This window comes from Gammaproteobacteria bacterium, from assembly GCA_019748175.1.
Taxonomy (GTDB): domain Bacteria; phylum Pseudomonadota; class Gammaproteobacteria; order JAIEPX01; family JAIEPX01; genus JAIEPX01.
This window is the reverse complement of record JAIEPX010000017.1, coordinates 1-57,671: the sequence shown is the minus strand read 5'-3', so window position 1 is coordinate 57,671 and position 57,671 is coordinate 1. Positions and strand designations below refer to the sequence as shown.

The 57,671-nt window shown below is 40.1% G+C and carries 36 protein-coding genes and 1 other RNA gene (1 of these 37 running past the window's edge); 18 read left to right on the top strand and 19 right to left on the bottom strand.

What is annotated here, in order from left to right; all coding sequences use genetic code 11:
• Positions 1-9, top strand: partial view of a hypothetical protein gene (locus K2X50_08440; protein ID MBX9587270.1) — the end only. Its footprint begins 204 nt before the window's first position; the window shows 9 of its 213 coding nt (coding positions 205-213); its start codon lies off the left edge, out of view; its stop codon occupies positions 7-9.
• Between the two features lie 98 nt (positions 10-107).
• Here K2X50_08440 and K2X50_08435 read toward each other — a convergent pair whose 3' ends face one another.
• From K2X50_08435 to radA, 6 genes are all read right to left on the bottom strand, one after another.
• Complete coding sequence (locus K2X50_08435; protein ID MBX9587269.1) at positions 108-4,667, bottom strand: ankyrin repeat domain-containing protein; 4,560 nt, start codon at positions 4,665-4,667, stop codon at positions 108-110.
• Positions 4,668-5,469: 802 nt separating this feature from the next.
• Entirely contained in the window at positions 5,470-5,973 is a 504-nt protein-coding gene (locus tag K2X50_08430) for a phosphatidylglycerophosphatase A (protein MBX9587268.1), read from the bottom strand.
• A gap of 48 nt (positions 5,974-6,021) precedes the next feature.
• The gene (nusB, locus tag K2X50_08425) at positions 6,022-6,465 is read right to left on the bottom strand and encodes a transcription antitermination factor NusB (protein ID MBX9587267.1); all 444 of its coding nucleotides are present in this window, start codon (positions 6,463-6,465) and stop codon (positions 6,022-6,024) included.
• Positions 6,446-6,925 carry a transcriptional regulator NrdR gene (gene nrdR, locus K2X50_08420; GenBank protein ID MBX9587266.1) on the bottom strand — a complete coding sequence of 160 codons (480 nt, stop codon included), beginning with the start codon at positions 6,923-6,925 and terminating at the stop codon, positions 6,446-6,448. Before nrdR ends, nusB begins: the two co-directional genes overlap by 20 nt.
• Before the next feature lie 12 nt (positions 6,926-6,937).
• Positions 6,938-8,191, bottom strand: a complete 1,254-nt coding sequence (locus K2X50_08415) for a serine hydroxymethyltransferase (GenBank protein MBX9587265.1) — start codon at positions 8,189-8,191, stop codon at positions 6,938-6,940.
• 278 nt (positions 8,192-8,469) lie between these two features.
• Positions 8,470-9,834, bottom strand: a complete 1,365-nt coding sequence (gene radA / locus K2X50_08410) for a DNA repair protein RadA (protein ID MBX9587264.1) — start codon at positions 9,832-9,834, stop codon at positions 8,470-8,472.
• Positions 9,835-10,052: 218 nt separating this feature from the next.
• Between radA and K2X50_08405 the strand changes: the two genes are divergently transcribed.
• Positions 10,053-12,185: a hypothetical protein gene (locus K2X50_08405; GenBank protein MBX9587263.1), complete on the top strand. Its 2,133-nt coding sequence runs from the start codon at positions 10,053-10,055 to the stop codon at positions 12,183-12,185.
• Positions 12,186-12,303: 118 nt separating this feature from the next.
• Entirely contained in the window at positions 12,304-13,311 is a 1,008-nt protein-coding gene (gene hemB, locus K2X50_08400) for a porphobilinogen synthase (protein MBX9587262.1), read from the top strand.
• Positions 13,312-13,484: 173 nt separating this feature from the next.
• Here the strand turns inward: hemB and putA are convergent, their stop codons facing one another.
• Together putA and ppa are read right to left on the bottom strand one after the other, a co-directional pair.
• A complete protein-coding gene (gene putA, locus K2X50_08395) occupies positions 13,485-16,622 on the bottom strand; it encodes a bifunctional proline dehydrogenase/L-glutamate gamma-semialdehyde dehydrogenase PutA (protein MBX9587261.1) in 3,138 nt (1,045 codons plus the stop codon).
• A 63-nt stretch (positions 16,623-16,685) separates the two neighbouring features.
• Positions 16,686-17,219 (bottom strand): inorganic diphosphatase, encoded by a 534-nt coding sequence (ppa, locus tag K2X50_08390; GenBank protein MBX9587260.1) that lies wholly within the window; start codon positions 17,217-17,219, stop codon positions 16,686-16,688.
• Between the two features lie 171 nt (positions 17,220-17,390).
• On the opposite strand from ppa, the gene K2X50_08385 reads away from it, so the two are divergent.
• Positions 17,391-18,965 (top strand): peptide chain release factor 3, encoded by a 1,575-nt coding sequence (locus tag K2X50_08385; GenBank protein MBX9587259.1) that lies wholly within the window; start codon positions 17,391-17,393, stop codon positions 18,963-18,965.
• A gap of 4 nt (positions 18,966-18,969) precedes the next feature.
• On the opposite strand, the gene K2X50_08380 is transcribed toward K2X50_08385, so the two are convergent.
• The 4 genes from K2X50_08380 to K2X50_08365 all read right to left on the bottom strand — a co-directional run bounded on the left by K2X50_08380 (position 18,970) and on the right by K2X50_08365 (position 22,417).
• Positions 18,970-19,743 (bottom strand): phosphodiester glycosidase family protein, encoded by a 774-nt coding sequence (locus tag K2X50_08380; GenBank protein ID MBX9587258.1) that lies wholly within the window; start codon positions 19,741-19,743, stop codon positions 18,970-18,972.
• 73 nt (positions 19,744-19,816) lie between these two features.
• Positions 19,817-20,386, bottom strand: coding sequence for an aminodeoxychorismate/anthranilate synthase component II (locus K2X50_08375; protein MBX9587257.1), 570 nt, complete (start codon positions 20,384-20,386; stop codon positions 19,817-19,819).
• A gap of 1 nt (position 20,387) precedes the next feature.
• The gene (pabB, locus tag K2X50_08370; protein ID MBX9587256.1) at positions 20,388-21,812 is read right to left on the bottom strand and encodes an aminodeoxychorismate synthase component I; all 1,425 of its coding nucleotides are present in this window, start codon (positions 21,810-21,812) and stop codon (positions 20,388-20,390) included.
• Positions 21,813-21,868: 56 nt separating this feature from the next.
• Positions 21,869-22,417, bottom strand: a complete 549-nt coding sequence (locus K2X50_08365) for a hypothetical protein (protein ID MBX9587255.1) — start codon at positions 22,415-22,417, stop codon at positions 21,869-21,871.
• A gap of 177 nt (positions 22,418-22,594) precedes the next feature.
• Here K2X50_08365 and typA point away from each other — a divergent pair, with 177 nt between their 5' ends.
• From typA to K2X50_08345, 4 genes are all read left to right on the top strand, one after another.
• Positions 22,595-24,406 (top strand): translational GTPase TypA, encoded by a 1,812-nt coding sequence (typA, locus tag K2X50_08360; protein ID MBX9587254.1) that lies wholly within the window; start codon positions 22,595-22,597, stop codon positions 24,404-24,406.
• 144 nt (positions 24,407-24,550) lie between these two features.
• Positions 24,551-32,056 (top strand): hypothetical protein, encoded by a 7,506-nt coding sequence (locus tag K2X50_08355; protein ID MBX9587253.1) that lies wholly within the window; start codon positions 24,551-24,553, stop codon positions 32,054-32,056.
• Between the two features lie 192 nt (positions 32,057-32,248).
• On the top strand, positions 32,249-33,325 hold the full coding sequence (locus tag K2X50_08350) for a sel1 repeat family protein (GenBank protein ID MBX9587252.1): 1,077 nt from the start codon (positions 32,249-32,251) through the stop codon (positions 33,323-33,325).
• Positions 33,326-33,651: 326 nt separating this feature from the next.
• Positions 33,652-41,193 (top strand): hypothetical protein, encoded by a 7,542-nt coding sequence (locus tag K2X50_08345; GenBank protein MBX9587251.1) that lies wholly within the window; start codon positions 33,652-33,654, stop codon positions 41,191-41,193.
• A gap of 12 nt (positions 41,194-41,205) precedes the next feature.
• On the opposite strand, the gene K2X50_08340 is transcribed toward K2X50_08345, so the two are convergent.
• The gene (locus tag K2X50_08340) at positions 41,206-44,370 is read right to left on the bottom strand and encodes a hypothetical protein (protein ID MBX9587250.1); all 3,165 of its coding nucleotides are present in this window, start codon (positions 44,368-44,370) and stop codon (positions 41,206-41,208) included.
• A gap of 339 nt (positions 44,371-44,709) precedes the next feature.
• On the opposite strand from K2X50_08340, the gene K2X50_08335 reads away from it, so the two are divergent.
• The 6 genes from K2X50_08335 to K2X50_08310 all read left to right on the top strand — a co-directional run bounded on the left by K2X50_08335 (position 44,710) and on the right by K2X50_08310 (position 49,377).
• Complete coding sequence (locus K2X50_08335) at positions 44,710-44,868, top strand: hypothetical protein (GenBank protein ID MBX9587249.1); 159 nt, start codon at positions 44,710-44,712, stop codon at positions 44,866-44,868.
• A 27-nt stretch (positions 44,869-44,895) separates the two neighbouring features.
• Positions 44,896-45,054 (top strand): DUF1328 domain-containing protein, encoded by a 159-nt coding sequence (locus K2X50_08330; GenBank protein ID MBX9587248.1) that lies wholly within the window; start codon positions 44,896-44,898, stop codon positions 45,052-45,054.
• Positions 45,055-45,271: 217 nt separating this feature from the next.
• Positions 45,272-45,730: a hypothetical protein gene (locus K2X50_08325; GenBank protein MBX9587247.1), complete on the top strand. Its 459-nt coding sequence runs from the start codon at positions 45,272-45,274 to the stop codon at positions 45,728-45,730.
• A gap of 125 nt (positions 45,731-45,855) precedes the next feature.
• A complete protein-coding gene (locus K2X50_08320; GenBank protein MBX9587246.1) occupies positions 45,856-48,123 on the top strand; it encodes an RNA-binding transcriptional accessory protein in 2,268 nt (755 codons plus the stop codon).
• Positions 48,124-48,232: 109 nt separating this feature from the next.
• Positions 48,233-49,054 (top strand): hypothetical protein, encoded by an 822-nt coding sequence (locus K2X50_08315; GenBank protein ID MBX9587245.1) that lies wholly within the window; start codon positions 48,233-48,235, stop codon positions 49,052-49,054.
• A gap of 50 nt (positions 49,055-49,104) precedes the next feature.
• On the top strand, positions 49,105-49,377 hold the full coding sequence (locus K2X50_08310; protein MBX9587244.1) for a DUF167 domain-containing protein: 273 nt from the start codon (positions 49,105-49,107) through the stop codon (positions 49,375-49,377).
• On the opposite strand, the gene K2X50_08305 is transcribed toward K2X50_08310, so the two are convergent.
• The 3 genes from K2X50_08305 to K2X50_08295 form a co-directional block, all read right to left on the bottom strand.
• Positions 49,358-49,654 carry a YciI family protein gene (locus K2X50_08305; protein ID MBX9587243.1) on the bottom strand — a complete coding sequence of 99 codons (297 nt, stop codon included), beginning with the start codon at positions 49,652-49,654 and terminating at the stop codon, positions 49,358-49,360. The genes K2X50_08310 and K2X50_08305 overlap by 20 nt on opposite strands.
• Before the next feature lie 74 nt (positions 49,655-49,728).
• Positions 49,729-51,111: an FAD/NAD(P)-binding protein gene (locus K2X50_08300; protein ID MBX9587242.1), complete on the bottom strand. Its 1,383-nt coding sequence runs from the start codon at positions 51,109-51,111 to the stop codon at positions 49,729-49,731.
• Positions 51,092-51,343 (bottom strand): capsule biosynthesis protein, encoded by a 252-nt coding sequence (locus K2X50_08295; GenBank protein ID MBX9587241.1) that lies wholly within the window; start codon positions 51,341-51,343, stop codon positions 51,092-51,094. The genes K2X50_08300 and K2X50_08295 overlap by 20 nt, the downstream gene beginning before the upstream one ends.
• A 172-nt stretch (positions 51,344-51,515) precedes the next feature.
• Here K2X50_08295 and hemC point away from each other — a divergent pair, with 172 nt between their 5' ends.
• Entirely contained in the window at positions 51,516-52,472 is a 957-nt protein-coding gene (hemC, locus tag K2X50_08290) for a hydroxymethylbilane synthase (protein MBX9587240.1), read from the top strand.
• On the opposite strand, the gene K2X50_08285 is transcribed toward hemC, so the two are convergent.
• The gene (locus K2X50_08285; GenBank protein MBX9587239.1) at positions 52,432-52,800 is read right to left on the bottom strand and encodes a hypothetical protein; all 369 of its coding nucleotides are present in this window, start codon (positions 52,798-52,800) and stop codon (positions 52,432-52,434) included. The two genes, hemC and K2X50_08285, sit on opposite strands and share 41 nt — an antisense overlap.
• Before the next feature lie 303 nt (positions 52,801-53,103).
• On the opposite strand from K2X50_08285, the gene ssrA reads away from it, so the two are divergent.
• Together ssrA and gloB are read left to right on the top strand one after the other, a co-directional pair.
• Positions 53,104-53,474: a transfer-messenger RNA gene (gene ssrA, locus K2X50_08280) on the top strand.
• A gap of 1 nt (position 53,475) precedes the next feature.
• On the top strand, positions 53,476-54,261 hold the full coding sequence (gene gloB / locus K2X50_08275; protein ID MBX9587238.1) for a hydroxyacylglutathione hydrolase: 786 nt from the start codon (positions 53,476-53,478) through the stop codon (positions 54,259-54,261).
• A gap of 10 nt (positions 54,262-54,271) precedes the next feature.
• Here the strand turns inward: gloB and K2X50_08270 are convergent, their stop codons facing one another.
• Positions 54,272-54,529: a succinate dehydrogenase assembly factor 2 gene (locus tag K2X50_08270; GenBank protein MBX9587237.1), complete on the bottom strand. Its 258-nt coding sequence runs from the start codon at positions 54,527-54,529 to the stop codon at positions 54,272-54,274.
• Between the two features lie 11 nt (positions 54,530-54,540).
• Complete coding sequence (locus K2X50_08265) at positions 54,541-55,821, bottom strand: MFS transporter (protein ID MBX9587236.1); 1,281 nt, start codon at positions 55,819-55,821, stop codon at positions 54,541-54,543.
• A 337-nt stretch (positions 55,822-56,158) separates the two neighbouring features.
• On the opposite strand from K2X50_08265, the gene K2X50_08260 reads away from it, so the two are divergent.
• On the top strand, positions 56,159-57,671 hold a 1,513-nt coding region (locus K2X50_08260; GenBank protein MBX9587235.1), incomplete at its 3' end, for a hypothetical protein.

Genomic DNA, 57,671 nt, shown 5'->3' with positions numbered 1-57,671 from the left:
ACCTCTTAAGACCTTCAGCGTTTGTCATCTAAAAACGGTAATCTTATCATCTGCTCAGGAATTGCCACCTCAGGGAATTGCACGCCCGTTTAGAGCAAAGAAGGACGTCAGGGAACAAGAGCTTGGCCAATCAAACTCTGCCCATCATCAAGAGTTTCTTCTGAATGACAACCTGTCTCATTCTCCGACTTAACTTTTGATAAGTAGTCTTCATATGAATTAACCTCATCATTTACCAACCGAGATACTATTCGAGCAACATATTCTTTATCAGGCAACTCACGCGCAAAAAATGTAATTCCAAATTGTCTCATAACCTCCTTGTTATCTTCTAAAGCTCTTTCCAAGACAGCACGAAAAGTCTTGTATATTACTTTCTTGGTTGTAGATGGATAATTTTTGATAGCCCAATAACAAGAAGATCCAATCACTTCAAACACTTTCAATACATTATTTTCATCTTCAGAAATTAATTTATAATGCTTAGCATATTTCAATACGCGCTGCGTTGCGAACTGCACATCTTCTTGAACGGCAGTTTCTAAAAATAGTTGCGTAGTATGAACTCGTTCAAGATAGTCATTATTAGAATCTCGTTCAAGAGGGGGCGTATAATAAAGCTGAGAAAAGGCTTCAAAAAACGATTTAACCAGAGTATTACTTTTAGCCTCAGCATAATCTCGCGCAAATACAATGTTGTTATAGCCAGGGTGATCCAAAGCACATCGCCAGGGCATGAGGTACACACCAGCACCGGAACAAACCCATTTCGGACTGTTACAACCCCATTTCTCACTTTCTATTAATCGAGGAATCCAATCAATCAATTCATATTTAACCGCATAAAACAACGAGGATTCAAAATTCGCTAAATGCACAGGAAGCGCGCCCCGAGATAATAACTTTAACGCCAAATCAACTCGCTTATGCCTAAAAGCTATTACCGCAGCATAACCATATTGCGCATCATCTTTTTCATCAGAATCATAATCACAAAATAAATTGATTAGATCCCATTTCAAGGCATTTGCTAAATTAAATAACATTGGCACACTATCAATCAAAACCGTAGTATCCGCACCCTTGCCTAACAACAATTTAGCGAGCAGTATTTCATTTTGGTTACATGCCTCAAATAGCAATTTTCCTAAAACTTGCCGATTAAATAAAGCACTGTTATTCCCGATGACATCCAAAGCTTTCCCCCACTCCCTTTTCTGTGCCATCCTATACACGATGTCGCCAATACCATAATAAATCCAATGCGACAAATTTCCATTCTCAAGTAAATAATCTAATAAAGATTTATTGCCATATCGCAAAGATTTCTTATCCGTACGTGTTGCCTCTAAAAGCTGATCAGCCAACTCAAAAGCACTAGCGCAGATGCATTCTGAAATAAAAGATGTATCATGCGAAAGAAAACTTCTCACTTTACATGATTGAATCACTGCCTTAGCCATAACCTCATCATTTGCCAAAAGCTTAATTAACTCAGAAAAACAACCAATTTTAATCATTACTACAGCTAATGGACCCAACCCTAAGGTGTCAGACTTTCCCTCATGTAATATTATTTCAGAATTAACACGAGGCCACAATACTAACATCTCAACAAGAGACTGATATAAATACTGAAAGTAAAGCGCATTGAATTCTTTAGGTGATAAGCTAGTGCCTATATCGATGAGCTGATAAAGTTTATCAGAAGGCAGAGGATAAAAATGACCCGCACATTCCCATATTAGAATTATTCCTCGATCTAGTAACATTCTCGCAATGTCAGTTTTTTGGCTAGATATCACTAGTGACAAAACGTTACTATACTCTACTGTTGCATTCTCAACGATTCCATCTTGAGCCAACTCGCGCACTATATCCCACAGTCCCATTTGAGCCGCATATAAAATAGGAAATTCAGATCGCTTAATGACAGACCATTCAGCACCCTTTAACAATAAATAATGCGCAAATAATAATTGCTTTTTATCAAGGGCAAAAACGAGTACTTTTCTTAATAATATAGGATTAAAATCTTGTCCATATTTCTCAACTAATTCACGCAGAGAAACCCAATCGGAATTCTTCCAACTACTAAGCTGTTCACGCAAAGCCTGCACAATTTTATTTAATATACTCTCATCAAGTCCTTGCGTTACTTTAACGGCGCCCAGCCAGTGAATCAATCTGTCCCAATTCCTGTTTTTAGCCATATAAATTAACATTCTTTCAACACCACAATATTCAAACTGGCTGTATTTCCCAGCTGCAATAACATGATCCACTAGCAAATCTTCTCCGTATTTCAAAATAAATATATCTTTTTTACTCGCTATATGCAGTTTATTTGCAATGTTAAATTCCTCATCAATAATTAAGCCTGAAATCACATTAGAATTATTCATCATGATATATTGAGGATCTAGGCCTATCGCAAAAACATACTCTATACAGTGATAATATTTTTTTTCACAACACTCTATAAACCAGGTCTCAAATTCATGCCAATAAATTCTACAACCTTTAAAAAAGGGCAAGAGGCGATCTTTTAGATCATGTCGAGAAACAAGCTCGATTATCTCTATTATAGAAGCAGCATCTTTCCACAGATAAACTGGGGGGTTGGCGGGAGGTTTTGCACCGGCTGATAATAATCTAGAGACGATCTGCATTTGCTTGTCAGCAAGCGCATAAATTAGAGCTTCTCCATATTGCGCATTATCTTCAGAGTCAGTATTTTTTTGAGAAAATAAAGATACCATACGCCAACTTTTAAATCTCGCCGAAGTAACAATCAACGATACACCACGTTCATCGCATACCGACACATCAGCGCCTAATTTTATCAAAAATCGAGCTTGAGAATAATATTGATCGTGAATGTAAAATAATAACAATAAATTTCCTAAGATTTTTTTTGTCTCTTCAGATGGATATTCTTTAATATATAATATTAGAGCATTCCAATAGCCACGAATGACTGTATCACGAATAAGAGTACTTTGTGGAATATAATATCGTTGTACTTCATGCAGTTGTCGAGGTGTTCCATAAGCTAACAAGTAAGTGTAGTACGTATTCCCTCGGAAACATAAATACCTAAATTGTGAATTCGTCTCTTGCATTAACTTTCTGGCAATATCAAATTCATCCACCTCAAATAAGTGAACAATAATAGAATCATTTAGGCCAATAAATTTTCTCTTTAATAATTGATCGAATAAATCATTGGCAAGTCTATTTGGCCGTAACAATCGCATCAACATTCTGATATAACCGCTATCTATCATCTCAACTGCTAAGCAAGAATCTTTGTTACTACCTGGCTTCAACAATAGTTCGACGCTAATATCACCTACACCAAGCATAAATTCGTAATCTAAACTTAGAAATCTCAGTCTTCGCAAGTTTTCATCTTGATTTATTTTCTTCGCATGATAAATGTCTTTCAAACGCATTGACTCCGTATAGAAAAAGACTCGATGCTGCTTAGTTTTATTATTCGGCATATAAAATAGTATTGGAATTTTGAAATTTGGATTTACGCGAATTTTATTGGCTTTTGCATAACGAATAAACTCTTGTAGTAATTCTTGGGAAAAATCATAAGCTAACCATCGTGCTTCCGGGGTATCTGCACAAATACAAACTACTGTTCGATACGGATTGTAGCGTAATCGCGCTAAAACTTCATTTGTGCCCCCAATCTTTTCTCGAAGATCTAGATTTTGTTTTTTAAATTCTTCTAAATTTTTTGGCGAGTAAACACCCACATCGTTTCGCCATGCCTCTGAAAAAACCGCTATATCTTGATTGTTAAGATCCACATCAAAAGGTCTACTTACAGTGCCCCTATCTCGAGTGAGTAACCGATTCAATAGAGCATCGTCACAATGAGTCATTACCCCATATAATTTATCAGTTCGTTTTTTAAACACACCAAAAACTGAACTTCTCAATCTTTTATCAATTAGTGTCGCAGACTGTATTTGTGAATACCCTTGTTTTTCTTTGGCAGAATACATCGGAGTTTTACTAAACCTTTCTACGACTTTCTTCTCATGCGTTACTGTATGAGAACGTCGATTACATGGCCGCAAATTTTGACGACGTGAGCCGTTTTCACCAGGTATAATTCCCTTAATGAATCTAAGGCTATAATCAAATTCATCCGATCTCAAGGATTTTAACAAATAGTGATCTGCAATCATTGATGATAAGCCATCCTTACAAAGGCTATTATAATAAATATTGCAAAAATGAAATTGCTCTGACGTCAATGTAATAATGTTAACTTCCTGACGAGGATAAACGTCTTCTTGTATAGGAAGAAAATACGCTAAAAAACTCAAAAAGGCATTCGCCATATTTTCCGTAACAAAATTGCAATGAACGCTTTTCATGTTAGGTTCGAGCATTATTTTAGCTTGTAAAAAAAATGCCTCTAATATCAAGCCATAGTGGTTATCAACCAACTCCGGAGAATTGGCGTAGCTACTTTTGAGTTTTTCTTCAGCTTCGACCCAAGAGGCTCCGGATACTACCGATTGAATTGCCGCTTCAATGATTTTGCTCGGATGTTTTCTATCCGTTGTGCCCAAAGCAGGGATAGCTTCGCTTATAAAATTAGGCAATAGGGCGGAGATGTTGTTTCGAAATTTCTGCACGGTTGTAATCTCAGTCGTCTAATTATAGGAACTTTATACCATATTTAGTATGTTTTCTCCATGGTTTTATTCTATAATAGCACGGTCAAACCTAAGTGGCAAAATCCCCTAACGGCTGCGGAAATATCAAAGCACCGCAGTGCTGGGTGTGGATATGAAAACTGACCAAGCTAAAAACTCTTAGAACCTTCCTTGGTCCCCTCCCCATTGCGATGTAGCCTAGAAGAATGACTACAGTGAAATCCTAACATTTTTACTCCAAAATGTCAAGGCGGTGTCTTGATTTGATATTTTTTATTAATATTATCAGGTTTGGCGGGCTAATGCTGCAAATCTTCATCAGCAAATATCCCAATTTCTTGTAATCTTAGGGTGCAGGTCTACAAGTGAAGGTGTCAGACCTAAGAATAATGCCATCTAAATTTCTTATCCATTTAGATTTACTACCACTGGTTGTGAACAGTCACCTATTCTTAGATCTGACACCTTCAAGAACCCTCTTTTAATCAAAAAATCAGTGAGTTATACACAATGATTCGCAATTCTGAATAACCTAGCAATGACACCTCAATCACTAGACACAACAAATATCGTAAGTAATTGAAAATAAAAGAATTTGGCCATTGTGATGAATCTCTAACCAATCTAATAAACTTCCTCTAAGATCAAGCAGATACACCTATTATTGAAGCCTTATCCACAAAGTTATCCACAGGTTATGTGAATAACAAGGGGCGAGAAAAACTGATATTGGTGATATTTACTTTAAAATCAACGTATTATGCAAAAATACTTAAGTGTTTTATAAAATCTTTGGGAGGACGATAGCCCCTATCCAGCCCGTGATATGCAAAGCAATCATAGCGGCTAGGCCCGCGATCACATCATCTATTATCATGCCAAACCCACCGCCAACGTTCTTATCGAACCATCGAATGGGCCATGGCTTCCAAATATCAAACAAACGAAAATACGCGAATCCTAAAACAACAGCCCAGCCTGTCACCGGCATCCCTATCATCGTAACAAGATAGCCAATGAATTCATCAATGTTCATACCCGGGTCATCATGAACCCCAATTTCTTTAGATAATTGATCGCACGCGCTGATAGCATAAAGCCCCAGTAACATGATACAGAGCATGTAAGGAATCACTGGAAGTTTAGCTAACACACAATAAACGGGAACAGCCATTGCCGTACCCCAAGTACCAGGCATTTTAGGAAGCAGACCGCTTCCCAAGCCATAGCAAATAAAATAGCGCGGATCAGTCCAGACTTTGCGGTAGATTTCTGTTCTTGTCACAGCATCTCCCGGCTTATGATTTTGTCTATTTTGGTCACTCAATGCCCTCTATTCCTTATTCGGCAATTCCTTACCTAAAAAAACATGCTGTGCAATTGCGTCTAAAACCCCATTAACATATTTAAAACCTTCGATCGCACCGAATTTTTTCGCCATTTCAAGCGCTTCATTAATCACCACTTTATAGGGCACATCTTTTTCAAATAAAAATTCATAAACAGCAACGCGCAACAGGGCTAATTCCACAGGATTTAAATCTTTTAATGTGCGGTTGGCCGATGATAATATTAAATGATCAATGTTTTCTGTGTTTTGGGTCACCCCCCGTAAAATTGCAGCAAAATATTCGACATCCACTTTACTCATATTATTATTTTGATGAAATTGAACTTCAATTTCTAATGGGGATTCTTCTGTCATTTGCCATTGATAAATAGCTTGCATAGCAAGTTCACGTGCTCGACGACGTTCTTTAGGCCGGAATTTCTTCATCAGTTTCTTCACTCGATTCTAAACGTAAAATTTCTTCGCGAAATGCGTTAACATCTTCAAAACTACGATAAACAGAAGCATATCTCACATAGGCCACTTGATCCAAGTTTCGTAATTCTTCCATCACTAATTCGCCGATCATAGACGAATGCACTTCTCTTTCGCCTGTCTCTCGTAAACGACGTAAAATTGCATTCACCGCTGCATCAAAGGCTTCAACACTCACAGGCCGTTTTTCTAATGACCGCAACATACCTTGACGCATTTTATCGACATCAAAAGGATTTCGCGAGCCATCTCGTTTAATCACGTAAGGCATCAGTAATTCTGGCATTTCAAACGTTGTAAATCGTTCACGACATTCATTGCATTCGCGTCTACGGCGCACTTGATTTCCGCCACCTACAAGACGTGAATCAATCACTTTTGTATCATCAACACGACAAAATGGACAATGCATAAATGGGTCTTCCTAATCATACACAGGAAATTGCGTACATAAATCGCACACTCTTTCCTGAATATTCAATCGTAATTGCGTATTTTCAAAATCCGCTAAAATTTCACCAATCCAATGAGCCACTGTTTTAACTTCCGCTTCTTTAAATCCACGGGTCGTAATCGCGGGAGTTCCAATTCGTAATCCACTGGTAATAAATGGAGAGCGTTGTTCACCAGGCACAGTATTTTTATTCAAGGTAATTTGGGCTTCTCCTAAGGCAATTTCCGCATCTTTACCGGTAATATTTTTATCGGTGAGGTCTAATAAAAACATATGATTATCAGTACCGCCCGAAACCACCTTAAATCCAATATCAGAAAAAACTTGGGCCATCGCGCGCGCATTCGTAATCACTTGTTGTTGATAATTTTTAAATTCTGGATCCATCGCTTCTTTAAAGGCAACCGCTTTTGCAGCAATAACATGCATTAATGGCCCACCTTGCGAACCGGGAAAAATCCCAGAATTTAAGCGTTTTTCTAAATCAGGATTACTTTTCGCTAAAATTAATCCGCCGCGAGGACCGCGTAATGTTTTGTGTGTTGTGGTTGTAGTAACATCAGCAATTTGAACAGGGGAAGGATAAAGTCCCGTTGCAATTAATCCTGCAACATGTGCAATATCAGCGACCATATAAGCACCGACTTTGTCGGCAATCTCTCGAAATCGTTGCCAATCTGCCACTCGAGAATACGCTGAAAATCCTGTCATTAGCATTTTAGGTTTGTGTTCGAGCGCTAATCGTTCAACTTCATCGTAATCAATTAATCCAGTCTCTTTATTAACATTGTATGTTACGGAATTGTAAATTAATCCAGAAAAATTCACTTTGGATCCGTGTGTTAAATGTCCGCCATCATTTAATCCCATCCCCAACACAGTATCACCCGGATTTAATAACGCCATATAAACAGCAAAATTTGCTTGAGATCCTGAATGAGGCTGAACATTCACATAATCAGCACCAAATAATTTTTTCGCACGATCAATAGCGAGTTGTTCAGCAATATCGACAAATTCACAACCCCCGTAATAACGTTTTCCAGGATAGCCTTCTGCATATTTATTGGTTAACAAAGAACCTTGTGCTTCCAACACTCGCGGACTGACATAATTTTCCGACGCAATTAATTCAATATGCATTTCTTGACGATGCGCTTCCGCTTCAATCGCGCCCCATAATTCGCTATCGAATCCTTCAATTTTTAAATCATCCGCAAACATAATATCCACCTCACTTCGTGCCTTAATCAGAATCAGGGTCAAAGATAGCAGATTTTTTTTACGGGGTCATGTGAATCTGATGTAAAGCAATTGTCATCGCGAAGGAGCGATGACATTAAACTGCTTGGAAGTATGAAGTGGTAAATCCACCCGCTCAGCTTTGACGTTAACCTCTGGAGTGAATAGGGGATGGGCCAGGGATGGCCCATTGAGCGGAAGAGGTTAAGGTCAAACCTGAGCGGGTGTACTATCCTATGTCGATATCGTTGTTTTCTTAGTTAGATAGCCTCAAGCGCCTCAGACAATTTTTTCACGGCAATCACTTTCATGCCAGGAATTTCTTTTTTGGGCGCATTCGCCAGTGGAACAATCGCACTTTTAAATCCATGCTTGTGTGCTTCTCGTAAACGTTCCTGGCCGCTTTGTACCGGTCGAATTTCACCCGATAATCCGACTTCGCCGAAAACAATCATATCCATGGGCAGTGGTCGATTTCGCAAGCTGGACAACACAGCTAAAAGGCAGGCTAAATCCACGCCTGTCTCGCTCACGCGCACACCACCGACCACATTAATAAATACATCTTGGTCAAAGGTGACAACGCCTCCGTGTCGATGCAATACCGCAAGCAACATCGCCAAACGGTTCTGATCTAATCCCACGCAAACGCGCCGAGGATTTCCCAGATGAGTTTCCGCAACGAGGGCCTGAACTTCGACTAATAATGGCCTAGAACCTTCCCAGGTCACCATGACACTACTACCCGAAATGGGTTCATCGTAGCGAGATAAAAAAATCGCCGAAGGATTGTTCACTTGACGCAAGCCTTTATCCGTCATCGCAAAAACACCCAACTCATTCACCGCGCCAAAACGATTTTTCACAGCGCGGATCATTCGATAACGACTATCTTGGTCACCTTCAAAATACAGCACGGTATCAACCATATGCTCTAAAACTCGAGGCCCCGCTAAGGCACCTTCTTTAGTGACATGTCCTACTAAAAATAAAGCCGTCCCTGTTTGTTTTGCAAAACGCACGAGTTGGGCCGCACATTCTCGCACTTGACCCACACCTCCTGGCGCGGATGAAAGTAATTCCGTATAGACAGTCTGTATAGAATCCACCACCATAATTTGCGGTTTTTCGCTGCGTGCGATGGCAATCATGCGCTCGACATTCGTTTCAGTGAGTAATTTTAGGCTTTTATCGGGTAATTCTAAGCGCCTTGCGCGCATAGACACTTGCTGCAACGATTCTTCACCAGTGACATATAAAGCGGGGTATTGTTCCGCTAAATTACATAAAGTTTGCAATAATACCGTGGACTTTCCGATGCCCGGATCCCCGCCAATTAAGATGACAGACCCCGGCACCAATCCACCGCCCAATACCAAATCAAATTCGGCCAGCCCTGTGGATACGCGCACTAATTCGTCAAAATCCACTTCGGAAATTGAGGTGACGCGCGAACCTGCCGCATCAGCATAACCTGCAAAGCGGCCTTCCTGTACGGGTGCTTTTTGCACAATTTCTTCTGTGAGGGTATTCCAAGCCCCACAATCCGCGCACTGCCCAGCCCATTTAGGCGCTGTGGCTCCGCATTCGCGGCAACAGTAGAGAGTTTTTGATTTGGTCTTCATGAAACAATATTACCATTAAAGGGTATCAAGTCTCAATTTAAGGTTTAAGAGGGTACCCGCTCAAACCTTAAATTGAGACTTGATACCCTTAACTCGAAAAATCAACGACTTGTGCTATAGCATGACAAAATGACGCTACATATTGAATTAAGGGTTTACTTTTAATGAAATTCGGGGTAAACTGACCCCTTTTATTTTCAACCACACTGGAGACGATAATGAGTGACCCTATAGTAACCCCCTTAGTCGATAGACTAAGTTTAACTTCATGGCTTAAGCCATTTTTTATTCACCCTTCTGTTACAGCCGGCGCAGCTGAGAACATGCGGAATGTTCGTGATGCACAAGAACGATTGGCAAACGACCGCAAAGAAAAAGCTGACAGAGCAAAAATCAATACAGCTCTTACAGCGATTGACGCGGTAGTTAATCCTAAAGATGCCGTAGATTTCGGCGATGATGCTAAAGTAATTGGATCAATACGCTCTACTCTGCGGGATATCAAACCTGAACCTGTAGTGACACAACCACCTCGTAGTTCTGGCGTGGAAGAAGAAGAAGAAGCCCAAGCTGTTGCTCCATTTGCAATAGAGCGTAGCCTATTCTCTTTGAATCAAGGCTTACAAGATATTTTTCTTAGCGCGTTAAGAATTAATAATGAAGCTGCAAAGAAAGCGCTACTTGATGCTATCGCAAAAGCAAATCCAAAATGCAAGGCTTACCTTGACATTACTGCAATTGTAGAAAAGCAAGAAAATGATGATAGCCTATATGATGTTAAAGCGGTTCTACGAAACGATCGTAATCGCAGTTTTGACGAGACTCTAACCGCTCTTTATGACGCAATTAAACGTTTACCTAAAGATGCACCGATCAAAGCTCCCCTCCTAGCGGCCGCTAATGCGCTTAAACCTGAAGAAGCAAAAGTTCATTCAGATGTACGCGAAGTTCTTCCTGCTGTTAACTTGAAAAGCAAGTGGACCATCGCTCTAGGTTCTTTCTGGAGAGCAATCGGTTTTCATGGTTATGATAAATCATCAACCGTTCTAACCACTGCTCGTGGCAAGAAATTCTTTTTTGAAGAATCTAACCGTTGGCACACATTAGCAGCCTTCATGGGCTTGCCATCTCGTGTAGACAGCGAAGGTAAAACAGCTATATTCAGCCTACGCACATTCGCAAGAGTGCTCTTCGGTGGCTGGGTAAGTCTTTACAATCCTGATTCAGCTTTTGAAGGCCGCCGGTTAGCAAATAGCAATTTTTGGATGCTCAACCCTCGCAACTATACTCTAGAAGGTCAAAGATTCTGGAATCTCGTTCTTTTACTAACGGGTGTAAAACTTGTAATCGCTGCCTATTACCTCGTTACATTCCCAGTCAAATTGGCACTCAATATTGTCAGACAAGTGACTGAAACTTTACCTGAAGCCTTGACGAATTATTCAGGTAAATGGTACGGTTTCTCATCTTCTGCCATCCTTGAACTCTATTATGATCGCCACATGCCACGTAATCAAAAACTTGTTCGTGGATTTATTGCTCTTCTCATGCTGGCTGTAAGCTTTCCTGTCCATCAAGTTGCTAGACTCTTGGCAATAGTGGGTACAGCTGCAACCTCTCCTCAAGAGAGCGCAAGAGAAGGTTGGAAAACTGGTCTTGCTTTAGATTCAAGATTCCGTCTTGTATTTGCGACCGTTTTAGCATTATCAAGCCTTGCTTTAACAGCGGTTATATGGGCTCTTACTTTCCCAGTACTGTTTGCTAAAGCGCTTGTTGTGTTCCCAGCATTAGCTCCAGTCGTAACCAGCATTTCTCAATTGCCTATCGTTGCTAGCACCATTACTTACGTAAACGGTACTGCTACACTCGTTGCAGGTTCATTGCCAGCTGCGTTCAGCACTGCTGCAACAGCAATCTCAACTGCGTTTGGTGTTACTGTTTCTGCATCTACATTAGCAGTTGCTACCATTTGGGCGGTTATCGCAGCACCTGTTGCGTCTATTGCAACCGCAAGTGCTAACTACGCGAGCAATGCATGGACTAAATGGCAAGCTAGCTGGACTCTGCTTGAAGCAGGTTCACGCGCTGCTGCCGATGTAGCCATCTCAGCACATACAGCGATTCTACAATTACTTCCTTCTGAACATGTTACTGCTCTCAGTAATCAGTTCGAGAAAACGTATTGGAACTCTGTTGAATCTGAGAACCTACTTGCTGCTAAACAGTCAGAAGCTAGCACAGGTCGATTTGATGCTCGTAAACATAAAGCTGCTGATAGGCTCGATAAATACGAGACTCTCAACTTTCCTGCAGTTGAAAGCTCAAGAAGCCGCAATTTTGACAGTATCTAATATTTGAGTTTCTTAGAGTGGCGCCGACGGATAAAACCTCGGCGCCATTTTTTTTGCCTTGACATTCCTACACCAAATCCCTATCGTTTCTAACATTCTGAAAGAATACGAGGTAAAAATGTCAGCGCTACATCCCCCCTTCCCCTTATCACGAATGCAACGCCTTCGAAATCATGCCGGTATGCGCGCGTTGGTCCGCGAAACGCAACTGACATGTAACGATTTGGTTTATCCGCTTTTTATTCATCATGGTAATGATTTTAAAAATCACCTCGTCTCTATGCCTGGATGTTGTCAACAATCCGTTGACCAATTAGATTCTGAAATCAAAGAAATTGTCGACCTAAAAATTCCTGCAGTTTTATTATTCGGCGTTCCTGAATATAAAGATGAACACGGCAATAGTTCGTGGCAAGAAGATGGCGTTGTTCAAGAAGCGATTCGAAAAATAAAATCTCTTGCACCTGATTTATTAGTGATGGTTGATCTGTGCTTTTGTGAATATATGGAACACGGCCACTGCGGTGTTATGAATGAAATTAGGGGGGAGCGTGATCTTGATGCGGATGCCACTCTACCCTTGTTAGCCAAACAAGCGTTAAGCTTAGCAAAAGCCGGCGCTGATGTGATCGCACCGAGTGGCATGGTTGATGGTATGGTGACTGCTGTACGAACGGCTCTGGACAAGGAAGGCTTCTCTCACATCCCCGTCATGAGCTATGCCGTTAAATACGCCTCTGCACTCTACGGCCCGTTTAGAGAAGCCACTTTAGGCACACCCAAATTTGGCAACCGACAAACTTATCAAATGGATCCGGGCAATACCAACGAAGCCATCCGTGAATGTTCCATTGATGTGAGCGAAGGTGCCGACATTCTTATGGTCAAACCTGCTCACGCTTATTTAGACGTGATCTGGCGCCTCAAGCAACGGTTCCCTGAACTTCCTATGGCTGCGTACCAAGTCAGCGGTGAATACGCCATGATAAAAGCCGCCGGCGAAAAAGGCTGGCTTGACGAAAAACGCGTCATGATGGAAATCCTCACCGCCATCAAACGCGCCGGCGCTGATATCATCATCACCTACTTCGCCAAAGATGCTGCAAAGCTCTTAAACGGCGTCTAAAAAAAAAGCGTCGTGTCCTGAGTTGTTATTTTAATTGTCGACTAATTAAATGTTTTCGATCGAAGACTGTAAACATTTCATTCACTACAGTTGCCAGAATCAGTAAAACGTTCAGATTTTAGACCAGGTCGCGTGAAAAAAATATGGACGTTTGTCTCTATTTCTAAATCACATCAATCACCCAGAGAAAGCAAAGTCGCATTCCCCCCGGTCGCCGCCGTATTAATTGACAGCGTTCTTTCGACACAAAGACGCGGTAAATAATGTGGCCCGCCTGCTTTAGGACCGGTTCCTGATAAACCTTCACCACCAAACGGTTGTACACCTACCACAGCGCCAATCATATTTCGATTAATATAGGTGTTGCCAGCGCATGTGCGTTCATGAATAAATTCTGCGGTGCTATCGATGCGAGTGTGTACTCCTAAAGTTAATCCGTATCCGGTTTTATTAATTGCATTAATGATCGACTCTAACTCGTTGGCGCGAAAACGAATAACATGCAAAATCGGTCCGAACACTTCGCGCTCTAATTGATCAATGCGATCGATTTCGTACGCACAAGGCGCAAAAAATGTACCCTGCTCACACCCTTCACTCAACTCAACGCGATGAATTAATTTTCCAATTTGATCTAAAAATTTCGTGTGCTCAATTAATGTGTTTCTAGAGCTTTCATCGATGACGGGACCAATATCATTATGCAAAAATCCTGGATCACCCAATCTGAGTTGGGCCATGGCGCCTTTTAATATTGTAATGACTTTATCGGCGATATCCTGTTGCACAAATAAAACGCGCAAACAAGAACACCGCTGCCCTGCACTATAAAAAGCAGAGTTGATCACATCGATGACTAATTGTTCGGGTAACGCGGAAGAATCGGCAATCATCGCGTTTTGTCCGCCGGTTTCTGCAATAAAGGGCACTAAAGCGCCAGGTCGTGCAGCGAGCGTTTGATTAATATGGCGCGCCGTTTCGGTCGAACCCGTAAATAAAATAGCATCCACTCGATGATCACCCACTAATTTATCACCGATCACACTGCCGCGACCTGGCAAAAATTGTAGTACATCGGTAGGCACGCCTGCTTCATGCAGTAATTCAACAGCTCGCGCACCAATTAATGGCGTTTGCGCCGCGGGTTTTGCAATGACTGCATTTCCAGCCGCTAATGAAGCAACCACTTGTCCTGTAAAAATTGCGAGCGGAAAATTCCACGGACTGATGCACGCAACAACACCACGCCCCACTAATTTCAGCGAATTAAATTCACCCGTGGGCCCAACCAGTTCCTGAGAAGTTAAAACTTTTTCAGCTTGATCAGCATAATACCGACAAAAATCCACCGCTTCTCGCACTTCAGAAACCGCATCCGGAATTGTTTTTCCGGCTTCGCGAATCACAATCGCCATTAATTCAGCTGAATTTTTTTCAAATAAATCAGCGGCTAATCGCAAACAATTTGCGCGTTTTGTCACGGGCCAACGATGCCACTTTTCGTATCCCATTCTTGCGATTGCCAACATTAAATCAGCGTCCGTTGACGTTCCCTCTATCACTTCTCCGACCACATTATTTCGTTGACGAGGTTCCGTCACTTTTTTACTGACGCGATCTTTATCTTCTCGTTTTAAGGTTGGCGATGCTGACCATTGTTGACGACTGAATTTTTCTAATTGAGCTTTCAGTTGCTTGGCTTCATTCACATCGGAAAAATCAATTCCGACTGAATTTTGTCGTGACTCGCCGTAAATATTTTTGGGTAGTGGAATTCTTGAATGCGGTTTCACCTCTAAAGACACTAATTTAGCAATAGGATCAGCGACTAAATCATCTATGGGTGAGGCTTCATCGACAATACGGTTCACAAACGAGGTGTTCGCACCATTTTCCAACAATCGTCTAACGAGATAAGGTAATAAATCTTCGTGCGATCCAACGGGCGCATAAATTCGACACGGACGCTGATATTTTCCGGGCACAACAACGGAATCGTAAAGTGCACGACCCATTCCTTGTAAACACTGAAATTCATAATCCGTTCGATTTTTCATCAATGACATAATCACAGAAACAGATTGTGCGTTGTGCGTTGCAAATTGTGGAAAAATCACATCGCCTGCAGCAGCTAATTTTTTCGCACAGACAATATACGATACATCCGTTGAAACTTTACGTGTATAAACAGGATAATTCGATAACCCTCTGACCTGACTGTCTTTTATTTCTGTATCCCAGTACGCCCCTTTCACCAAACGCACCATTATTTTTCGGTTTGCATCTCGAGCTGTCGTTACCAACCAGTCAATCACAAATGGAGCTCGTTTTTGATAGGCTTGCACAGCTAAACCAAAACCATTCCACCCTTCTAACGATTTATCTCGCAACACGCGTTCAATGATATCTAAAGACATTTCTAAACGATCGGCTTCTTCGGCATCAACCGTTAATCCTATGTTGTAGTGTTTTGCTTGCTGAGCTAATTTCAATAAACGATCGCTTAAAAAATCCACCGACTCAGTCCATCGCCCTACTTCGTAACGTGGATATAACGCAGATAATTTGATAGAAATTCCTGGCCCTTCAACCGGACCTCGTCCCGCTGAGGATTGTCCTATTGCATCGATAGCATTTTTATAAGCTTGGAAATACCGTTCAGCATCTTCAGAAGTTCGTGCCGCTTCTCCTAACATATCGTACGAAAATCGGTAGCCCATTTTTTCTGGTTTTTGTGCTCTTTTCAGCGCTTCTTTAATATCTCGTCCTACAATAAATTGCTTGCCTAGTATTCGCATGGCTTCGCCAACGGCTTTACGAATAACAGGTTCACCTGTTCGTTCGACTAATCCTTTAAAAACACGAGTAAAATGATTCGTGCTGGTATTTTCGGATAATACACGGCCCGTTAACATTAATCCCCACGTCGCCGCATTGACAAACAACGAATCACTTTTTCCTAAACTGGTTTGCCAATCAGGTGTCGTTAATTTATCACGCAGCAAAAGATCGATGGTGTCTTTATCAGGAATTCGCAGCAACGCTTCTGCCAAACACATGAGTGCGATGCCTTCTTCACTTGATAAATGATATTGATATAGAAATGCATCGATTCCACCTTTACCGAGTCGTTCGTCACGAACTTGTTTCACCAATTCACGTGCATTTTTTTCAATATTTTGAAGATCTTCTGCAGAAAATGTCGCGTGCTGCAGTAAATAATTAATGCACTCATTTTCATCACGTCGATAGGCGTCGGTGATGGCTTGACGTAACATTTCACGATCGGGAAATGATGTAAACATAAACATTGATAAACCCCTTAAATCATTGTGGTTTGTGTTTGATGGGGTCAAGTCTTGACCCCTTATGCTCTACTTTTGTGTAGTCTCGTAAAGACGGATACTATCCAGAACTTCTTTTTTCGCTTCTTCAACACCAAACCATCCATCAATATTCACCCATTTTCCATCTTCAAGATCTTTATAGTGTGCGAAAAAATGCGCAATAGAATGAATCATTAATTCAGGTAAATCATTATAATCACGAACAGTGTGATAAATCGGTGTTAATTTTGTTGAAGGGACTGCTAAAATTTTGCTGTCACCCCCTTTTTCATCGGTCATTCTCAACACACCAATAACACGACAAGAAATCACGCAGGCAAATTCTAAGGGATACGGAGTGACAACTAAAACATCCAAGGGATCACCATCATCACATAACGTTCTAGGAACATAACCATAATTACACGGATACACCATCGACGTCGCCATAAATCGATCAACCTTCATCACGCCGAATTCTTTATCGACTTCATATTTTACCGGGTTGCTTTGCGCAGGAATTTCGATAATAACATTTACATTTTCGGGGGTGTTATCGCCCGCTGATACGCCTTCAAACATCGTGTCCACCTCATTAGTTCAAAAGGGGGCATTATACCCTCAAGCCAGCCTAAGATGAAGCGTAAATCTACAGCTATGAATAGAGTGAGCAAAACATCTAAATCCTGCACAGGGGAGATGCTGCGGGCCCAAAACGTTGTTATACTCGACCAATTTTAGATAGGTATTGCTATGTCAACCCACGAAATCGCCAAACGACGGACGTTTGCCATCATTTCGCATCCCGATGCGGGAAAAACGACCCTCACCGAAAAACTGTTGCTTTTCGGGGGCGCGATCCAATTAGCCGGCACCGTTAAAGGCCGCAAGGCATCTCGGCATGCGACTTCCGATTGGATGGCCATGGAAAAAGAACGTGGAATTTCTGTGACGACCTCCGTCATGCAATTTCCGTTTCGCGATCACATCATCAATCTGCTCGACACACCCGGTCACGCAGATTTCTCCGAAGACACTTATAGGACCCTAACCGCGGTGGACTCTGCACTGATGGTTATCGATGCTGCAAAAGGCGTGGAAGCTCGCACTATAAAATTAATGGAAGTGTGCCGATTGCGACATACACCCATCATGACTTTCATCAACAAATTGGATCGTGAAGGACGATCACCGATTGAATTACTTGATGAAATTGAAACTATTCTCAAGATTCAATGTGCACCCATCACATGGCCCATTGGAATGGGGCAACGATTTAAAGGTATTTACAATCTTTACGAAGATAAAATTTATCTATATCAACACGGACAAAATTTAAAAACTCAACAAGCAACCATCATTGATGGTCTCAATAATCCAGAGTTAAATTCAGTTTTAGAAGATTCCATTGGTGAATTACGCCAAGAATTAGAACTCATTCAAGGAGCCAGCCATCCATTCGATATTGAAAAATATCTGGCTGGTCAACAGACACCCGTGTATTTTGGTTCAGCGGTCAACAATTTCGGCATCAGCGAATTGCTTGCTGATTTTATTAAATTTGCACCAGCACCTCAACCACGAGAAACGCAACAGCGCACAGTAAAACCAGAAGATTCAATGTTTTCAGGATTTGTTTTTAAAATTCAAGCGAATATGGATCCTAATCATCGCGATCGCATCGCTTTTTTACGCATTTGCTCAGGTGAATATCTACGAGGCATGAAAGTAAAACATTGGCGTATCAATAAAGAAATTCAAATTAACAACGCCGTTACTTTTATGGCTGGCCAACGTGAGAACCTTGAACATGCTTATCCTGGAGATATTTTAGGGTTACATAATCACGGCACTATTCAAATTGGCGATACTTTTACCGTTGGGGATCAGTTAAAATTTACAGGGATACCCAATTTTGCACCCGAATTATTTAAACGAATAGTGTTGAAAGATCCGCTCAAGCAAAAATCGCTTTTAAAAGGATTAATTGAATTATCCGAAGAAGGCGCTACTCAACTTTTTCGTCCTCTCAGCAGCAATGATTTAATTTTAGGTGCAATTGGAACCCTTCAATTTGAAGTTGTGGCGTACCGATTAAAGCACGAATATCATGTTGATTGTAAATACGAACCCGTTAACACTAATTGTGCCCGTTGGGTTATTTGTGACGATGCAAAAATGTTAAAAGAGTTCGAAAAGAAAGAACACACTCACTTGGCCATTGATAGCTCAAACCAACTTTGCTATCTCGCTCCCACACAAGTGAATTTAAATTTAGCCATGGAACGATGGCCTCAAGTAAAATTTACCGCAACAAGAGAGCATTAAATCTTTAACCGGCAGAGGCGGCACGAGGCACAACAACAACGACATCAGCCACTGGCATAAAACTTGGCACAGACAGCACAAAATCATTCAATCTGGCATACAACTGCGTTGAAGAACCACCATCTAAATTAATCGCTTGCCAACATGCCAAACCATTTTCAGGTTCAGATTTTTGCATAATTTCTGCCAATTCCATCGTAGACAAATACAAATTCTGTGTTGCAACAACCACAACTTGACCATTGCGTCGAATGCCTAAGGCAGAACGATTTGCAACACCAGGACGAAGTTTTGGAATCGCTCCGTCTACCAATAAGCGAGGTCCACTCTGCACTGCAAAATCAATATCATTTTCAGGATGATATTGGCTTGCGGAAAATATTTTCGCGTGATTATTTTGAATTAAAAAAACGCCCCACCACGGTGAATGTTTGAAACGACTCAATAATTCTCCATCACTGATCCGCAAACCTAAACTTGTCATATCGGGTGAAAAAAAGCCGCCATTTATTCCCAAGACACCCTTGGTGGCCATAGTTAAATTTTGCGCAGAAGAAAATTGGCCTTCATATTCTTTAGCTAGCGCTAATGAAAAACGAAAATAATTTAAATCCACTCTAAAAGCGTGCAATATTCCTGTGCTGGTGAGTGTCGGAGTGACAAGCTGCGTATACCATAATCCAGGCGATAATTGACGCCACTGCGTTTTTGCAGAAACTGAAGCACTCAAAAAACAAATGAAAATGAGGAGGGAAATTTTCCGAATTAATTTATGCATTTTTTACTCCCTGTCAGTATATGATCCTAGATTGTGCAGTTGAAATCTACTACGAGGTCCTAATGCACTGAATCTAGGATGATCGTCCTAAAAACTGCTGCAATAATTCATAGCCACATTCCGTTAACACAGACTCGGGATGGAATTGTACACCAAACACCGGCAAATGACGATGTTGTAATCCCATGATCTCGCCTTGTTCGCTCCATGCTGTGACCATCAAGCTCTCTGGCAAGGTCTCCGATTCTACAATTAACGAATGATAACGTCCCACCTTAATCGGATTCACCAAACCGGCAAAAATGCCAGCATCGTTATGTGTAATAATACTTGATTTACCATGCATAGGATACCGACCGCGCACTACGCGTCCACCAAAAGCCTCTCCAATTGCTTGATGCCCTAAACAAACTCCTAAAATAGGTATCCGGTCAGACAACTGACGAATGATGTCCAAAGATATCCCAGCATCTTTAGGTCCGCCAGGCCCAGGTGAAATAATAATATGAGACGGATTGAGTGCGCTCACTTCAGAAACACTAATGGCATCATGACGAAAAACTTGACGTTGATAACCCAACTCGCCAACATAGCGTGCTAGGTTGTAAACAAATGAATCATAATTATCGATTAAAATAACCATTTTAATTTTCCTGCACTTGCAGAGGAGTTCCCGCTAATAAAGCGGCTAGCATTCCCGCGGCTTTATCCAAAGTTTCTTGATATTCTTGTGCGGGATCTGAATCTGCCACTATCGCACCACCGACGTGAAAAGATAATTGATTATTTTTTATCGCAAATGTTCGAATGGTAATTGAGGTATCCATGTCGCCGCTAAAACTGATAAACCCGACACTGCCACAATACGGACCGCGTCGATGAGATTCTATTTCATCAATTATTTCCATCGCTCGCACTTTAGGCGCACCCGTAATTGAACCACCTGGAAATGTGGCTCGCAATAAATCTACAGCATCATAATCAGGCAATAATGTTGCTTTTACGACTGACACTAAATGATGCACTGTCGCAAACGATTCTAGCCCACATAATTGCGGAACTTTTACAGAATGGTCTTCGCACACTCGAGACAGATCATTGCGCATTAAATCAACAATCATGATATTTTCAGCACGATCTTTTTCGCTCATTAATAAGGCCTTCGCACTCGCTTCATCTTGGTCAGCATCCTGAAAACGTGGTGATGTTCCTTTTATTGGTCGCGTTTCAACTTCTCGATCACTTAAATGCAAAAATCGTTCAGGTGAAGCCGAAGCAAGAATTGTATCCCCAAAATTTAAATAAGCTGCAAAAGGAGCCGCATTTCGCTCTCGTAAACGTCGATATAATGCGAATGGACTTAAGCTTTTTGGCAAAGAGGCTGAAAATCGTTGTGCAATATTCGCTTCAAAAATATCGCCAGACAAAATTGACTCAATCACAGAACTAACAGCTTTCTCGTACTGTTCTCTGCTAAAATTACTGACAATAGCATCAGGGGAACAAAAATCAGCAGAAATCTCTCCTAACTCAGAAACTGAATTTATTCGCTGCTGCCAACTTTTAATTTTCTCTTCGGCACGTCTAAGACGGCGATCATCAGTGAATTCAGGAAATCCAGTAGAAATAATCCAGGCTTTTTGTAAATCATGATCGAAGCTCAGAATTACATCATAAAAACCAAGCATAAGATCAGGAAAACAATAATCATCGAGGGTATTATCAGGCAATTTTTCTAGATGCCGACTTGCATCATACGAAAAAAAACCGACAACACCGCCTTGCAATAAAGGCATTCCAGGAAGAGAATCTATTTTAAATAACGACAATAATAATTGTAAAACTTCCCAAGGATTTCCTTCTGTCGCATTATTATTTAATTTGATTTGACCATTTTTACTTTGAAATGTTAGAAAAGGCTCTGCAGCAATATAACTATAGCGACCTAAATCATTGGATTTTTTTGCACTATCCAGAAATACCGCACCCGATTTTTCTGCAAAAAATGAAAATATTTCTAAGGGTTCGCGATAAGGGATTTCAACAACCCATGGTGTTTTTATCGTCATTAAGAGCATCCTATGATTCCGATTTGACTGTCTTCGATAGAATACGAAGATTAACTTTATTTTACAACATGAACAAGAAACCCATCCGTATGCTCCGCAATGATTCTACGCGCAATTTCGCTGCCCGTGTCTTGCCACAAATCGACAGCCAACAACAACGACAGTTGATGATCGGACCCCGCCATCGATCGCATGCTTTGCAAAATATCCATCAACCGAACAAATCGTTCACTTAAATGCTGAAATAATGCAGCTAATTCCAATTCTTTACCTGCTTTTGTTGCCGCAGACTGATAGGAAAGTTGCCCTAATTCTACAAAATAACTCACTCGTAAACGTCGACGTTGTGCACGCTCAGGAAATAATCCTGAATACAGCAAACATTCGTCTCCGACTTTACGAAGCTCGTTGTATTGGTTAAATGAAAACTGCTGTTCAGCACGGAGAAATTCTAAGCTTAAAACCGAATCCGTTATCTCGGGTTTGTCCATATAATGTAGGAGTAAATTCACCAGATATTGCTCTAATTCTTCACTCACAGACAACCCTGATAGGGTTTCTGCTTCACGCACGATATTGTACCATGGTTCTATTACGCTACTCATACATGCCTCATCTTTCGAGCTTTTCAAGCTTTTGCTCTCGTTTTGTTCTCATAAATAACACTATTCAGCACTAATTACACATTACACTGGTAATTATAGCTCAAATAGGGTACTTTTGCCGGTCCCTATCGAAGGCCCGCGGGCCCCTCCAAGTTGAGCTAAGCAAAGAGATTTTTAATGACAGAACAATTACGTAATATTGCCATCATCGCACACATTGACCATGGCAAAACCACCCTCGTTGACAAATTACTACAACAATCCGGTACTTTTTCACAACAAAAAGCGGTAGTAGAACGTGTTATGGATTCCAATGTATTGGAACAAGAACGCGGCATCACGATTTTAGCAAAAAACACTGCGATCCGTTGGAGTGGTTACCGAATTAATATTGTTGATACTCCCGGTCACGCCGATTTCGGTGGAGAAGTTGAACGCGTATTATCGATGGTTGATTCCGTATTATTACTCGTCGATGCAGTCGATGGCCCCATGCCACAAACACGTTTCGTTACACAAAAAGCCTTTCAACACGGATTAAAACCCATTGTCGTAGTCAATAAAGTGGATCGTCCAGGCGCAAGACCTGATTGGGTTGTCGATCAAGTATTTGATCTTTTTGTTAATTTAGGCGCAACAGATGAACAACTCGATTTCCCCGTTGTGTACGCCTCTGCATTAAGAGGATATGCCGGCCTCGATATAGAAAATCTTGCTACCGATATGACACCCTTATTTCAAACAATTGTTGATTCTGTTTCACCTCCGAAAGTGAATCTTGATGGCCCTTTTCAAATGCAAATCAGCCAGCTGGATTATTCGAGTTATGTGGGCGCCATCGGTATTGGTCGAATCTCGCGCGGAAAAGTTCGCCCCAATATGAATATCTCTGTTATCGATCGCGATGGCAAGATTCGAAGCGGAAAAATACTACAAGTACTCGGTTATTTAGGTCTAGAACGAAAACCCGAAGATGAAGCGAGCGCAGGAGATATCGTCGCTATCACAGGTATCGATAATTTACGTATTTCCGATACACTTTGCGATCCTGCAAATGTTGAAGCACTGACTCCACTCGATGTCGATGAACCCACTGTTACCATGACCTTGCAAGTCAATACATCGCCTTTTGCAGGTCGCGATGGAAAATACCTCACCAGTCGACAAATACTTGCGCGACTCGAACAAGAATTAATTCATAACGTTGCACTACGAGTGGACAACACCGAAGATCCCGATAAATTTAAATGTGCGGGACGCGGAGAATTACATCTTTCTATCTTAATTGAAACCATGCGACGCGAAGGTTACGAATTAGCCGTTTCTCGTCCACAAGTAATCATCAAAGAAATTGAAGGTGAACGCAAAGAACCTTATGAATCTGTCACTGTTGATATTGAAGAACAACATCAAGGCACCATCATGGAAGCTTTAGCCGAAAGAAAAGGTAAAATAAAAAATATGGTACCTGATGGAAAAGGACGCATTCGATTAGATTACATTATGCCAACACGAGGGCTCATCGGTTTTCATACCGATTTTCTCACACAAACATCCGGAACCGGATTGATGTATCACGTTTTCGACCACTTCGGCCCTGTGGTCGAACAAGAAATTGGTGCTCGACGTAGTGGCGCATTAATTTCAAACGCAGCCGGCAAAGCGACAGGTTACTCACTTTGGAATCTCGAAGAGCGTGGAAAACTTTGCATCGGTCCTCAAATAGAAGTCTACGAAGGCATGATTGTTGGATTTCACAATCGTTCAAACGACCTCGTCGTTAACGTTATCCGGCCTAAACAGCTCACAAACGTGCGCGCTTCTGGCACTGACGAAAACATTATGCTCACTCCTCCACTACGCCTCACACTCGAACAAGCGTTAGAATACATTAACGACGACGAACTTGTCGAAGTGACTCCTCAAAGTATTCGACTACGCAAAAGATTCCTCAAAGAACACGAACGCAAAAAAGCCGGCAGGGATTGATCTCAGCCAAAAATAGATTATAGTTTACGTCAACACCACCTTGGCTAGAATTTTTCCGCCCAAGATGGGCTAAATATGGACGTTACCATCATGTGGTGAATATTTATCAATTGCGGAACCAAGTATTCTAGGAAGGAATAAAGGATGAAAAAAAAATTTTTGTCACCTCGTAGAAACACAGCTAGCGGAAAACCTGGTAAAGAGACATCATCAGGCGCAGTTTCCTCAACTTCACCGCGCAGTACTAAAGCAACCACTCCAAGAAAAGGCCTATTTAGTGGGTTGTCTCCGCGTAAAAATACACCGCCAGAAGAAAACCCTGCAGCTCAACTGATAGAACCTAAAAAAGCACTGAATCTATTGGATCGTGTGTACACCGCACGTGGCTTGTTGCATGAGCGAATGAAATCTTTACAAGGCAAACCTGCTATTTGCATCAAAGCAAGAGCAGAGATTCTTGCGGCACTGTACGATTTAAAAGAATTAGGTTTAAACACTCAAGCCATGAGAGATTTGGAATCTTTACTTCCAACCATAGTGCCAATAGGTGATTTATTCACGGAAGCAATGCTTCATCAACTCGCCACTGAACCTACCATTAATCAAAGTCACCCTCTACTAAAATCTTTAAATGAGCTCATTTATCTTTTACAAAATCTTTTGGGTGAATTTACATTTGAAGATCAGGGCGAAAAAAAAAATCTACAGCGAATTTATAATCCACTCAAAGAATTGTGCAACTACTACAATGAAAGTCGCGAACAAATCATTAATGCTCAATCTCCGGAAGAACGTTTAGCGCTTATTGCAACTCAAGAAGCTTACATCTTTGGCGATAGTTTCTATGTTTGTGAAGTTAACAAAGGCTCCTTTTCTACTTCTGGTGAAAAAGCGCTGGTAATTATCAGTCGCAATTTCAAAGGGATTATTGTTAGAGTAACAGACTATGGCCTTCGGGCTGTATATTTTGTGGATGGCTTGGTGTTGAAGGCAAATCCTATAGGAAAAAATTTTAATGAGCCCGAAGCAGAAAAATCAGTTGGCTCATGGTATCAACTACACTGCCCTATACCACATTTAGATGACAAACCCGTATTAGTTGCTGCTCCTTCAGAGTCGATTAAGATTCTACATGCCCCACTTGATCAACAAGAAGCTCTTAATCCAGCACTTGATCCACTAATCACTGAATATCTACTTCAAAAAAAACAAGAGAGAATGGTGCAAGTTGGCTACCAATTCGACGGATCAGACTTCCATATGGTACTTCAGGCAGAAAGCACATTGTATTCTTGGAAAATCTATATTGATCAAGCTGAGCTTATCGCTCATCTCACGACACTGGAAGAAATTTACAATCAAGATAAAGTATTATTATTAGACTTTAAAAAATGGCCGGCACCTCTACTTCTATACTCAGGTGCATTTTCAGAAGCATTTATTAAGCTTTTTCTGCAATCAGAGCTAGTACAGAATGCTCTGACCAATAAACCCGCTTTATTTTCAGATATTTTACCGAAAGAATCTGAGGTATTGGAAAAACTTCTTGCTGGTAATAAACAGGCTTGGTACAAACTATTGAGCGAGAATGAAAAAGCACTGCATTTACTCATCAAAGCTTTCCCAGACACGTTTCACAATTTTATACTTGGAAGGCAAGATTTATTTCAGAATTCACTTGCAGCCGGTCTTTCAAGATTTCCGGCGATCTTTCATGAATTATTACAAAACTATACACCAGAAAGAGCCTATCATGAACTACAGAACATTTTCTTACAAATCTGCCAAGCATTCTACTCTCGCTTCTGCATTGCAAACATGCCCATAGATCCATCCGATCTTACAGCTGTTAATCTACGATTTATTACTAGAATTAATGCGAAAAAAGAACCGGTGCGTTTTATCTGCACATTTGACGCGGACAATGCCTTAGAATATCCAGTCACGCGACTAGTCAATGAAAAAGACGGCAGCGCGGTTCATTATCCAACTACCAAATGCCTGCTCTATCTTCTACCTGGATTCACGGAACCAATTGACAAAGAGTTTAGAGAAGAGTTTTTATCGCACACGCCACTCAATTATGTTTTGGATTGGTGCCATTTATTGTACGAGTTCGACCAACAAAAACGGATGAATATTAAAAAGCAGTTGATCACTAAAAAGGATGTGATAGAAAAAACTGACATAAACAATCTAAAAGAAGATAATGTCACTGCGGTACTCTTAAATCGAAAAAGAATACTACATAACCCAGATACATCACTGCGAATACCCCAAACTCTAACACCAGACCGACTACCTGGCATGTTGGATTCCTATGAAAATCTTGAAGAAGCGATGATTGCCGACCTCTCTTTAACACACCTACAAGGATTACGTATTATTCGTCCGGCGGTTGCCGCTTATTATGAAAGAGCGTGTTTTCCAAAACTCAAAAACGAAAATCCCTTCCTAGGTATACTTAATGCAATCAATGTTATTGGATCAAAACAAGCACCTAGTTTCGAACATGCCTTTCTTGGTGAGAAAATTACCGCTTTAGTAATAGAAAAAATGGGAGATAAATTTAAACAAGAGTACATGGACCCACTAACACAATACAATACACTGCTAGAAAAGCAAAATTCTGCAGAGACTCCGGACGAAAATCCATTGCCCAGCATGGAAACTCTAAGAAAAGAATGTAAAATTCCTGAACTTAATAATATTTCACTTCACGAGTTACTTGAAAAACATCACCACATATCAGGAGAACATATTAATAATGCATCCCTGACCATTAAAGAAGCGATTAAATTATTTATTCAGCATATTGATTTCAATAAAAAGTATTACGAAACTGGAAAAATTGATATGCTTCTCCATTACCTCAATAGAATTGGACTCGAATTTCCTTTCGTAAAATTAAAATGCTTTACAGCAGAACAATGTGAACGGCTACTTTCGCTGGCAGCCGAATCGGCTTTGCCGGGCGTTATTAAACTCCTCATTAAAAACGATGTTAAACTGAATAAATTAAATGCAGTAGGGGAAGCAACCTTACACACACTACTACGAAGTCATCGAAATAAAACCACTCAGAACGTCATCGATACTCTGACAGCCTGTCTAGCCTTTAAAGCCAATCCGGAGCAACCTGACAAAGAAAATCGCACACCATTAATGCACTTTATCGATAATACTGACCCTAATAATAGCGACTTTTGTTTTGATGTTTTAAAAGTAATGAAAGAACATCGAACAAATCTTAATCAGAGCACAGCCTTTCAAAAAAAACAAACCTCTGAACACACAGGCCGCCTTAAACATCTTGTGGGTACTCCACTCGATTACGCCATTGATTGTAATAATCCTGCAGCAGTACTAGCCCTTGTTAAAAATGGCGCGACTGATTTTGTTGATATGGAAGCTGCTCTGCAATTCGCAGAGTCTTATAAAAATCACGATACATTTAAAGAATGCGTTGAACTTCTTAAAAATCATCCTAGATTCGCGGTGACTTACGCCATCAACGAATTCTCTACATCTCATCCGGATGAAGATCATCCGGCGCATTGCGTTATGCAAGGAGCAAAACACGACAAAAGGTATTTTCTTCTGTCGGTTTGGAGTCAAATATTCGAAGAAAACGGTGAAATCAAGCGAATAAATAGTCTTCGAAGTGGTGCGCATATTGTGATCCCACTTTCAAAACAGTCTTATGAATTTTGTTTATGGTCCTCCTTAGCCGATAAAGACCCCAATAATGCGAAACCAAACCAAATCTATTTATCTAAAGAAGGTGAATACTGCGTTCTAGATCCAGATGGGAACCTAAAACTAGGTTCTTTAAAAGGAAATATACCCTTTAATTTAGATCAGCTATACCAATACCTTAAAGCTAAAAAACTTTCTCACGAGCATCTTGTAGAAAAAAAACAAATGGAATACAAAACGCTTTTCATGTTAGCTGCCCGTAAAGAGGTTCACCCATTCCTGCTTCATGTCAAATTCTTCCCTGAATTTCCTTTAGTACAACGTATCGTCGAATTGATCAACGAAAGATTAGGGTGCCCAGGCACACACTCCGAACTTTGGAGATCGAACACCCTCGATGGTAAAAAAACATTTCCATTGCTTGTTGTTAATACGGTTATTGGGGAATCATTTAAACAGTTTGAAGCCAATTCCGATAAAATTAAGGACCTACTGCAATGTTTAGATAGACGTATTTTCAGCCTACAAGCCGTAATAGCGATTCTCACTTCACAAGAAGATGGTCACGCGGATCAATATAAAGTGCCCGAACAACAAAGTGGTAAATACCTTGTCAATATTGATCCTGACAGAGCTATAGTTCCCAGACTTTATTGGGACGGCAAGGAGAAAAAAATTCTTAATAAAGATATTTTTTATCTCACAGAAGCCTTTGAAAAAATCCCGCTTGATCCAGACGCAATCATGACTATTATTTGTGCAAATGGCAAACGACTACCTGATGTGGCTCTCAATGAAGTGGATGCTGAAATACTCATTAGAGAAAACGCAGGACTTTTCTTTGATGAGATATTTCACGAAGCCATGACAGAAGAACAATTTCTGCTAAAACTATTTCCACGTGACGCTTTATGCAAAGGCGTCACTTTCACTACAGCTGAAATGATCGAACGAGACAAGAAAGACCCTTTACCTTCATCATTAAGAAAAGCCATCGAACAACTCGATAATACAGAAAGTCGACAATCAGAAAAAACAAAGGTACAGAAGAAAAAGAGAAGCACTGTTTTTGGCATTATTAAGGATCAAGCCGAACAGTTTACATTAATAGACTGCCCTCTTGAATTGCGGACTTTCGCTGAGCTCTACGAATTATATGTCAAAATTGCAAAATTTCTCTACTTGAAATCACGTTCCGAAATTTATCCGACTAGTTTATTCAGAGAGGCATGCCCTGAACTCTTCCATCAATATAACTCAAAAACCAAACAAAATCCTAACTTGACCACTTGTCAAAAATACTTACTCATTAATGATGGAAACCAGAGAACACTCACCACACAAAAAGATGTGGTAGACTGCACATCGCAAAATCTCTCAACAAAGTTTAGAGGCGGCCAGTTTTGCAATTCCATTGAATCCCTTATAGAGTTTTATCATCAGTCTAAGAAGACCGCAACTGAAGTTGTTGCAGTTATTCATAAAATAGATATTAGCAATATACCTTCTTCAGATACTTTCAGGTCACAAAAACAATTTGAAAACTTTATTCGATGTATTCAATGGAGTGACAACAAAAAAAGCAACCGATTAATGCTTAATGCCCTTCACGAAATTCAAAAAAAATGTAAATTTCAGCTGACGGAACTATGCCTCAATTTATGTGACGACCTTACATGGGACGACTTAGTAAAGTTTCTTCAAAATTCTCCGAAATTACAAAGACTCGAACTAACAAACTGTAATGGTCTAAAGAATGCGCTTGGAAACTCTGTATTTACACTACTCGAAGATTATTCTCCAGAAATCAAAAAAGTGGTCATTATTAATACTGATATAACCCATTTTACCTATGATAGTAAAAAACTTGCCTCCTTAATTCACTTAGAAGTAAGAGAATGCAAACACTATAAAACGTGTCAGCTTGTTGACCCACAACTTCACCATCTTGATGTCAGTGACAATGAGAAATTAGAAACTATCTCATATACCTACACAAAAGAAAATTCATTACCGTGCTCAATAGAAGATGAACGTCCTCTCAATGTTTTCCTTTTTCAAAATTGTAAATCACTGCGTCCTGAATCCATCGAAGCCGTTCTAGATGCCTCACCATTTCTCCAAAAAATTAACCACGAAAATACACAACCCTACAACCCTCGTGCTTTCATTTCATTCGCACTGATGCAAAATCGCTTTTGCCAAAACACTTTTGACGCTATGGTTCAAAACGGAACATTAATACTGCATAATTTAATTGAAGATCATGATCTTCGTCAAATTTTACTCTGGCTAAAACACCCTAACAACAAAGTGACGATTACTGAAGTTAATTTTTTAAGTGCCACTCAACTCTCTCAAATAGCAAAATTTCAATTCATATTTGAATTGAATCCTAAACCCCGTATTTTAGAACCCGGACCAAAAAGAGAAAAACGAACTCAAGGCAATGCCTATGAATGGGATATCGGGTTGGCTACGGTTTCTGCTATGGAAGAACTACCCAACGGAAACATTTTCGCCATTGGACAAAGAAAAGTCACAACTGCCCGTGGACAACCCTCTACTGTATTTGGAATCAGAACACCTGAACGAACAAACGCAAGAGAATTTGAAACTTTTGGCACACTCTCGGATCGTCGGAAGGATGAGTTTACTGGAAAGTTAATTAGCCTTGACATGAGAAGTGATGTCATCAGCAGTACGATGATGCCTGATGGTACAATTCTTCTCTCAGATCGAAGTAATAAATGTATCCTTCTTGATACCATTTCTCAAAATTTTATCGCACTCAACATTCTTCAAGTAAAATCTTTCTGCGGTGATGTCCTCGCACTCAGTCACAACGTCTTTGCTCTTCATTCAGATCAAATTTACATTATTATCAAGCGTCATGATCAATGGATTATAAAACACAAAATCACTGGAACACCCATTTTACATCCAATTATTAAAGGCCCCAACAATCTTGTTGCATTCTGCTCAAGAGAACAATCAGGATCAACATTATCCATCATGAATTATCAAAGTGGTGTCACAATCTATACCCAACACTTTAATACGCAATTGATTAAACCACTCCGTTTTCTCAACAAAAAAGAAATACTCATCTGCAATGGTGAAGCCACACACAAAAAAGTCGTAGGGCTTGGTCCTTTTCAAAAAACGATCACACAAAACGCCTTAACCATTATCAATATCGAAACGTGTGAGATCACTATCCTCAATAGAGATTTTTTGATAAACGCAGATAACATTCACAATATATGCGCTGTTCAAGCAACGAGTGAAGAAATACTTATTACCACTCTAGGCACTCAAAATAAACGAACATTAATACCAACCCATCGTTATTTATGTGATGCAAACGTTACTAGACAACCCGTCATGTGCTATCAAAATGACGTACTCACACTCAAAAAAAATGAAAGTCAAAATACATGCCTTGAAATGCAACGTAATAAATTTCACATTCTGGATTTGAAGCTCCCGCATGAAAATCAGGATAAATTCGACATTATCATACTTACTGAAGGCGAAATTATTATAAAAATAACTACACCAGAACCTATAGAACGCTCTACTCTGGACATCGACCTTAGCAGCAACAGAGCTTGGTACGAAACTATCTGCGCTAACCAACCCACAGGCCGTACATTATTTGATTTACTCTCTGCCTTCTTCGAAAAAACATCCATTCAAGACCAAACAGAGCGCAATACACAAACAGTCACCTGTCATGACAATGTCATTTTAATAAAAGGCCTCACCGAAAAAGAAGCCAACACTCTACGCCGCACCCTCAAATCTTTCTGGCAACATCCTCTCTCCCCCACTGCCAGCCCAAGACTCTACCGACCCCGCTCGCCCAACCTGACTCGCTCTCAAGATGATAGCTCTAAAGATGCCGTACCAATATCTAAGAGCAATGACATCTTCAAGATCGAGTAACTATCGCAACCATACTTCAAGGTAATAAGAAGACAATTATTGCGTGAATAATGCGTCATCTATCCATATCACTCATAACAATTTACGTAATCAGTTCCATTTTTATGTCAATTAACCCATTCACCTCAGGGTTGACAAAAATAATTTCTGCAGGATAATCGAGCATGTCTCTACTAATTATGGAGGAGTCTTATGAAAAAGAGTTTATTTAGCTTTAAGAAGAAAGAAAAAAAAGAGCCAGAGGCCAATTCAGATGGCCCATCTACTACGACCCCTTCAGCACCTCCTTTGTCAGTATTGACTGTTGATGCTTCTACCCCTGCAGCAAACTCCGCGGTTACTGAAAAAAGTAGTTATGCTCAGATGACTACAAGCTTACAAAAGCTCGATTTAGATAAACAATTACTTCCCGGCGAAAGAGAATTCTTACTAGCAGAAGACCTCTATAACTTCAGCAAGCTTTACGAGGCTCTAGAATTATATGAAAAAGCGATCGCTAGTGGATACTCAGCTGGGTATTTTCGCTGTTGGGTCATTCATGATTTATTCTTACCAGAAAAAAATCAACAAATGGTTGATAGATATTTAATTGGCGCACAAAAAGCGGGGCTTCCTTGGTGTATAGCCGAAGCCGAAAAAAACAATATTACAGCAAAATATATTTTAGGCTGTTATCACTATTTTGGCATTGGCGGTGAAGGTAAAAATTATCAAAAGGCTTTTAAGCTATTAAAAGAATCAGCACACGCGGGCCATGGTTTTGCTCAAAATTTGTTAGGTGTTTGTTATGAGTTTGGTAACGGTGTTACCCTCGATCTCAGAGCGGCAGTTGAGTGGTATCAACAATCTTCTCAACAAAATATTTCCTGGGGTGAATGGCATTTAGGTGTTTGTTACCTTTATGGCCGAGGCGTGAAAAAAGATGAAAGGAAAGGTATTGCTTTGATAAAATCAGCCTGTGACAAAGGCCTGGCTGATGCACTCAATGAACTTGGCTTTTGTTACATGAAAGGGATTGGAGTATCTAAGAATTATAAAATGGCCGCCCCATTATTTGAACAATCAGCTACTAAAGGTAATGCCGATGCGATGTGCAGTATTGGTGCTTGCCATGGCAATGGTCATGGAGTTCCAGTAAATAGAGCGCTAGCCATTGATTGGTACACTAAAGCTGCCGCAAAAGGTCACGAAACAGCGAAAATGAATTTAGTGAATTTGAAGAATCCACAGCAAACAGTAAGATATCGTTATCATTGGTTTCGTTATTAATAAATGCTAGGAAGGGGGCTAGATTGAAGCTACCCTCTCATTACTCAGATTAGACCTACTGGTCCTGGCAAGAAATCATCATCGATCATCATTTTCATCAAAATTAGGCATGCGGTCGCAACGTGTTTGGTCGACAAAATCCTCTTAATTCCGCATAAATAACGGTCATTTACCCAACTTAAACTACTCTTCCATAGCCCATAACGCGCGCCCTCCGCGGGTTCCATTTTCCTTAAGTTTATGTTAAGATATGCGCACTTTACCCCAGCATCACCTTCACTAAATTGCTGGGCTCAATCGGTAATAGTTCGAGAGGAGCGGGTGCAATGCAAAAAGGTAATACGGGTGACGATATACAGCCATTAATCACGCAATCTGGCCAATCACCCGCAAAAGCAACCGCACCCCCACCCGCATTACCCCCAAAACCGCGTTTGGCTCCTAAGAAGGCAGGTGCGAATAAGCAAATCACCGCCGCCGCACCTGCTCAAACAACAACAGTCAACAAAACCGCCCGGAAATCCTTAGATTTAGACGAATTGTCTGAGACAGAGACCGAATCAGCCTCAAAACCCTTAATAGACTCTCCGCCGCCTTCTCCTCCAGCTGCCGTAAGACAAACCTCTTGGGCTAAATCTCCTAGAGGCTCTTCAGATGCCCCCGCAAGATCCACTATAGTTAGCACTCGCACAAAAACCTCCATTCCTCCTCCTCGAGAAAAACACTCATCACTCCAAGCTAAAGCAATCGATGAACCGATATTCAAAATCGACGCCGCTGAACGAGTAATGCGCTCCTACGAAACCCTTCAGAAAAATCTCCGAGAAGGACTTGGAGACAAACCCGCTGTTTATTTTAAAGCCATTGGAGAAATCAAAGCTGCAATTAAATTTCTTAATGATAACCCAGAACAACACACGTTAGTCGCATTATTCAGCAAACCAATTCGTATGTTAAATGCATTAATACCTGATACTACAAAAAAATCTCAATTGGTAAATAATGCTGAAGACAGCGCTAAAAAAATATCCAGCGATGATGATCATCAATCCACTGAAAATCGCACCAGTGGAGAGGCGGTCAATGCTGCCAGTGCAACATCAAGCTCACCTGATGATAAGAGCGACAAGTCGCCCCAACTTGTACTAAAAAAATCTTCGGCTGACATAAAGTCCCTCGCAAGTCATTCAAACAATGATGAAGTAAGCCAAGATTCTCCACCACGATCAAAAGCACAACCTGAAATTTTACCTGAACAAAAAATAAAACAGGAAATAAAGCTACTGCCCGTTCGTGACATGTTTTCTGTCAATACACTTGCACAAATCATAGCCGATAATAATTTATCACTTAATTCTCCGTCTCTTGTTCCACTCAATGAAATTATTTTAAGATTGCGTACATTAGAAGGACAATTTAATACAGTTTCATCATTAAAAGACCCCATCACAAAATTATGCGTCTATTATTCATCAGCACGTCAACAATTGATAGAAGCAAAAAATTCTCAAGAAAGAGAAAGTCTATTAGAGAATGAACCCGTTGTGGTAGGTGACTGTATCGACTATGTTATCCTAGATAAAGGAAACTATAAATCGGCTGATGAACGGGCTCGCGCCATGTTACAATCCGATCCTGAAGGAACATTAGTAGAGAAAAGTAATACAGGTAGAACCTGGGGTGGAATTCATTGTAATGCCTGGATGAAAGTTCCTGGGAAAGATACCCCCCTCAAACCATTAACTGAACAATACGCCCAAAATATCTATGGCTTAGTCAATCAAAATGAAGATATGCCCACGCATACTGCTTCTGCAGGAATAAAAATACTCCATACACACGTTAATCATGTAGCAAATCCCAATGAAGAACTTAAAGAAAAGCTGAGATTTTATGGCGAACACGATAAAATAGAACGATTTGAACAATGCGGCGATTTAGTCGCAGGAGACGATTTTATTGTAGCTCTTGAATCGTTGGCAGCTTTTATTGCTTGGAAAAATGTCTTAGGTGAAGCTGTTATGGTTGCTCATTTTACAGCTCTTGAAAAACTGTTCATCAATAACCCTGATTCTATTCGCGACATCAGCCTATGGCCTGAAGATTTAATTAAGCACTGGCCAAAAGAAATAATTGTATATGACGGCAAGCTTGAAGACGCGCTTGCAAAAAAACTCCCCACTTTTTTTAAATTATATCATCGCTTAATTCCTAATTATACTCCTGAAAAAGCTGTCGCAGAGCTACCTAGTACTCTTGATCGACTACATAATTATCCTTTAACCGCCTTAATCTTCCCTAATTGTTTGATAGATCCAGTAGATTTAACCAGTGCAAACCTTAAACTTTGCTCACGATTAAATAATACGGGTACAGCGTTTAATCATTGGCTGAGATCTTTTGATGCTGATGAATGCTTGAAACCTCCTATCACTGTCACTAATGGTTTACATTATCCAGCGAGTAAAGTTGTTTTATTCGCGATGGCAAAGCACTTAAAGAGACCTGTAGATCCTCAATGGGTGAAAGAAATTCTTGCCTTCACCCCACTTCAATGGGTCGTTAAATCAGAACAAGCCTCATACAACAGAATTTATAAAAATAATGCTCGACTTCTCGCAGAAGGTGTTTGGACTGAAGATATTATTTATGATCAGCAACAAACGCCTGACAACCTTCAACCCGATGAACCGAGTTCTAGTGCTGCGAAACCTCGCCCCCGAAATGCTGGAAGAAAACAATTAGCACTAGATATTCCCTTTATGCGAAAATTGAGTCAATTACCATTAATGCTAAAAAGATGGACTCGAGGTCAAAATGCGTTAAAACGAAATCCAGAGATGACCCTAGAAGAACTTTTTAAAGTTATGTACCCCGAGGTTTATATCTTTTATAAACGGTTGTGCCTCGATAAAATTGACGAAAGTAATTATCCAGGAAGTATATTAACAGTATTTGATAACATGCTACGTCAAACACCTCCATATGAAGTTGTGTTTATTGATTTTAATGAATATATCATCCCAACTTTAAGAAGACTCGGAAAGAAAGGTAACTATGGTCAAGATTATTTCGCCGCCCAAGCTTATAATCGTTTAGTACAAGAAACGAACAAACCTGAAGTTCCTAAAGAGCAACATATCAAAACCATGGAAGAACTTTCCAGAGAATGTATTATTCCAGAATTAGGTATTTCACTCGCAGAACTATTGAAAGATCACAACATATCAACGGCTGATAGCACCGATCGACTACTTAGCATCCCTGACTCCATTAAATTGTTCGTTGATCGCCTTGACACCCAATTTATTCCTACAGATCCAAAAGAGATTGTTGATCTACTCGACATGCTCGGAACGCATTATGAAGGCATCAAATTTAATTTACCTTGGCTAAAACCAGAGTCACGCAGAGCACTAATTTGTGACGCAATAGCTTTTGCCAAACCAGGCGCCATTAAATTACTTGCTAAAGATTCAAACGACATTAACGCATTAAATAAATTTGGTGAAACTGGATTTCATACTCTCTTACGAACACATCGAGATTTCGCATCAGACAACTTCTTAAAAACATTAGAAATATGTCTAAATTTTTCAACCTGCGATCCTGACTTAGAAGACTCTCAACAACGCACACCGCTCATGTTATTCATTGAATCAATGGATACCAAGGATCAAATACACGCTGAGTCTGTCATTACGTTGCTGAGAACCCATAAAAACAATGTTAATTTAAATCTTCGCACTCCTTTTTCTCGTAAAAATAAATTCGCCTCAAAAGAAGCGGGTACAGCTTTAGATTTCGCCATCGACAGAGATAATGTTTCAGCATTTATCGCCCTACTTAACCAAGGCGCGGGTGATTTAGTCGATATTAATGCGGCGCTTCAATTTATTAAAAAATACAAAGGCGATCCTGCATTCGACAAAGCACTTGAGTTATTAAAAATTCGACACTCAGAATTGGCGTATGAAATTTATTTAGAACAAATCTCTACAACAAAACCCGATAAAGAACATCCTGAACATTGCCTTATGATTGGTGCTGAACATGGCAAGCGCTACCTTTTGGAAAGTATCTGGAATACGCTTTTTGACAAAAAAGGTAGGATCATTAAAGCTGACGGTGTCAAAGAAGGTAAACATATTGTTAGGCCCATCAGAATACCAGGAAGTCGTGACCCACTATTATATTCAAAGTTTTATCCTGAATTTCCCGGACTACAACGTTTCGCTGAAATTTTATTGTCGTTATTCTCTTGCCCAACCACACGAAGTGAACTTTGGAGAGTTAATTCTTCAAAAGATGAAGCCATTCCTCTTTCATTAATTACTGCTGTGAATGGTGAATCACTATATAGTACAATTACAGACACTGCTAAATACAAAGAATTCAGAGAAAAACTAGACCGTAATCAATTTGATCTGCTCTGCGCTATTCTTAATTGGTTGGCCGAAGAAGATGGTCACGCTGATCAATTTAATGTTGTTAGAATTCCTACGCCTGAAGGCGAAAAAATGATCCCTGTGCCATTTGATCTTGAACGTATTTTGGTATCTGCGTACCTCCGTAAAGGCGATAAAATATTCTTACTGATGAAAAGCATCGTGATGTTCTTACACGATTATCGTCATCTTCCAATGACACCACAAACTATCTCCACTTTACTCAATGCAAATGGCAAGAGATTTTCCTCTACAGTATCTACGCGCGAAGAAATGGAACAACATATTCGTGAAAATTATAATCGACTATTCGATAAATTAGCATCATGTGTCCCAAATATTGAAGCACAACATCTGGCCCTTTTTCCTCGTGATGAAAAAGTTAAGAGCTGTACCCTAACCGGTAAACAGATGTTTAAAATACAAAAATCATTTAAAGCAAAAGTGGGCAGCACAATTGATCGGTTCGTGTCAGAAGAGGAAAAAGAAACTAATAAGGTTGTCGAAGACGATAACAAATCCGAGCGAGTACAAGCGTTAAACTCTGTACGAAAAGGATTAGGAATTAGCGAATTCATTACTGTGCTTGGTCTTCCTATAGAAGCAAGAGCTTTACCTGTACTCAGTGAACATGCTCAACATACAGCACTAGTCCTGCTCAAATATGCTGGCAGACCCATTACTAACCATCGAATACTCTCAGAAGTACGCCCCAACTTGTATCCAGAAGTGAATGGTGTTGTGTTAGCTCACCCCCGATTGAACCCTTGTGAACAATATAAAATATTCACCGAAGGTTTCACAAAAGAAGAAAGAAACAACACTGTGCCAAGAACAACCACTTCTCAAATGTCTTACTTACAGTGTGTTTCTCAACCTGCGTCCGGAAGATATCAGAGTACTGGTGAATGTGTGACCGCACAAGAAGCCGTTAATGCCTATAAAAAAGCAAAACAAACCTCACTGATGAAAACTATTGCGAGAGTAGAAATTAGTCGTGGTGATACCACAAAACTACAAAACTGTAACAATGTGCAAGAATTTGAAACTTTGGCCAATAATATTAAATGGAATCCTCGCAACGAAGACAATCGCGCTGTGATAGACACAATGATCCTCGTTCAAAAAGAAAATAAACTTATTATGCGAAAACATTTAAGAGTTGTGAATTGTAAATCATTTACTTTAGACGACTTTGAAACCATTTTAAAAATGTCACCCTTCTTAGAAACAATTGAGCTTACAGGCACCACTCTAACACCGGGCAAAGGACTTCAACTTCTCAAAACAGATGACCCTATTGAATTAATTGCTCTACATTCTCCGAATCTTATCAAACTGATCCTGAACGAAACCACAATAACATCTGCCGTTATTAAAGGCGATCTCTTACCCAGACTCACCCACTTTGAAGCTAGAAATTGCATGTTAATGAGAGGCGTCACGATCATCGATTCTCGCCTTACGCATTTAAATATTTCCGGCAGTGACAATTGCGAGCGATTAAATTTTGAATATACTGTTGCGCAAGCACATAAACGTCCTCTAGACGAAGAACGTCCCCTCAAAGTATTGGATGTATCTGGTTGTACAAAACTCAACGGTGACGACATTACTCGGGTTCTCGATCGCTCTCCTTTCCTCACCGATTTTATTCATGGCGGCAACCATAAATTCAACGCTCGCAGCTTCGCATGGTTTGCTTTCAAACAAGGCCGCTTTAATCGACGAATTTTTGAATCCATGATCCAGAATGGTGTTCTTAATCTTTACGGGCTGCCGTTTGAAGATAGACATCTAGCGAAATTCCAGGAGTGGCTGGGGGCGGCTAATGCGCCTAAAGTTACAGAATTCAATGATCGCGGCTGCAGTCGTACAACTCGCCTGGGAACGGTTGATTTTGTGTTTAGAAAGCAGGAAATTACTAGGATGATATATGGTGGGCCAGTGCGAGGAAATAGGACTTGTGGTCAAATCAAAGAATGGAACATGGGGTTGAAGAATCCCATCATGGCCATTAACACGCTCAATAGTGGAGCGATTGTTGCTTTTTCAAAACGAGTTCCTTTAAATGCTCGCAATTTAAGTTCTGTTGAATATAACGTTCGATTACCCGATGACACCGCAAAAGATATTCATAGTTCTGCTTATGATAAAGAAGTGACTGCTAAACCCGATGCAAAACCGTCATCATTGAGCACTGGATTTGACTTAGTGAGCAGTATTGAAATGTCTGACGGAACGCTGCTTTTGTCATTACAAGAAGACTCTTCACAAAAAAGTCCGTCTTCTTATTTAATGCTTTTAGATCCACTCACACGTACTACTCAACCCCTCGATGTTCCTGAAGCAGGATCACTAGCAGGTCATCTTTGCTATCTCAACTCTACAACGTTTGCTTTGCATTCCGATAAATTTTATATTATACAAAAAGAAGAAATGGGTTGGAGAATAAAGCATACTACTCAAGGCGCACATTGTGGTTTTGAACCTATCAGCAATGGTAAAGATTTAGTGGCGTTTTCTTTCGGAGATTCAACGAATTGCACATTATGCCTAGTGAATATTCACACGGGTGAGTTAATCTATTCTCAGCAAGTAAAAAATCGCATGAATAAAGCTGTTCTTTTCCTCGATGATGAACGCATCATGTATTACGATGGCGATTTTTATACCGTATTAAATTTTACAACGTTCAATTTCACTAAACTCGAGAAACACAAAAAATCTAATATTACCGATCCAAAATTTGCTTGGGCTAATTATTTGCCTACTGGTGAACTGTGTATCGGCGGAGGACAGAACGGTGAGGTATTAGATCCTACAACACTCTCAAGACTTTTCGCGTCCGACTACGGTCGTGGAAATATGTCTTCTCAAATCATTTCTCATAATGGCGATGAATTTTTCATCACCGAAGATGGTAAACTTTACATTGATAGAAAAGCTTTTTTTATTATGGATTTAAGTTTCAGGCAACAGCCACAAGCAGGTTTTGAGTGCATGAGAGCTCAAGATGACAGTAATACAATGACTATTTTAACGCCTGAAACTATTATTGTGGACAACAACCATATCGACGAATCTGGAAATGGCTGGAAGCCTAAAATGCTCTCTGGCAAGCCAACCTGTACGACTTTTACGCAAATGATCTTAGGCTTATTTGAGAAATATTGTGCGTTCAGTAGTCTTCAAGGACAAAAACCCTATGTTACTTTTGATCAGCAGGCCATTCACATTACAGGTTTATCAGAAGAAGAGGCTTCAACTCTCCGTGGATTACTGAATATTTTTTGGAAAAAACAAGTGAATGCCTTTGCTTTTCACGCACACAGACCTGAAAAATTATTATCCCAACAACAGTCCGTTGTAGATTTACTCGACGAAGACAATGAGCAAGTCCTGGTGGAACTCAATTAATTTTGATCATATTTATTTATGTGGTGATGGCTGATTAGCGACATGAGAGAGATTTTCTTTATCTGCTGCCGTGGTAATCTTATGATCTCCTACCGTGGTGAGGGCAGTCTGTACTTTCTCTTTCATTGACTCTCTTCCGTTCACTGTGACATCTTTAGGCCCTTTATTAGGTAAATCTGTCGCAATATTAGCAATATGATTGGGAGTATCGTCAGATCGTTTTACTTCCTCTATGTCGACCACAGGCTTACCTTGTTGTGCTGAAATAGATAAACGCCCACCTTTATTATCTTCTAATTGCATTGAAAGAGAATGGGGTTTTTGTTCTACTTGAACATCTCGAAAACCATGCGTATTTGCATAATTGGTTACAGTGGCTTGGGTACTCTGTAAATCATTATTACTTGCGACAGTGACCTTGACTCTTGATACCCATAAAGGTATTCCTTTTGCCGGAGCACTAGTAATTTGTCGTCTTTCATTTTTAGGTTCAACACTAACAGGTGTAGGTGGCAGTGAACTTCTTTTTTGATCGACAGCAACAGACGCTGTCGATGTGGGCACTGGCGCTGGTTTAGGCGTACGCGCAACTTCGCTTTTTTCAACACTCACCCTACTCGTCTCATCGGCTTTAGCAACAGAAGGCTCAGATTTTACCGTTTGTGCTGCTGGAGTGGGTGGTCCAGTAAAAAACGATTTTATAGCAGACCCTACTTGTTGGAACATTAACCCAACACTCGTTAATACACTCGTGAATGTAGTTTTATTTTTTGATTCCAACAAACTAGCGATATCTTTGACTGAACTTGGCCTTGTTGCAGAAACACTGATGGAATCAGGTTTCGTTTTACCAAATACTTCACGCCTAAAACTTGCATATCCTACAGATGAAAATCCCTTCATCACTACATCTTTTCCATTTCCACTCAATTCAATTCTTTGTCCTCCCTTAAACTCAATTGGAAACTTACCAAATTCTTTTTCATTAACAATTTCCAACTGCCCCCCTTGAGCTTTAAGCCACGCATTAAACTCATCTCCCTTACCTCTAAATTTATCCGCATAGCCATTCAACCGCACCTGATTATATTCATACTCCGCAACTTTAGTTCCGGCCGCCTCAACCCCTGTTTTCGCTTCCGCTTTTCCTCCTCCAAACAAACCCGCAACCGCCTGTCTCAATCTTCCAAACAGAGAAACCGGCTCCTCCGCTTTTTCCACTCCCAACAGCGATTCTCTCTCGGTTCTTGGTGACGATTCAGACACCCCTTCCTCGGTATCGCTACCAATAGATACACCGCTGCTCGTGTCTAATGCAGGTTCTGCCTTCGCCACTCCTAAATTAAGCGACATTACTGATTCATCAGCTGCTTCACTTCGCGAATCACTTCGCATAGTATCTGTCATGGTTTGTCCTCCTTCTAGTATTGATCCATCCTTTGCCTCTTCCCGTACTGATTCCTTAGAAACTTCAGCCTCCAATTTTTTTAAACCTGCTTCTAAATTCGATTTGACACTCTCGATCACCAATTTATCGGCGCTCGTTTTTATTGTCTTTCCTTCAAACTCTACTAAAGTATTTCTCAACGCCATTACTTCTATTGCAGCCAATCTTGATGCATCACTATTATTTTTTCTTGACACAAGTAGTTGAGAGATTTGTTGATCATAAGCGGTAGTTACATTCGAATACGCACCTTCTTTTCGATGGGCATACATAAAGTTTACTAGCGCCCATTTAGTACTTGCATGCTTATCGAATTCAAATGACTGCATTTTTCCTTTATAATTTTCAACTGACTTATTTTCTGCTTTTTCTGCAGCACGATATCGATCAGGAACTACATTAGTCGATGTTGCGCTTCCAAAAACATCCAAAACGATTCTAGGAATTCTAATTAACGCTACAAAAGGAGCCTGAAATATTGCACGAGCGGTTGTGTGCTCTCCAAAAATCACACTTACTCTTTTTACACCCACCTCAAGCGCTAAAAAAGCATATTCTAGAAGCACAAATGGATTCAAAGCGCGGGTCCAATTTACATCAGTTATTTTTCTATCAGAATTCAGTCTTATTATATTAAGTTCTCTAGCGCAATCTAACATCACTTCAGTGAATTTAAGATTCCCACCTTCAAAGAGATTTCCTGTTATAGCAGCCCATCTTGAAGTATGTACATCTGGTTTAATTCCTAAACCAACTAAACTATGTACGAATTCTTTTGCAATATCATCACCTGTCCTTTTGGTTTTCCCAGCCTTATCAATAGTATCTACGGTACTTGTTTCTGAATGAGCACCTCCTAAACCAGCCTCAGATGACAATCTACTAACTTCTTCTCCTACTACCTCAACAAGGGCCCAGTCATAAAGGTTTTTTGAATGATCATCCTTCGCAACGTAGTGACTCATATGATCAAGCACAGTACTTAATTCATGATGACTCCATTTAAGTGCATTTTCTCGATCTTCCGGTAAAATTAAACTCATTAATTTCCCAGTTAACCCTTCTGTTTTTCTATTAGTAGCATAACCTAACGACATCAAAGAACTGAAAAGAACTCCTCTTGCGCTTGCATCTGATTCAGCTAATCTTTTAATTTCTGTTACTTGTTCACTAATTGATATTGAACCAGTTGTTTTTGATCTCATTAAAGTGTCTACTAATAATGCCATCTTTACAGAGGGTTCTTGATTCGTGAATTGTTTTTTAACCTCTTTGCGTGTCACAACATCATGAGACAACAGATGACTTACCATAATACCTACTTTATCTTTATTTTCTGGTTTATTGAGCTCTGAGAAAATAGCTTCTTTATATTTATTATTTAGCCCAGCCAGCAATCGTAGATTTTCAAAAAGTGCTTGATCTTCACTGGCAATATTTGGAGATTCTCGTAAAAGAGTTATTATAGAACTAACTTTATTAGTGAGATAGCTATCCATTTCAGTTAAAACTTTTAAATTTTCAGCAGACTGTTGACCCATCAATTTCAGAAAGCTATTAAATTTACTTGGACTTTCATCACATATTTCTTGATATCTTTCAACTGCCTGCGCTTTTAATGTTATTTTTCTAACATCAGCACCCTCTGCTTTTTCGATAGCCGTAACCAGTCTTTGTGTTTCCCCACGCATGCGCTTAATGACTTTTTCATCAATGCCCTTATTTGACATGTTTGAATACCTCCTCCCATTTCTACTGTAATTATAGCTCATAGCACGATTTTCGCCGGTTTTCAGCAAACTCCAACCTCTTCACAATACGCCTCCCTGCCAAAACGTTTGTCTGGCGGGCCTACCAACTACCTGGCACATCGCCGTTTGGATGGTAAAAAATAGGGCATACTATGATCCAGTAGTTTTTTATTGTGGTCGCAGCCAAGGCGTCTGCAGTTACAATATGCTCAAAATGGGCCTACAGGCTTGGCCTCAAGCCATCGCAGCAAGCCAAGCAAATTTATGCTATAATCATAAGGAGGTGGTCTTAATTTATAGTTTTTAAAGGAGAGGCCTATGAGAATTGCATTTATCAGTAATATCGGATACATCCTTTTAGCGATCTATCTGATATTGATCGGTCTTAGCGGTTTAATTGCCGGCTTAGCTATTCCACCAATCGTTCTATCAGTCCTTGCTTTAGCGTCTGGAATTTTTATTCTTATTGGTAGATAAGTCAGCATCAATGGGAGGGGTTATATTATGTTAAGCTGGATATTAATTTTCTTAATTATTTCGATTATTGCTGGTGTATTAGGATTCACAGGAATCGCGGTAGAAGCCGCTTATTTTGCGAGAATATTATTTTTTATATTTATTGTTCTTTTTGTAATTTCACTCGTGATGCATTTATTTAGGTAAAGCGGCATATAATACCTATCAGGTTGAACGTTCACTGAATTGTATTTACTACACGCGCTGAAGCAAAATCCAAGATGCTTATGGTGCCCTTATTATGATTTATTATAAACCATAGAGGGGTTGTGATTATTAATAAAAAAACTAATAAAGTTAGATTGGACTTTTCTTATAAAAAATCGTATCTTTTTAACCTAACACAACTTGTGGGGTAATAACGGTGTATTTTCTAAAACATACAGAGACCTCTCCCATTCTCGAAGCTGAAAACCAACTTAAAATGCTACAATCTAGGCAACCTACAGAACCCTGGTTCGCTTACTTTATGGGCAACGAACAAAGTGTTAGAGCGCTCATTAGCGGTAAACTGGACGCTCACAAGGATTTGTTTCCAATCTCCTTATACTGCACTGAAGAACAAGCCGTACTAAGTGTTCCTAAAACAGCCCCTGGTAAAGGGTATATACTAGCCTACGGATGTGATAAGCATACAATTAAAGAACTGACTCAAACCGGACAATTCCATAAATCTATTCTATACGCTTTTAGTGCGCATGAGTTTAAACATAACCAGATGTACCCTAATCAAAAAAAAGCTATTACAGTGCTAGAAAACCAAGATCGCTATAATCATCCAGCAACTACTGATTCTGATAACATAGAAAGATTGGGCAAATAACTACAATAAAGTTCTTTATATTATTTGAATTAGTTTTGCAAAAATCACACATAAAAACTTTCATTCACAGCACTCCCCTGCCATGGTATAATTCGCCTCTTTTTTCACCGATAGAGGCCTATACAATGGATATTACACGCAAAATTGCAGACCACCTCAAAGTCAATGAAAAACAGGTCGCAGCTGTTATCACACTACTCGATGCGGGCTCTACAGTTCCGTTTATCGCTCGATATCGCAAAGAAGTCACCGGTAGCCTGGACGATACACAGTTACGTACACTAGAACAAAAACTGAACTACTGGCGTGAACTCGAAGAGCGCCGCCTGACGATTATCAATAGCATAACTGAACAGCAGAAAATGACGCCTGAACTTCAAGCCGCCATATTAGCCTCTGAAGACAAAGCCACTCTCGAAGATTTATATTTGCCCTACAAGCCTAAAAGACGCACAAAAGCTCAAATTGCTCGCGAAGCAGGTCTCGCACCTTTGGCTGAACAACTTCTAGCAAATCCCACATTAAATCCACTATCAGAAGCTGAAAAATTCCTCAACGCAGAACATCAAATTAATGATGCTGCTGCAGCGCTTGAAGGAGCTCGTCAAATATTGATGGAGCAATTTTCAGAACACGCCGATTTACTCGGTTCGCTCCGTGAATATGTCTGGAAAAATAGTATTTTAGAAAGCATCGTTGCAAAAGGAAAAGATGAGGTAGGTAAAAAATTTACTGATTATTTTAACTATAAAGAACCTATAAATAAAATCCCCTCTCATCGCGCACTGGCTTTATTTCGTGGTAGAGCCGAAGATATTTTACGACTTTCTTTAACACTGAACGACGATCAAAATGCTGATTGCATTTCTCGTATTGCTTCAACATTTAATATTGCACGACAAAATCGCCCAGCCGATACATGGCTCTATGAAACTGTAGAAAAAACCTGGCGATTAAAGTTACAACTTTATTTAGAACTCGATCTCATGACTCGTTTACGACAAAGCGCTGAAGAAGAAGCAATTCGCGTTTTCGCTGATAATTTAAAAAATTTATTGATGGCAGCTCCTGCAGGAAATCGAGTCACTATGGGGCTAGATCCAGGATTACGCACGGGCGTCAAAGTTGTAGTCATTGATGATACTGGAAAATTATTAACGTTTACGACCATTTTTCCGCACGTACCTCGCGAAGATTGGAAAGGTTCCTTAACGACACTCGCTAAATTAGCTCAAGAATTTAAGGTGGATTTGGTGAGTATTGGCAACGGAACGGGTTCACGAGAGACCGATAAACTCGTCACAGAACTCATGCAAAAATTACCTCAATTAAAACTCACTAAAATCGTCGTGTCAGAAGCGGGCGCTTCTGTTTATTCTGCTTCTGAACTGGCCGCAAAAGAATTTCCAGAACTTGATGTGACTTATCGGGGCGCAGTTTCAATCGCACGCCGACTTCAGGATCCACTTGCTGAGCTGATCAAAATAGATCCAAAAGCCATCGGAGTAGGTCAATATCAACATGATGTGAATCAAATTAAATTAGGTAGTAGCCTTCAAACTGTTTTAGAAGATTGTGTGAATGCTGTAGGAGTCGATCTTAACACCGCTTCTGTACCACTACTCGCTTCCGTTGCAGGTTTAAATGAAACGCTGGCAAAAAATATCATCGCTTATCGTGATGGAAATGGGCGATTTAAAAATAGAATGTCCGTAAAAAAAGTTCCAGGCTTAGGTGATAAAAAATTCCAACAAGCGGCAGGTTTTTTACGAATCACTCAAGGCGAAAATCCTCTTGATGCGTCCGCCGTTCACCCAGAAGCTTATACGATCGTAGAACGAATTTTAGCTCAACAGAAAAAAACTCTGCGAGAAATAATGGGAAATTCAGAGCTACTCAAAAAATTAAATCCTAGCGACTTTACCGATGAAACTTTTGGAGTCCCCACCATAACCGATATTATTCGTGAATTAGATAAACCAGGTCGAGATCCTCGTCCTGAATTTAAAACCGCTAATTTTAAAGAAGGTGTGGTCAGCATCAACGATATTAAACCAGGCATGGTATTGGAAGGTGTTGTGACCAACGTGGCAAATTTCGGCGCATTTGTTGATATTGGCGTGCATCAAGATGGACTCATCCATATTTCTCAATTAGCGAATCACTTCATCAAAGATCCTAAAGAAGTCATTAAAGTAGGAGAGATTATACAAGTGAAGGTGCTTGAAATTGATATATCTCGGGCACGTATTAGTCTTACACGACGTCTTGATGAAAAATCTAAAGATTCTCCTGCACCCAAAGAAACTCAACAACGTCAAAAGCCGGTGAAAGCAGAACAACCGCCCAATGCCATGGCTTCTGCCTTGCTTGCAGCCTTAAGAAAAGAGTGACTTGGGCCCCTCACTGACTGGACTTTTATACTAAATTATGTTAGGGTTCAGCCAAATTTTTACAAATACGCTTTGATCTTTAGTAATCTATTTTACAGGAGAGCGCACTATGAAACTACCTGCCCCAATTGATGATGTACTCTCTGATGCAGCTATTCAAACAGCGGCCGATATGAAAAAACAAATGGGCGACGAAACTATATTATATTCATTACTAATCATTGCAATTGGTAACGAAAGAACAGATAAATTAGCTTCGATCCTCGACCAGATTGGAAAAGAAAATTTTCAAGGAGAACGAGAAGTCGACGATCTCGGCAGAACCCCTTTTGATTATCTTATTCGATGCAAAAATAATAAGGAAGTAAAAAGAATCGTATTGGAATACTGCAATCAAAAACAGCTGGCAGTATATGCTGGAATACATGCAGATCTTCAAAGACAAGTTGATTGCTTGAACGCACCACTAACTTTAGAAGAAATTCAAACAGCCATCGATATAATGAAAGAATCGGGTAATGTTGGTCCACTAAAATTTTTCTTTGCTAAATCAGTCTTGCATGCCGATGCCGCTAAAATGATGCTACTTATAGCAGAAATTCCAGAGAAAGACTTTTGTTTTCACTTTGAAATAAACGCTAAAGGAACATCCCCTATTGATTATCTCGCTCGATGTAAAGATCCTAAATTTATACAAACAGCACTGATTTACTGCACTGAAGAAGAAAAACAATTATACGAACAGAAAAAATCAAACCAGCCAGCAGCAGTTGCCAAAAACTCTTCCGCTACTGCTAAAGCAGCACCACCACCTCCTTCAACAAAAGTCTCAGAGAAAAACTTTCACAAAGAAGTGCAATCTGCTAACACAAATGCGAATAGATCTGTTGTGCCATCGAAGGAAAAAGAAAGTGGCTGTACACTACAGTGAAAAGTCTATTAGTGTGACTCGCCTCTAATACGCTTATTAGAGGTGAAAAATTGCTTGAAGACTTAAAAAATTGGAAAGTTTGTGCAGGTGACAGACTAACAGTAAGAGTCGCGCCCAACGCATCATCAAATCGTATTAAGGTAGAGAAAACGCAAGATGGATCTACTCGCCTCAGGGTCTATGTTACTGTCCCTGCTGAGAGCGGAAAAGCCAATGAGGCTGTTTTGAAATTATTGGCAAAGGCACTGGAAGTACCGAAATCAGCCCTCCTTATCGTACGCGGTGAATTAAGCCAAGATAAAATCATAAAGATTTTGAAATAAATGTTGCAAATTCTTGATGGTACTTCAATGGTGTAAATTCAATGATCTGATAGTCCGCTAAATCATGAATTTTGAATGGATCATTTTTTAGAATATTATCAAGCTTTTCTCGTTCATTGAGTTGTGAAATGATTACCCCACCAGTCCGAGGAATTTTAGGTCCTGAGGTGACGAAATAATTTTTTTGGTAGCCCTCTTCCAGAAATTGACGATGGGCAACAACGTGCTCATCAATTCTCTCAATGGGTACTTTGTAGTTTAATAGAATTACGAACATTGCCCTTTACCCCCATAATCAATAAATAAAAAAAATTCATTCTATAGATAGAGCTCAATAATTATCAAGCCACCCTATTTTAGTGTGGATAATAATAAATTGGCAAGCTCCTCGCTCTGCGATCTGATTTCTCTAACAGCCGTAGTTTCAAATGAAATCCCTTTTCTCGCTGGACCTAAGGCAAATATTTTCGTAGACTCTTGACCAGAGGGGTTTATTATTGCTCCTGATTTGGCAACATTTAAGCCTAATTGAAGCTCGTTAAATTTAGCGTATCCTTGTGATATTAAAGAGTCGACTATAGGATTGAGATGATCATGATTATATTTTCCTGGACCCGTACAGTTTATTATACAATCAGCATCTAAAGTAAGCCTTTGATGTGCATATCTGGTTGTTATTACAACTGATTTGTTTGCAATTTCAACAACATGACCTGCAATAATTTCCAGTGATTCATCGCCTTGATATTCCTTAATATTACCGGCTATTTCAGGCGCCACTCTGTGACGCACAGTTTCCCAGTAAGTAGCAAGATGCCTTAAGAATTGTTTTTTCTCAAACAAGGTGAATGACATCCAAAATTCATTGGCTTTTAGTCGAATCGCCTTAAATAAGGCTTGATGGTAGTCTATTTGATTCGGATGAGTTTGTATTTCATATCTAATTAATCTTATAAGTTTCTTTAGTGGCAACGGGAATAGTTGTTTGTCAAAATCATAATGTGTCGTATCAGGTAAGTTTACCTGCGGCAAGAGTCCATGCCTAGATAAAGCCATTATTTTACCTTGATGATTTTGTGATTTCAGTTGAATCACTGCGTCTATCATTGTTAACCCGGTACCTATTATTAAAATTCTGTTCTTTTTTGAAATAGCATTATAGCTTTCAAAATCCCAGGGATTATGTATTATTGGAATAGTATTATCTGATTGAAGCTTTAGTCTTGGCAAGAGATTTCCATGCGCTAAAACAAGCCTATCTGGATTCAAAGTCTTACCATCCGATAAACTCAGCAAAACGCCTTGGTCATTCTCTCTTATAGAGATACATTCAGCATGAATCATCTCTATAAAGCCTCCTGCTTCGGAAGGCTTAATCATTGCCTTAAGAATATCTTCTAAATATTGACCATACATTTTTCTTGGAAGAAATTGGTCGGGCAGTTCATCAGATTTTATTCCTAATTTTTTATGGTGACGATTGATCTTTAACCAATGAACAAAATGATCTTTATCATGATTAAATGCACTCATATCTTTAGCTCTAACATTCAACAAATGGAGTGGATTTAATGTTGAATAAGCGACCCCTCTTCCAAACGATTTTGATGAGCCAATTAAATAGATATGAATGGATGATTGAGAAAGTCGATATAAATTCGCGGCTAATGATACACCAGAGTATCCAGCACCCACAATCGCAATGGTAGGAATTTTATTTCTTTGATCGAGCATTTTTCTTCCGTTTTTTGCTCTCGCTAATAGCTTCAACTCTTCCTGATAATTTATCGGCAAGAGGAATAATAATATTACTCGCTGCATGTTCAAAAACAAAAGGAAAAACAGCATGTATGATGCAAATTAAGCCTGCTAAAAACATTTGCAATCCTGCCCACACTGCAAATTTAAAATGCACTAGATAGGTTTCTCCTGCATGATGTGGATGAGTTAAAAATAACTTTCTCATAGCGCTCTCCTTATAACATACCCCACTACAATTATAGCTCAAGATGACTCTTAAAACACATATTTGCTATTATAGCTTAATGTATAGACCAATTATTGCGCCTCAATGTAAAATGCCGTATTCTTCGAAGATACAGGTATAATCCTAGGATAATTGTGTTTGGAGATCATTCATGAAAATACGTTGTGGTACTCGTGGTAGTCAGCTTGCTTTAGCTCAAACTCAAATGGTAATTAATGCTCTAGAACAGTCGCACTCATCTTTAGAAGTTGTACCTCACGAAATTAAGACATTGGGCGACCGTAAGCAAGGCACTAAAGCTGCAAGTCAAAGTGATAAAAAAGACTGGGTATATGATCTTGAATTGGCGTTATTAAACAATCAAATAGATTTTGCCGTTCATTCGAGTAAGGATATCCCACATGAAATTGAGCCGGGTACTTCTCTTCTCCCTGTCTTAAAACGAGGAAATCCTTATGATGCCTTTTTAGGCAAAAAAATGGGTGATAGTCATCAGCGACTTTTATTTTCTGAATTACCGCTTGGCGCTAAAGTTGGAACAGCCAGTTTAAGACGGCGTGCCTTTCTACTGAAAATTCGCCCCGACATAATCGTTGTAGAATTCAGAGGAAACGTAACAACGCGCGTGCAAAAATTAGATGACAGTGAAGAATTAATGGGAGCGATCATGGCTTCTGCTGGTTTGGATCGAGTCAATATTCCCGGTTTAAAATACGAAGCCATCTCTTCAGATACTATGTTACCAGCAATTAACCAAGGCATTCTTGCAGTTCAATTTCGAGAAGATGACCAAAAAATTAAAAAAATACTCGAAGCCATTGTAGATCCGGAAACTCAAGCATCGTGGCTAGCAGAACGCGGAGTCGTAGAAGTTCTTAAAGGTGATTGTAAATCAGCGATTGGTATTTTTGCTCAATGTGATAATAATTCTGTTACCATTACAGCCAATGTCATGTTACCCGATGGCTCAGAAAGTATTGTAGCAACGGATACCGGACAGTTATCACAGTCTTATGATTTAGGAAAGAAATTAGGAGAGCGCCTGATTGATTTAGGCGCAATGAATATTATAGAACGCTCTCGCTATCTGCCGACTGAGAATTCTTAGTCGCGACTTTATTTTGCATATTTTTAAGACGAACGCGATGATTTTGAAGCTTAGTTTCCAAATGAGAAATTTTATCGCACATTTCTGATGGATCGAAGTGTTTTTCGAGATAATTAATATCCACCTCAATTTGTCTTAATTGCAATTCATCAGTAGTGGTTTCTTTATCCATTTTCAATTTGTTAATGTACTGAAGCCCATTCGAATAATTGTCTTTTAATTTCTGAATGGATTTTTCAAAATGGGACGTTGCACGACTATAGTCTTCAATACGTGCCATTTGATGCTGCCGCTTTGAATAATTACCAAATACTGTCATTGTAGCCATACGATGCTCCTTAAGCCTTGCCCATGTCTGTTTATACTGTCATATAATAAATCTGGCCCATTATATGCTATCTATAAACTAAAGTAAAGCCCTCGGAGGCCCAGAATTGGCCTCTGTAGCCCCTTTGCAAGCCACACCAGGCCCTGTATGACCACTCTCAATCACCTACCACCCCATCTTCCGCAAGCCCCTCCCCTAAAACCCCTCATAGCGAAAGGAAAATCTTTTAACACTTTGATAAAGACTCGATTTTACTGGATAGTATTGCTATACTTACAGTGAAAATCTCATACTTTCAAACACGGGGGCGATTTGGTTTCGACGTGGATTACAAAGCTTGAGGTGCATGTCGAGCATGTAGCTTCACTCGTTAAAATGAGTTGCAAAATTATAGTCGCAAATAACGAACTATACACCAAAGTCGCCTAAGGGCGGCTTTTCACTCACTGGATAGGGCTTGTCCTTCCAGGTCTGCTTCGGTAGACACGAGTGATCACCCTTTACAAGATCGCAGCAGCGACCGCCTTAGTCAATGCTGTTAAAACCTAACTAGGCTCGCTGTTACTACCCCTGCCAGTCGGGTTAGTAATCGCTAAATCAATGACTTGGCTAAACATGTAGTACCAACGGTAGCGGATTTACGGACGCGAGTTCAACTCTCGCCGCCTCCACCATATGGCGTCACCTTTTGTGATCGAGATACAACTTATCAACGCATTATCAGACAATTATATTGCTTGCATGATTAATGCTGCCACAAAAAACTGTATCATCGTTGATCCAGGCGAAGCAGATCCTGTTTTCAATTTCCTCAACGATCATCACCTCAATTTATCAGGCATTTTAATCACTCATCATCACTGGGATCACATCAACGGCATAGAAAAATTATTACAAAAATTTGATGTTCCGGTTTACGGCCCTGCAAAAGAACCGGTTCCAGGGATGACTCATCATCTTAATGATGGCGATGTCATTAATCTAGAAAGACTAGGAATGACATTTAATGTTATGCATATTCCTGGGCATACACTGGGTCATATAGCTTACTATAATGATGATGTTGTATTTACTGGTGATACTTTATTCACAGCGGGCTGCGGAAAAATTTTTGAAGGCACAATAGATCAAATGTACAATTCTCTAATGAGGATCGTCTCACTGAATGAAAAAACATTAGTGTATTGTGGACATGAATATACTGCATCAAATTTAAAATTTTCGCAGACAGTAGAGCCTGAAAATCTTGATATCCAACAGCGAATTGATCAGGTAACACAACTACGTCAAAAAAATCTTCCTACTGTTCCCGCTCCGCTTTCTCTTGAAAAAATGACCAACCCCTTTTTACGCTGCGCAGTTCCGTCAGTCAAAAAAGCGGCGGAAAATTACGCTGGAAAAGTATTGAACACGCCACAAGAAATACTTGGAATACTACGATCCTGGAAAAATAATTTATAAAAACCAGGTATTAGAACGCGACGATAATATTAATTAGCTCACGCAGCTCAGCATCATTGCAAATCTCTTGCCCCATGAACCAACTGAGCAATTGAGGATCAGTTTCATCCAATAATCGATCAAAATTTTTAATTTGTTCTGCGGTGAGTTGAGCAAACTGAGATGATGAAATGAATCGGGCTAAAAGAGCATCCAGCTCGAGCATACCGCGGCGGCAGCTATAACGCAGCCGCGCGATATTTTGTTCTCGTGATAAGTCATCTGACATATTAGTGATAATTACGCATCTTCACCTGCGCCATACGATTCGCGCATCATGAAAGATAGAATTAAAGCAGCAAATAAGCATAACGGAATCATCACCAAAGCCACTTGATAATTCGCTGCTGAATATGTCCTCACTCCATCGACCATTTGACCTGTCCAAGTATGGTCAAGCAATTTTCCAACGAGCGGTGAAAATAACATTCCACCAAACATAACCAGCATGTTAACGAAGGAAACCGCAGAGCCTGACATATGAAACGGGCAATTTTCTCGACCAATCGCAAAACACACGATCTCTGTTGAAGAGAAAAACCCAAACAGGAAAATCAATGCATAAACGATATAAGGAGATTGAGGCGTGAGATAAAGAAGTGTTAGAAAACACAACCCGGATGTAACACATCCTAAAATCAGAGTCATCCGACGTGATCGGAGTAAATCTGAAAACCATCCTGCAAAAGGAGCCCCAACTAACCAACCTGCAAATACCATCGCATTGGCGTATGAAGCTTGATGAGGTGTGTAACCATATGTTTTCACAAGGAAGTCGACGCCCCATAATTCACCGAACACCGACAAGGACATATAGAGAGCAAGACCAATAAGTCCGGCATACCACATTTGAATATTTTTGGCGATTGACCAAACACCACGCAAAGCTTCCCGTAATGTAACCCGTTCTAGAGGTTCCATATATTCAGGGTCACCATGGGTATCTCTCACAACTAACCAAATGACCGGCACAAGCATAAAACCGATGACCGTCCCAATAAATACCGTCTTTTCCCAGCCGATTGACTCTACAAGGCTCGATAATTGAACAACCCCCGTCATTGCCCCAACCATACCCAAGGCTGTCGCCAAACCAGCAAACAAGGCAAATCGACTAATGGGCAACCAGATCGCGGCTAGTTTGAGCACGCCCACAAACGCAAACGCACTACCAAAACCGACTAAAAATCGCCCCGTGCCAGCCAACCACACCAGGTCGGTGGAACCAAAAAGTAAGCTGCCTAGCGCACAAATCAGCACCGCTAGCGTTAACATTTTCCGCGGACCCATGATATCTGTCATCAATCCAACGACGATTTGCATAGGTGTATAAGCGATATAATAGAGTGAAGTAATAAACCCGAATTCTTCTGCAGTTAATTGAAATTTATGCATTAAGTCTGGAACCATCACACTCGGTTCTATGCGCAAAAGATACTCATAACAATAAAACAAGGCACCCAGACCACAAATAGCCCAGCCCAACATTACCGAATTACGCGATACTTGCGATTCTGTCACTATATTCCCCTCCCATTATCGAACAAAACTAAAGTCCTACCAGGGACCCTGCTACCAATACCAAAACAGCCTATCTTATCAAAAAATCACTCTAACATCCACAGCATCTCCCGGTTAGGATTTTTGGATGTTTTGGTCACTCAATGCCCTGTATTCGTGATGCCCGATTTTAAAACCCGGAGATTCCTGCTAAAGCCTTAACTTCGTACTCAGAATTTCCTGTAAATATAACCCGCAAGTATTTGAACTCAGAGCAAATTGAGTTATACTTCGCGGTCACCAGCCGAAGGGCTGAACACGATATTTTTATAAACCTTAAAGAGGAAGGATCACAACGATGCAAGGCGAAAAGAAATTCGAAATTACATTAAGTCACAAGTTAACAGGCTTCTTCACGCAAGATGGCGATTACATCGAAGCGTTAAAAGTTGTAGGTAAATCTGCGTCAGACGCTACTCAACTAGAAGCAGCAAAAAATTACTTAATAGATAATGACCTTTTTGCAAAACATCCCAATCTTCTTGGTTTAAATGACATATGTTCTAATTTCTTAGGGTACGAATTTGATGAAAGCGATCCAAAAAGAATAGCCGAAGCTTTCCGCAAACCCGAATTCGTAAAAGCTCTCCAAGCCGATAAAACATTGCTAGAGATTTTCAACTCAGAAGACTCACAAGTAGAAGCAGCGAAATTGTTTGTCATGACCGCCCCAGGTCTCAACATTGTGTTTTTTGTTGCATTATCTGGCAATCCGCAATTTGTTGAAGATTTTATCTCACGCGTAGAATCAAGTGGCGCATTAAAGGGTAAATTCGATATTAATACGCATTATACAGAACACAAACTAAATTTGCTTTTCTGCGCTACTTTACTGCGCTCTCCACAGCTACTTGCTAATTTCCTTGATAAAAAAATTGATTTAAATCATAAAATTAAGAATCATGATCAATATTATACTTTACTTCAAATGATGCTGTTTTTCTATAACAATGCCGAAATGTTGAAAACTTTAAAAGAAAAACTTCACGCTGAAACTTACTCAGCCCTTATTAATAATATCACTCTCGAACCCATGAATTCCGGCATAACCCAAACGGATTTATTGTCGTTTGCTCTAGAATCAGATTTATTAAAAGGCAAGGATAAAGCGTTAATAGAACTGGTTGATTTTTGCTCTCGTGACATCAAAGTATCAGACACGTTACTAGGACTCATTAATACCAAGCTTAGCGGAGAAACCAAAACAGCCGTGACGGAAAAACTAAAACCCGCTAAAGCAGCTGAAGAAGAACATCAACAACAAAATGCTTCAACTGGTAACGGTTCTGGTCTACTTGACGACGAACCGGTAGACGAGGTCCATCAAGAACAGCCTCTACAAAATGCTTCAGTTGGTAATGGTTCCGGTATACTTACTGACGAACCGGTAGACGAGGCCCATCAAGAACAGCCTCTACAAAATGCTTCGGCACGTGATCCCTCTGATCTACTTGCTGACGAACCAGAAGATGTGGTCCATCAAGAACAGCCTCTACAAAATGCTTCAGGGCGTGAAACCTCCGGTCTACTTACCGATGAACCTGAAGACGTAGCCCATCAAGAACAGCGTTCACAAAATGCTTCAGCACGTGAACCCTCCGGTCTACTTACAGAAGAACCTGTGGACCCAGAGCATCAAGAACAGCGTTCACAAAATGCCTCAGCGCGTGAACCTTCTGGTCTACTTACAGAAGAACCTGTGGACCCAGAGCATCAAGAACAGCGTTCACAAAATGCCTCAGCGCGTGAACCTTCTGGTCTACTTACAGAAGAACCTGTGGACCCAGAGCATCAAGAACAGCGTTCACAAA

Bases quoted from the DNA above. Each gene is read 5' to 3' on its own strand.
- nusB (MBX9587267.1), bottom strand. From the start codon at position 6,465: ATGAAGAAATTCCGGCCTAAAGAACGTCGTCGAGCACGTGAACTTGCT.
- nrdR (MBX9587266.1), bottom strand. From the start codon at position 6,925: ATGCATTGTCCATTTTGTCGTGTTGATGATACAAAAGTGATTGATTCA.
- K2X50_08415 (MBX9587265.1), bottom strand. From the start codon at position 8,191: ATGTTTGCGGATGATTTAAAAATTGAAGGATTCGATAGCGAATTATGG.
- radA (MBX9587264.1), bottom strand. From the start codon at position 9,834: ATGAAGACCAAATCAAAAACTCTCTACTGTTGCCGCGAATGCGGAGCC.
- K2X50_08405 (MBX9587263.1), top strand. From the start codon at position 10,053: ATGAGTGACCCTATAGTAACCCCCTTAGTCGATAGACTAAGTTTAACT.
- hemB (MBX9587262.1), top strand. From the start codon at position 12,304: ATGTCAGCGCTACATCCCCCCTTCCCCTTATCACGAATGCAACGCCTT.
- putA (MBX9587261.1), bottom strand. From the start codon at position 16,622: ATGTTTATGTTTACATCATTTCCCGATCGTGAAATGTTACGTCAAGCC.
- ppa (MBX9587260.1), bottom strand. From the start codon at position 17,219: ATGTTTGAAGGCGTATCAGCGGGCGATAACACCCCCGAAAATGTAAAT.
- K2X50_08385 (MBX9587259.1), top strand. From the start codon at position 17,391: ATGTCAACCCACGAAATCGCCAAACGACGGACGTTTGCCATCATTTCG.
- K2X50_08380 (MBX9587258.1), bottom strand. From the start codon at position 19,743: ATGCATAAATTAATTCGGAAAATTTCCCTCCTCATTTTCATTTGTTTT.
- K2X50_08375 (MBX9587257.1), bottom strand. From the start codon at position 20,386: ATGGTTATTTTAATCGATAATTATGATTCATTTGTTTACAACCTAGCA.
- pabB (MBX9587256.1), bottom strand. From the start codon at position 21,812: ATGACGATAAAAACACCATGGGTTGTTGAAATCCCTTATCGCGAACCC.
- K2X50_08365 (MBX9587255.1), bottom strand. From the start codon at position 22,417: ATGAGTAGCGTAATAGAACCATGGTACAATATCGTGCGTGAAGCAGAA.
- typA (MBX9587254.1), top strand. From the start codon at position 22,595: ATGACAGAACAATTACGTAATATTGCCATCATCGCACACATTGACCAT.
- K2X50_08355 (MBX9587253.1), top strand. From the start codon at position 24,551: ATGAAAAAAAAATTTTTGTCACCTCGTAGAAACACAGCTAGCGGAAAA.
- K2X50_08350 (MBX9587252.1), top strand. From the start codon at position 32,249: ATGAAAAAGAGTTTATTTAGCTTTAAGAAGAAAGAAAAAAAAGAGCCA.
- K2X50_08345 (MBX9587251.1), top strand. From the start codon at position 33,652: ATGCAAAAAGGTAATACGGGTGACGATATACAGCCATTAATCACGCAA.
- K2X50_08340 (MBX9587250.1), bottom strand. From the start codon at position 44,370: ATGTCAAATAAGGGCATTGATGAAAAAGTCATTAAGCGCATGCGTGGG.
- K2X50_08335 (MBX9587249.1), top strand. From the start codon at position 44,710: ATGAGAATTGCATTTATCAGTAATATCGGATACATCCTTTTAGCGATC.
- K2X50_08330 (MBX9587248.1), top strand. From the start codon at position 44,896: ATGTTAAGCTGGATATTAATTTTCTTAATTATTTCGATTATTGCTGGT.
- K2X50_08320 (MBX9587246.1), top strand. From the start codon at position 45,856: ATGGATATTACACGCAAAATTGCAGACCACCTCAAAGTCAATGAAAAA.
- K2X50_08315 (MBX9587245.1), top strand. From the start codon at position 48,233: ATGAAACTACCTGCCCCAATTGATGATGTACTCTCTGATGCAGCTATT.
- K2X50_08305 (MBX9587243.1), bottom strand. From the start codon at position 49,654: ATGTTCGTAATTCTATTAAACTACAAAGTACCCATTGAGAGAATTGAT.
- K2X50_08300 (MBX9587242.1), bottom strand. From the start codon at position 51,111: ATGCTCGATCAAAGAAATAAAATTCCTACCATTGCGATTGTGGGTGCT.
- K2X50_08295 (MBX9587241.1), bottom strand. From the start codon at position 51,343: ATGAGAAAGTTATTTTTAACTCATCCACATCATGCAGGAGAAACCTAT.
- hemC (MBX9587240.1), top strand. From the start codon at position 51,516: ATGAAAATACGTTGTGGTACTCGTGGTAGTCAGCTTGCTTTAGCTCAA.
- K2X50_08285 (MBX9587239.1), bottom strand. From the start codon at position 52,800: ATGGCTACAATGACAGTATTTGGTAATTATTCAAAGCGGCAGCATCAA.
- gloB (MBX9587238.1), top strand. From the start codon at position 53,476: ATGGCGTCACCTTTTGTGATCGAGATACAACTTATCAACGCATTATCA.
- K2X50_08270 (MBX9587237.1), bottom strand. From the start codon at position 54,529: ATGTCAGATGACTTATCACGAGAACAAAATATCGCGCGGCTGCGTTAT.